Raw genomic sequence first — 57671 nt, forward strand, 5'->3', positions numbered from 1 at the left:
ATCCTTTGCACCCTCTGCACATAAAGGCTCTGCATCACAAGGTTGGGAACCTTCAGTTTCAGATTCAGCTCTTCGGTCTCCCCGGCCAGGGTCAGCACACCAAAATAGTAGAGAAAAGATACTATAAACATGTTGTTTTTAAAACTTGCATCCAGCATCTCCCTTATGCCGAAACGGTCAGACAGATCTTCAACCTCAAGATAATTGTCATTCTCCATCATTGAGATAATAATTTCACGGCCCATGGGAATATCTGCAATATATTCAAGTTTTGATTCATCTGTGGCAAGGTTGGAGTCCAGCATTTTTCTGGGGTAGTCACACATCTCCTGAAAATGGTCAAAAAAATAGAGGCAAAGGGTGGGGTTATAGATATATTGGTTCCATCTCGGCACAAAGCAGTAGCCATTGTAGTATGTTTTCATCATCCCAAGAGCTTTTTCAACTACATCATTGCTTTCTACATCATTGGTTTCTGCATCATTGGTTTCACCGCTTTTCAGGTCGCACTCTTCAGCAATATCCCCAAGTGCTGAGATAACCTCATCCTCTCTGAAACCGCAAATATCATTAAGCTCTTTTTTGAAATAGATATCTTTTGCAATATTGTATCCACTGGTGATATCACTCATCACCACTGGAGAGACACCGGTTATAAATACACGATCAAAACCTGAACCGGATGTGGAGGATTTCACAGCTTTAAAAAGGGTCCTGAGTATCCCTTCATCATGCACAAGGGCGTTGTATCTCTCTTTATCATTGTGGATTCCCATCATGACGGTATTTGCAAAGTTGTCATATTCATCTATCAGAAGATAGACAGGGTATGGTGTCATGCGAACTGCATTTATAAGGCTCTTGATTGAACTTAGGGCATTATTTTTATCCACCTTTACATCGGGCAAATTGTAGTCTCTGTAATAAAGAAGAAAACCCTCAATGCAACCGTTAATGTGATCAAACAGCATCTGTTTGATGTAATCGGCATCACCTGTGGTATCAACGCAGGAAAAATCCCATTTCAGGATGTAGTAGGAGTTTCTAAGGGACGTTGGCTTTTTACCTATGGCAAGGTGGCCGAACATCTCATCAAAATGATCTTTTTGGGCCACATCATAGTAGTTCTCAAGCATGGATAGAAGAAGACTTTTGCCGAATTTTCGCGGGCGGATGAAAAGTTGGGATTTTGAATTTTCAAGTAAAGGAATTTTATCGGTTCTGTCACAGTAAAAATAATCTTCAGTTATTACTGTTTTAAAATCGGCTATACCATATGGAAATTTAGTCATGGTGGCTTCCTTAGGTTCATGGTTTATTATGAGTGTACCCTTTTTAGATTATTCAGGTGTAGAGCATTCCCCTGACATCTTTTATTGTAATGTAGCCTGCCTGGAAAAGAAGGGCTTCGGGATGGAGGTTTTCAAGATCATACACGCTGAAGACGGATTTGGTGGCACTCATTTTTTCAATTTCAGGGAGATTCCATTTTTTGCGGCTGATAAGGTTTATCAGAAATTCAGAAATGATGGGGTTCCTGTTTCAAACCAGTAATTTGCAATATCCATATATTTAAGGGCTGTCATTAGAGAAAAGGGGTTGAACACTTTTACTTTTCGCTTTGAAAAACGATAACCATTGTAATGTTTTAGCAGTTCTTCCATTACATCAGAAATCTTGTCATCATTCTGATCTGCCATTCGTTTTATGTGGGGCATAAATATTGTTCGACCTCACCCATTGTATAACCGAGCATCTCAGCATACAAAGAGAGCATTGTAAGGTCTGTGAGGTTGTTAAGTTCTGAAAAAATGGATACCTGGCTAAATTTTGAGACCCCTGTAATAAATACAAAGCGGGTTATATCAACAACATCGGCATCTTTTATTACTCCAAAGAAATCTTTAAGTATATCTCTGTTGTTCTTGGCAATCCCAAGAGCTTCATTACTTTTCCCAAGGTGGTCTATAAGGGGCTTGTCATACTCATCAATGAGAAAGACAACCGGCATTTTGGTTTTTTTGTTAAGGGCAATTGCAAGCTCCTTGAATTTACCTTTTATGAAAGATCGTTTAAGCTCAATATCATAATTAGACGCAATTTCAATGAGGTGTTCTTCAATACTCTGCTTTAGAATATCCGGAGTTTCATGACTTATCTCATTGAAATCAAGGGTTATGACAGGATGGTGTTTCCATTCCCATTTAAAGTTTTGGGCATTAGCTTTATCTTCATTCTCTTTTATCCACAAGCCTTCAAGCATCTCTTCTCTGCCCTCAAAGATATACTTTACCGTGAACATACCCCTCATGATTTTCATGGCCGGGGATGCCCCCTGAATTCGGCCATGAAAGTTTATCTATGACAAGACTATATCATGATTTGATAAAATATAAAAAGCCCCTTCCTTGTTTAAAGTTAGGGGCTTTAATACAACATCACAAAATCAGATTTTCAAATAATCCAATGAGATCAAATCAAAATACCATCAGATCAAAAACTATGGAAGCCTAAAAAGATTCTGCTTTCCTTTCTCTGTTATTATCTGAGCGCTATAGGTATTATGAAGGATGCCTCACTTATTTATGGAAATTGCGAAAAAAAGAGGTGAGAAGCCCTCCGATGAGGGTCTTTTTTTTAAGAGTGATACCTTGAAGGGAAGGATTTGAAAGAAGTTCAGGATGTCTTTGAAGAACAAGAAGGGCTGCCATCTCTGTGGCATTGGCAGTAATATCTGCACACTGCCTGAAATGGGCTTTTTTGTCATGTTTGACTTTTTTTGACAGAATACGGCAGCAGGTAGCACCATTTGTCTCTTTAAATGCATTGTGAAGCATAAGAGCAGATTCCCGCATCTCTTTTCTGCGGGAATATGGGTTACTATTTCCCATAATAAGACCTGCACCCATAACAGCCCCGCTCAGGGCACCACATATGCAGCCACTGTTTCCCATGGCATATCCGAACGGGGCTGCCATTGAGACAGCCTGTTCTTCTGTCAATCCGCCGCCAAGCCCTCTGTTCAGGGCAACAAGCACTGCCTCGGAACAGAGAAACTGCCGTGTTTCATAGAGGTTGGCGGCATACAGCTTAATCTCCTCTGCAATGGCACGCACATCAGAGCTTATGGCTGTTTCAGTATCTGAAAATATCATTGGCTGCATGATATTATTCTGTCCCCTCAATTGGATAGCCTGCGCCTTTCCAAGCAAAAATGCCGCCGGTGTAACGATAAACGTTTTTATATCCCATTTTGACTGCCCAGGCGGCACCGTTGTGGCTTCTTGTGCATTTTACAAAACCGCAGTAAACAACAATGGTTTTCTCTTTGTCATCTCCAAGAAGTTTCATGAAGTCAGCTTCTGTTTTTCCATCTGTTTCTGCTGTGTTCCATTCGTTCATATCAGGAATGGGAAAGAGAAACTGCAAAGCGTTGGGGATGTGATTCTTTTTGTAGCTATCCTCATATGGCATGGTGTCAACAACCACAATATCTTTGCCGTCATCAATCCATTTTTTAAGCTCTTCAGTTGTCACTACATTGTAATTTCCCCGCTGAACTTCTCGTACAAGTTTTACAGCCCCTGCCTCTTTTTCAAGTTCCTTTTCAAACTTGTTGTCCAGAAAAGCGGATGCAGGAGATGAGAAAAGTATAAGCGCTGCTCCTGCAAAGATAAATGTCAAAATCATTTTAAGGTGTTTCATATCAAGGTTTCCTTTTTTCTCTTGGTTAACGATTGAGCTGTGTTCTATTATAAATGTTTTATCAGGGAGACAGGATTCAATGTTCGTCAGCAATGAATGGCCATCTTGAAGCCTTTCATTTTTCGCCAGGCATATAGCCATAAAATATCCAGCAGCATGATAATGTCCCGAAAAAAAGCCTGCTTAAGCCCATGGAATGCACGGGATTCAGGATCTTCAGGCCCAAAACAGCCACAATCCACATCCAGGCCCATGTGGATACCGTACCCGAGGATTATTAAAAAAAGCAGAGTCAAACCGAAGATTATCTCAAGGCTCCCCCGAATATCAAACATAAGTCCCAAACCTGCCAGAACTTCAATGGCGGAGAGAGCAACAGCCACAAAATAGACAATCTGTTCAGGCACAATTCCGTAGGCATCAATTAAAACCGCAAAAACTTCGGGTTCAATAAGCTTTGTTCCTCCGGCATATATAAAGATAATGCCCAGAATCCATCTGTTCCATTTATATATTTGAGCCATAATTTTCATAGGAATCTGCATTATCACGGATAATAACAGAGAGTCCAATTGATAATTTTGATTTGAGATCAGTGGTTCAATAGAGTTGGTCTATTTTTAATTGGGGGGTCACTACTTCTACTTTGTTATCTTGGCATGCTTCATTTCCCAGTTTACACTTTCCGGAGAGAAAATTCTGGGTATCGGGAATCTCTCACAAAAAAGTGTAAAGTATCTTTGGAGTCATATGAAGGATGCCGTTATCTTCTTAAATTGTCTGAATCAGGATAGCCAGGATTCACAGGATAAAAGGTAATTATGTAAATCTTGTTAATCCTGAACATCCTGGGCATCCTGATTCAGACACCAAAAATAGGAAGCTAAGATAAGCTGACAAATAGAACTACAATACGGTTTTTTCCGGATGAAAAAGCGAATATACCGCCGGAATTAAGAGTAGTGAAATCAAAGTTGAGCCCGTTAAGCCTCCCACCACAGCCCGTGCCAGAGGTGCCTGGGCATCAGCACCTTCTCCGATACCAAGGGCCAGTGGCAGCAGACCAAAGATGGTTGTAAATGTGGTCATTAATATGGGTCTAAGCCGTCTTCTTCCTGCCTCGGCCACTGCCTCACGGATTGTCATCAAACCCCTGCCGGCAAGCTCTCCTGCCTGATCCACAAGTAAAATGGCGTTGTTCACCACAATGCCGCCCAGCATGATACAACCGATGTAGGACTGAACATTCAGGGTGGTGTTGGTAAGATAGAGCGTGAGCAGCACGCCCACCACTGCAACCGGAACGGAAAACATAACAATCAAAGGGTTTTTAAGGGATTCATACTGACATGCAAGCACCATATAGACCAGCACCATGGCAAGGAAAAACGAAATAGTAAGTTCTCTTGATGATTTTTGCTGCTCTTCATAGTTTCCGGCAAGGGAAAGATCATATCCCACAGGTTTTGGGATTCGATCCAGAATGGCCTGGACATCGTCGGCCACTGACCCCGCATCCCTTCCGGATACATTGGCTTTCACCGTGATGATACGCTGTTGATCCTTTCTGTTGATTATGGACGGTCCTTCACTATTTTTGGTGGAGACAACGCTTCTTAAGGCAATAAAATCCCCTGATGGTGTTGTGATGGTCAGATCAAGTATTTCGTCAAGGGTTCGTTTTTCCACATCTTTCAACTGGACAAAAATACGGTAGGAGTTGCCTTCCGAGCGGAACTCTCCTGTTTTTGATCCTGCCACAATTGACTTGAGTATTTCGGTAACATCTTGAACGCTTAATCCAAAACTTTCGATTTTATGTCGATCCACAATAATCTCAGCCTGGGGAACGCCTTTTTCCCAGCTTGATTCAATATCGGTGATTCCCGGCACTGCGTTAATGGCTTCTTCTGTTTTTTGTGCAAGCAGCTTCAGAATGCTTAGGTCAAATCCACGAATGTCTATGGTGATACCCTCGTCTCCTCCGAGAATCCTTTCAAGAATAAACTGGCCCTGGGGCGCCCGGGTGCGGATCTTCATTCCGGGAATGGCGCTGACAAGTTTGTTGCGAAGATCGTCTGCAATATCACTGTTGGAGCGGATTCTCTGTGTTGAAGGGGTCAACGAGAGCCGGATCTCCCCTTCTGCCCGATCACCTCCCCTTGCATAGGCTACTGCGGAAACCATTTCAGGCACATTTTCATAAACAATTTGTTCCATCATGCGGGTCTGTTGATCTACTATATCAAGGCGTGTACCGATTTCCATCTGTCCGCTGACCCGGACTTCTCCCTCATCGCTTGGTGGCAGAAACTCACTTCCGATGCTCGGCAGCAACATAAGACTTGATACAACCATCAACACCGTTATCCCAATGGTTATCATGCGATGATCCAAAACCCACTCAATCAGGTTGCGGTAGCCGGTATCCAGCCGGTTAAAAAAGATCTCTGCATTTCCGGTGGCTCTTCCAATCCATCCATCTCTTTGTTGCGATATTTTTTGTGGTGTTTGTTGTGAGAAGGTTTTGTGCAGGGCTTTTTCCTGATGGGATGTGTTCCCCATAGATTCTCTATTTTGCACCTGAATGTGAATCAGTTTTGATGCCAGCATGGGAATGAGACTCAAAGATACCAGCAGGGAACACACAAGTGAAAAGATGATCACATAGGCAAGCTCCTTAAACAGAATTCCGGAGACACCTTTCATGAAAATAACCGGCAAAAAAATAACAAGAGTTGTGATGGTGCTGGCAATAATGGCTCCACTCACCTCCTGTGTGCCTTCCACCGCTGCCACCACCGATGATTCTCCATATTCCACCTGACGTCGGTTAATGTTCTCCAGAACCACAATGGAGCTGTCAACCATCATGCCTACTCCCAGCGCCAAACCGCCCAATGTCATCAGGTTCAGGGTAAAACCGCTGAAATATACCAGCGCAAAGGTGGTGATAACCGAAATGGGGATGGCAAGGGAGATCACTATGGTACTTGTGATATTTCTTAAAAAAATCAGCAGAACAATTACGGCAAATCCACCGCCGTACAGGACAGAATTTGCCACATTGGTGATGGAACGTTCAATAAAATTACCCTGATTGATTACCGGCGCAATATGAATCTGGGGAAAGGCTTTGTTGCTCTTTTCGATTTCAGTCACTATATTTGCCGCAACTTCAACGGTATTTGCGTCTGCCTGTTTTCTGATGGCAACGCGAATGCCCCGCTCTCCATTTATGCGCACCATCCTGGTGGGTTTTTCATATGTGTCTTTGATATGGGCAATCTGACCAAGTGTCACCGGCACGCCTTTAGGGAGAGCTATTACTGTGTCCCTAATCTGATCGAGTCGGGTGTATTGGGCAGGTGCACGCAAAGTGATGTCATATCTGCCGCTTTCAATGCTGCCCGCCGGAAGGTCAATATTGGAATTCCGAATTGATTGTAGAATCTGGGAGATGGATATTTTCATAGCTTTGAGACGTTCATGGTCAAGTTCAACCCTCACCTCACGGTTAAACCCGCCCCATAAATCCACCTGGGCCACACCATTTAATCGGGCAAAGCGATAGCGGATCTGATTCTCGATAAGTTGCGTCAACTCCACCGGGTCGAGGTTGCTGGAAATACCGAGCAGCACCACAGGAAAGCTGTTGACATCAAATTTTCCGATACGGGGGCGCACAATATCATCGGGCAGCTCATTAATTTCGTCCTGTATTTTTGATTGAAGATCCAGTGCAGCCGTATCAATATCAATACCCCATGAAAAACTCACCGTAATCCTGCTGCTGCCTTCCGTGGACTCTGATGTCATTTGCTCCACTCCTGGAACTGTGGCAACAATCTCCTCCAGTATCCGTGTGATGAGCTGTTCCATCACAACAGGGCTTGCCCCTTCGTATTCCGTTCTGATGGATACGGTTGGAAATTCAATTTCAGGCAGTAAATCAATTCTGAGGCGAGTGAGGGAAACAACACCAAGAAGGATGGCAATTAGGGTTATCATGGTTGTAAAAATCGGTCGTTTAACACTGAACTGGGAGAGAGTCACGTGAATGTCACCTTATGATAAAATTATTGTAAACGGTCATGGCCGGCATTCAGCCACCCCCGAATATGGAAATTTGTATCTATTTCCACGGTAAAATCCCCAAAATCAATTCACTGCTCAGTGCTTCTTCAAGTTTAAACTGTCGGGTGATTTTACAGGCAATGCAAAGCTAAGAGGCATTCTCTACCCGACAATCAAACCTTGAAAGAACACTCAGGAATAATAGTTCTGGAACCATCTCCTTCATTCAACTGGGGTGACGCAGGTATGGTTATCTTTCAAATTCGACCCGGTAATAGATGTCTGAAAGCCGCAACTCACAATGGATGGATGCTATGTTGAGTTTTTCTTCCATGCCCTCGTATGAGGACAAGCTCCATGTTCCGTCATCTCTCCGAACATATTTTTCAACCTGGCAATGGTACTGGGATACAAGGATATATTCCTGAAGTGAAGTGATACGACGATAATGGGTGAATTTTTGCCCTCTGTCATAGGCCTCGGTGGAGGACGAAAGAATCTCGATGATAACCACGGGATTCAGGAGAGTGTCAAAATGGTGATCCTCCAGTTCAATGTCTCCACAGATCGCCACGATGTCAGGGTAGGTATAAATGCTGCTTTCTTGAATCTTGACCCGCATATCACTTGAAAAAACATCACACGGTGACTGATTGGCTTTGAATTTATTATTCAATTCCGTGGTAATGTTGCTGCTAATACGATTGTGGTTTACCCTGGCGCCCACCATGGCAAACATCTCACCGTCAAAATATTCATGTTTGATTTCCGATGTCCTCTCGAACTCCAGATACTCTTCTGGGGTTATCGGTTTTTTTTTTGTGGTTGAGCACTCATTTTATACCACCTCCATGTGATTACTCAAAGCCGACACCTATGATCTTTTGAGCCTTGTCAACATTGTCTGAATCAGGATGTCCAAGATTAACAAGATAAGGCAGGATTATTTATCCTGAGCATCCTTTTCATCCTGGTTATCCTGATTCAGACAAATTCAATAACTGCTCAAAAAGCAATAAGGTGTCGATTTTGAGGTGATTACGCATAAGTGTTGGATTTGAGGTATTACTCTTACTCCACAATGACAATTCTGGAACCATCTTTTAAAAGTTGCTGGCCAAGAATAACAACCTTACCTTTCGGTTTCACTCCTGCCAACTCAGGATTTTCACTGCTTTCCATCTCTTTTGTCATATCGGCTCTGTCTGTTCCTAATGTTTTATTGGCTCCCGATGTTTTCTCTAAATCATCTGTTTTCACCTGAACATAATTGCCCTCTTTGATGCCCACATTAACCCTTACCCACTGCACGGTCTCCTCTTTCTCATCTATTACAAAAACACCGGTTTGATCGTCCCTTTTGCTCAGTGCCTGCTCAGGAATAACTGTTGCATTTTCAAGATGATCCAGCACCACTGTTGTCCGGATGAAAATGCCGGGTTTGAGCATCTGCTCCAGGTTGTCGATGGTGATCTCTACCCGTGCCTGCCTTGTCTCCTGTTTGAATACCGGTGCAATGCGGGAGATTGTGCCTTCAAAGGTTCTATCTGGGAAGGCATCGGTTACAAGCTCCACTGTCTGGCCGGGGTTCAATTTTGAATACTCTTTTTCTGTGACAAAAAAGAGGCCAGTTATGGGATGAAGTTTTACAATTGACATCAACGGGGTATTGGCTGAAACAGTATTCCCTTCATCCACAAACCTTTCCGCCACCACACGGGATTGATCTCCATCGTGCCATTCCGCCTTGATTGTTGTATAGCTGTGTCGGATATTGGCTGTTTCAAGTATTGCTTCAGCTCTCATAACCTGTGCCCTTGCCACTTCAAAGCGTGTCTCTTTTTCCAGTTGGCTGCTTTTTGCAATATCCAGTTGTGCTTCAGATGTTATCCCCTTTGTATTCAAGGTCTCTGTGCGCTTGAGTTCACGGTTTGCAATAATCAGTGCGTTATGGGCTTCCTCAAGATTGGCTCTGGCAACAGCCAGATCCGCTTTTGCAAGCGCCACTTCCTGAATATACTCTTCATTGTCAAGCTCCGCAACAACCTGCCCCCGTCGTACTGTGTCAGAAATATCCACATGCAATCGTGCCACTCGACCGCTTATTTTGGGTGCCACAAGAAATTGAGACTCTGCTTCCAGAGTACCGCTGAATGAACGCGTAAGGGAGATGGCGCTTTTTCTGATTTGTGCAACTGCCACAGGTACGGCTATCGTTTCTTTGTCGGGTAAAGTGGCCTGAAGAGAGGTTTTTTCTTTATTGATAACAATCAGTAAAAGTATGATACTTGCAATAACTGCTGTGATAAGAAGTGTCGCTGTTGAACGGTGGCCTTTTAGTCCCATGATGGTGTTATCCTTATCCATTCAATACGAGTAATAAAAAGTTGCTTTCCCTTTAAAAAAAACCCTCATTATTTTCATGGTTGGAGATATCTCATGTGTAGTCTCCATAAAAGTTTAGCGTGAAAAAACATTTATTTTACAGGGCATTCCTGTTTTTAGCCTTTTCAATAAGATCAACAAGGGTTAATATTTTGGGGGTAGGTTTTTTAAGGATATCTTCCTGCTCATCCTTTGAGTAATGTCTGTCCATATATTCCTGGACAGGGAGTTTGTCAAACCAGCAGTCAAGTATTTTAAAACATGGCCGGCTCTCCTGTACCTGTCTGCAATATGAAAAAGGTACATCATGACCAAGCATTCTGCAATATCCGGTGTGTTTATCAAATTGTTCCATCTTTTATTTTTCCTTGCTCCTGAAATAGCTTGCCCCTTAATTCCTTAACGGAACAAGGGGCAAAAGATTTCAGGCATTTTTTACGGTTTTTTCGCATCTTTCATTTGACTATTTACACTTTCCTGAACACAATGCCCATTTTTCTTGGAGACTGTTCCGGAAAGTGTAAAGTACTTTTTGCATGATATGAAGGATGCCGGTTTTTTGTATTAATGACCGCTTAGATATGAGGTCTGCCAATGAAGAGAGTAAATCGTTTTGAGATTTTAGAGCTTTGGCACAGGATTTCCCTTGATGCTTCTTTCAAGGGTTGCATCAAGCTCCTGCTGGGAAAGCTCTGCATTTGTAAGCTCTCCTGCCATATATTTGGTGTAGCCGTTAAGATCCATGAGTCCGTGGCCGCTTAAGTTAAAGATAATAACTTTCTCTTTGCCCTCTTCTTTTGCCTCAAGGGCTTTTCTTATGGTGGCTGCAATTGCGTGGCTTGTTTCTGGAGCCACAATCATCCCTTCTGTTTTGGCAAAAATCATTGCTGCTTCATAACATTCAAGCTGTTTAAGGGACATAGGAGCCATCAATCCCTGTGCAACAGCATGGGATACCAGAGGAGCCATTCCATGGTAACGAAGTCCTCCGGCATGTATTGGGGCCGGAATAAAGTCATGTCCCAGTGAGTGCATGGCAAGCATTGGGGTCATTTTGGCAACATCGCCATGATCATAGGCATAGGGACCTCGTGTCAATGTTGGGCAGGATGCAGGCTCTACAGGAATAATTTCAATGTCTGCTCCGTTTATCTTGTCCAGAGTAAACGGGAATGCAAGTCCTGCAAAATTGCTGCCTCCACCGGCACAGCCAATGACAGTATCAACTTTTTTGATACCTGCCTTTTCAAGCTGTTTTTTTGCCTCAAGTCCGATTATTGTCTGGTGGAGCATAACATGGTTGAGAACACTTCCTAATGCGTATCTGGTTTCGCCTTTTTCATCAGTAACTGCTGCCTCAACAGCTTCACTTATGGCAATGCCAAGGCTACCCGGAGTATCCGGAGATTTTGAGAGGATCTCGCGGCCTGCGGCAGTTTCAGGGGATGGACTTGCAATGCATTTCCCTCCCCAGGTCTCCATCATTGCTTTTCTGAAAGGCTTCTGGTCAAAGCTTATGCGTACCATAAATACTTTGCACTCAAGCCCAAGCAGGGAACAGGCATATGAAAGAGCACTTCCCCATTGTCCTGCACCTGTCTCCGTTGTCAGCTTTTTGATACCAAATTCTTTGTTGTACCAGGCTTGGGCAACTGCAGTATTTGGCTTATGACTGCCGGCAGGGGATACGCTTTCATCTTTAAAAAATATTTTTGCAGGTGTTTGGAGGTATTTCTCAAGATAGACAGCCCTTCTGAGGGGAGATGGCCGCCATCTGTAAAGCAGATCCAGTATTCCTTCCGGAATATCAATCCAGCGCTCCTGACTTACCTCTTGTTCAATGAGGTTCATGGGGAAAACAGGAGCAAGCATTTCAGGGCTTACTGGATTACCATCCGGTCCCAGGGGTGGATTTGGTGTTCCGGGAAGGTCTGCCGCAATATTGTACCATTGTTTCGGGATCTCGTCTTCATTCAAAAATATCTTAACCGCCATGGTGATTCCATCTCCTTCTCTTGTGATCAAAAAATGTGGCATTTCTCAATGCCACAAAAAATTTGGAGTTGTATTTCAATAGTGTAACTCAAATTGCTCTATACTTTTTGTGTTTCTTTTGATAGAAGCAAAGTCTCAGTTTTTATTTTTTTTGTCAAGGTGATTTTACCTGCCTAACAAGTTTATGCCAAACAAAGGAGAAAAACAGATGAAACAATCAGAATGGTCAATTATGGGGCAATATGGGCTTTTTTCTGCTGCTTCAAAAAGAGTGGTTTTTAATTCAAAAAAAGTGATATTTAAAATGATGTTGCTTATTGCACTGGTAATCTTTCCATTGATGGGAAGCAACAATCTTGCTAAAGCCTATGACCTGCCTTCGGTGAACCTTGGATTTACAAGTTTTCTGGATGGCGGGCCGCCTGCCGGCCCTGGCTTTTATTTTGCCCAATATCTTCAGTACTGGCAGTCGGACACGCTTACAGATACAAACGGAGGATCTGCTCTTCCGGATTTTGCAAATGAAGAGCTTACAGCCTGGATAAGCCTTTCACAGTTTCTCTATCAGTCAGACAAGGAGATTTTCCTTGGCGGGAAATGGGGTCTTGATGTCATTGTCCCTGTTGTTGGTCTTGATATGTCGTATGGTACAGATAATTCGGCATTTCCCCAGGATAATGGCAACGGTGTTGGTGATATTCTGGTTGGCCCCTATCTGCAATGGGATCCTGTCATGGGTGCAAAGGGGCCAATTTTCATGCATAGGATTGAGGTTCAGATGATCTTTCCCACAGGAGCATATGATGAAAACAAAGAGATAAACGCGGGAAGTAACACATTTTCCATTAATCCTTACTGGGCAGGAACACTTTTTCTGACTCCAAGGCTTACTGTTACAACCCGTCTTCACTATCTATGGAATGCTGAAAATGATGAGCCCAACCGTGGTTTTGCAACTCTTGGTGCTGAAGATACCCAGGCAGGAGAGGCTGTTCATGCAAACTTTGCAATGGCATTTGAGATTATCCCAAAACAGTTAAGGCTGGGCATAAACGGCTATTATCTTAAGCAAATTTCCGATACCCAGATGAATGGTGAGGATGTTCCTGACAGAAGAGAGAAAGTTCTTGGAATAGGACCTGGCATGGTTTACCATTTTTCACAGAACGATCATCTTTTTTTCAACGCCTATTTTGAGTCATCAGCAGAAAACCGGCCTGAAGGTGAGAGAATCAACGTAAGATGGGTTCACCATTTTTAATTGGTTTACAATTTTCAGGGGATGCTTATTTATATGAGGTTTTACCAGGGCAGAACATTCTTGTTCTGCCCTTTTGCTCTGTCCGGTTTTAAAGCCTGACAGAACACTGTCCGGAATTCAAGGAATTGGAGCTGAATATAATATGAAAGAAGGTATCCCCACAGCCAGCCTGCAAGAAGCAAAAAGTCTTAAGGATGCAAAAAGTCTGCAAGAGATAAAAAGCCTGAAGGAAGCAAAAAAACTGCAAGATGCAAAAAGCCTGCAAGATGCAAAAAGTCTGCAAGATGCAAAAAGTCTTAAAGACGCAAAAAGCCTGCAAGAGATAAAAAGCCTTAAGGAGGCAAACAACCTCAAAGAACCTGTGAAAAAGACTACAAGCGAGTTAAATACCATACTTGTAAAAGGTGCCCGTGAGCATAACCTAAAAAATATTGATGTGGAGCTTCCAAAAAAGAAGCTCATAGTATTTACAGGCGTTTCAGGTTCCGGCAAATCAAGCCTTGCCTTTGATACCATTTTTGCTGAAGGTCAGCGCCGATATGTAGAATCACTTTCCTCCTATGCCCGTCAGTTCATAGGGCAGATGGTAAAACCCCGCTATGACACAATCCGTGGCCTCTCTCCCACCATCTCAATTGAACAGAAGGCAGCAAGTAAAAATCCCCGATCAACTGTCGGCACCATAACTGAAATCTACGACTATCTGCGGGTACTCTTTGCCCGTGCAGGTGAGCAGTTTTGTGTCAAATGCGGTAAAAAGGTGGGAAGGGGTGATGCCCAGAGTATGGTTTCACAAATTCTCTCTTTGCCTGAATCTTCAAAAATCCTGATACTTGCACCGGTTGTTGAGAATCGAAAAGGGGAGCACAGAGAACTTTTTGAAAAATTGAAAAAAGATGGTTTTGCAAGGGTTCGTATTGATGGTGTAGTGCAGAATCTTGAAGATGTACAGTCCCTTGCAAAAAACAAGAAACATCAGATTGAGGTGGTTGTTGACCGGCTTGTAATAAAAAACAGTGATTCTGAGTTTAACAGGCGCCTGACTGACTCTGTTGAGAGTGCTTTAAAAATCGGGAACAGCCAGCTCATTGTGCATATAATGGGAAGGGAAGATATAAAGATGAGTGAGGCCAGATCCTGCTGCGGTATTGCATATCCTGAGCTTGAGCCAACCCTTTTTTCATTTAACTCCCCCATTGGAATGTGTCCCGAATGCAATGGAATCGGAACCTTGCTTTTCATGGCACCAGAAAAAATTGTGCCGGATGAATCCCTTACAATCCGTGAAGGTGCTGTGTTGCCCTGGAAAAATTATTTTGGTTCCGGCAGCGGTTTTAATGGAAACAGTATGCAGAATTCATGGGGACTGGGGCAGCTTCTGGCTATGGAAGAGCAGTGGGGTATAAGCCTTGATACACCCTGGAACAAAATGCCTACGGAGCACAGGGGTATTATCTTAAATGGTGCAGGTAAAAGAAAACTTGTTGTAAATTGGAACTCAGCAAAAATAAAAGGCGAAGTGGAGCGGGAGCATGAAGGGATTGTGCATACACTGATGCGAAGATACCGATCCACCCAGTCTGAAAGCCAGAAAAAATATTACTCAGCCTTCATGAGTGAACAGACCTGCCCTGTATGCAGGGGAAAACGCCTTAAAACAGAGGTTCTCAATGTTCTGATTAAGGAGAAATCCATCATTGACATAACAGAGATGAGCATACTTGAGGCCCATGATTTTATATCTTCTCTTGACCTTGACGGAAACCGTAAACTTATAGCAGGGGAGCTTTTGAAAGAGATATCCAGCCGCCTTGGATTTCTTGTGAATGTAGGTCTTGATTATCTCTCCCTTGACCGCAAGGGACCAACCCTTTCAGGTGGCGAATCCCAGCGCATACGGCTTGCATCACAGGTGGGATCTGAGTTGACAGGGGTACTTTATATCCTTGATGAACCATCCATAGGGCTTCATCAGAGGGATAACAGAAAGCTTCTTGATACCCTTTGCCATTTAAGGGATATAGGCAATACCCTGATCGTTGTTGAACATGACGAAGAGACCATGAACCTTGCCGACTGGATCGTTGATATAGGCCCTGGTGCCGGTCATCTTGGAGGCCAGATCACAGCCCAGGGAACCCCTGCTGAAATAAGGGACAACCCTGCATCATTAACCGGAAGCTACCTTAATGGCTCCCGGAAAATTGAACTCCCTGAAGAGCGAAAAACACCTGAACAGTCCGGCAATCAGTGGATTATTATTGAAAAGGCTTCTGAAAACAATCTTGGGAATATTGATGTTAAAATTCCTCTGGGCCTTCTTGTTGGTATTACAGGTGTGTCAGGTGCGGGCAAATCAACACTTGTAAACCAGATACTCTATCCTGCTGTGGCAAGACATCTTCACGGCTCCACAATGGAGGTGGGAAGACACAGGGCAATAAAGGGAATGGAGTTTATAAATAAAATTATCAATATTGACCAGAAACCCATTGGCCGAACCCCAAGAAGTAATCCTGCCACATATACAAAGGTTTTTGATCCCATCAGGGAGCTTTTTGCAGAGCTTCCTGAATCAAAGGTATATGGATACAAAAAAGGAAGGTACTCTTTTAATGTAAAGGGGGGCAGATGTGAAGCTTGCAGCGGTGATGGTTATATAAAGGTTGAGATGCATTTTCTGGCTGATGTCTTTGTCCCCTGCGAGGTGTGTCGCGGAAGGCGCTTTAACGAGGCAACCCTTAAGATAAAATACAAAGATCACTCCATAGCAGATGTACTTGATCTTTCTGTTATGCAGGCACGGGACCTTTTTCTGCATCATCCAAGGATTGTGAACATTCTTGATACCCTCATGGATGTGGGGCTTTCCTACATAAAGCTTGGACAAGCTGCCACAACCCTTTCAGGAGGAGAGGCCCAGCGTATAAAGCTTGCAAGGGAACTTGCCAAAAGGGATACAGGTCAGACACTTTATATTCTGGACGAACCCACCACAGGGCTTCACTTTCAGGATATCCAGATGCTTTTGAATGTTCTTAAACGCTTGTCTGAAAATGGTAATACTGTTATTGTAATTGAGCATAATCTCGATGTAATCAAAACAGTTGACTGGGTTATTGACCTTGGTCCTGACGGTGGCAGCAGGGGCGGAAAAATTGTAGCAGAGGGAAGCCCTGAAAATGTTGCAGCCTCAGGGGCTGGTTATACAGGTCATTATCTGGCCAGGGTGCTTATGTGATAACCTCAAAATCGACATCTTATTGCTTTTTCAGGAGATATTGCATTTGTCTGAATCAGGATAACCAGGATGGATGGGATGTTCAGGATATACAATCTGGCCTTATCTTTGTTAATTTTGGGAATCCTGATTAAGACAGTATTGACAAAGCCCAAAAGATCATAGGTGTCGTCTTTGAGAATTGACTGTTTTTAGAAAATAAACCTTCATGGCCGGCATCCGGCCACCCCCGATCATGAAAATGATATGGGTATTTTCACGGTAAAAAACACCAAAAGACCTTGAAGGAGTAAATCGTGAGTATTGATACAATGATAAGACAAATTAAGTCCCATCCCGATTATCCAAAAGTGGGAATGGTTCTCTATCACAATGGCGTGGTCAGACAAACCACAAGAGAAGGGGCAGAGGTAACCGGCCTTTCCGTAAAGGTGAACCATGATAAGCTCAATGAAATAATTGCTGAACAGAAAGCAAAACCAGGTATTGTAGAGGTTCTTGTCGAGATTCATGAAAACATGCCCCTTAATGTTGGAGATGATGTCATGTATATTGCAGTGGCAGGTGATATAAGAGAAAATGTGATTGAGACATTGAGCCAGACACTTAACCGTGTAAAATCTGAAGCCACATCAAAGGAGCAGTTCATGAAATAAACCTTCATGGTCGAGTTCAAGGAACACCCACATGGTTCATAAAAAGTGCAGGCATACAAATGAAAGATACAACAGGAGAATGATAAGGATATGAATGATTTTACACATCTTGATGAAGAGGGAAGAGTCAGGATGGTTGATGTGGGCGGAAAAGAGAACACAGAGCGGACAGCAGTGGCTGGCGGCAATATACGAATGACCCCCTCCACACTGAAACAGATAACTGACAACAGCGTTAAAAAGGGAAATGTCCTTGAGACAGCAAGAATTGCCGGAATAATGGCAGCCAAAAAAACATCAGAGCTGATTCCCATGTGCCATCCTCTTAATATCACCCATGCCGGCGTGGATTTTTATCCTGACCATGTCAGCAGCACAATTGCCATTGAAGCAAAGGTCTCCCTTTCAGGTCAGACAGGTGTGGAGATGGAGGCTCTGACAGCAGTTTCTGTTGCGGCTTTGACTATATATGACATGTGCAAATCCTATGACAAGGCAATGATCATTTCCGATATCCACCTGAAAAAGAAATCAGGGGGAAAAAGCGGTGAGTTCACAGCGCCTCGCTATCTTGACGGGAAACATTAGATGAATCCACTAAAAAAGTCTTTTATTATAAAATGGTTTTGCTTTTTTGTCCCTGCCTTGTTTCTGTTTGTTTGCAGTTGCAGCGAACCATTGAAAAAAACGGATATTCATAAATATTATCCTCTTTCAAGGCTTTCCATGGAAGATTATCCCGCTTTTACGGATGATCACGGAACAAAATCACTTGAAAAAGCTCTCAGGCAGAGCATTTCTTACTATGGAAAAATTTCGCCGGAGACAAAGTTTGAATTTGGCGATGATATCTATGATGCAGTTCATATTCGTCAATCCCTTGAACATTTTCTTGATTTTATAATGATTGAGCCTTCAGAGGAGCAGCTTCAAGCGTTCCTAAAAAAGCATTATGTTGTTTATACCACAGTAAGAGAACTATCAGATAAAGATGATAAGTCTGATTTTTCTGTAATGTTCACAGGATATTATGAACCCTCTATTGAGGGAAGCCTCATAAAGGATGATATCTATTGTTATCCTATATACTCAAGACCGAGTGACCTTATTACTGTTAATCTCGGGCGTTTCTCATCAAAATACAAGGGAGACTCATCTTTGTCAGGTAGGGTCAATAACCGGAATGAGCTTGTCCCTTACTATACCAGGGCAGAGATTAACTCTAGGGCAGAGTTTGAGAAGGTTGCCAAGCCTGTTGTGTGGCTTAAAAGTAGAATAGATCGTTTTTTTCTGGAGATACAGGGTTCAGGCAGGGTGATTCTCAGAGAGGGAGGCGTTATGAGGGTTCAGTATAACTCAAAAAACGGTCAGCCTTACAGAGCCATTGGCAAATATCTTGCTGACAAGGGAGAGATTCAAAAAGAGAAGATGTCAATGCAGGCAATCCGCAGGTGGCTGGAAATGCACCCTGATAGAATAGATGATGTACTGCATTACAACCCAAGTTTTGTCTTTTTTCATGAGGGAAAGGGCGGTCCTTACGGATGCCTTGGAGTTGAGGTTACTCCCATGCGGTCAATTGCAACTGATGTCTCCATATTTCCAAAAGGGGCACTCTGTTTTATTGAAACAACCATCCCTACGGAAGAAGAAAGCGTGACAGAAAATGTTCTTGAGTGGAAAGAGTATGCCGGTTTTGTGTTAAATCAGGATACCGGTGGTGCGATAAAAGGGGCGGGCAGGGCAGATCTTTTCTGTGGAAATGGTGCATATGCTGAAAAGGTTGCAGGGCATATGAAACAGATGGGCAGGCTCTATTTTCTGGTATTGAAGAAAGCAGAATAAACGGGTATGATTGCGTATCAATCGTCCCCCAAGTGTAAAAATAATAGTCATTTTCACGGTAAACAGGCATGATTGATTACGTATCAATCACCCCCAAATATAAAAATGATAGTCATTTTCACGGTAAACGGGCATGATTGATTACGTATCAATCACCCCCAAATATAAAAATGATAGTCATTTTCACGGTAAAAAAGCAGTCTCGACAAGGCTCAAGAGTTTATAGGTGTCGATTTTGAGGTTATCTGAGAGTCTTCCTAATCATAACTGTCAAGTTTCATCATGGCTATTTCTCTTTTGATAAGCTCCTGTTCTTTTTTATACAGCATCTCTTCTTTTTGGGCAAGAGCATCTTCCCTCTTCTTTAAATCTTTTTCCAACTTCAGAAGAGTTGTATATCTGGAATCAATGGCCTGTTTCTCCTTGACCACCTGGAGATGAGTGAGGTTGAGCCGTTCCATCTTTTTTTGTTTAAATCCAGAAGTGATAATGTGGACGATATATTCATCATCAAGATTTGTGAGTATGGACATATCAATTCCAAGGCAGATCCCTTCTTTTACAGCAACAACAGAAGCTGTTCTGGGAATACCATCAAGAACACTCATCTCCCCGAATATTTCTCCAGGGACATTAAGTGTGGCAATTACGGTATCAGCAATAACTATGTTGTAGCTGCCTGTAACAATCCAGAATGACCATGAATCAAAGTCTCCCTCTCTTATGACAGTCTCTTCAGGTTCAAACCTGATAAGCTTTGCAATTCGTGCTTCATAGGATGTCTCCTTTCCACGGAGAAGGGTTTTGAGCTCTTCATGGGAAAGGTTTCGCAGGATTTCAAATCTTGACAGCAGTTCAATGGTGGAGTCATTGATCAGATTTTTTTTAAGACCTTTTGCCATATATTGTTCCTTATTGTACTCAAAATCGACCGTTATAACGTACATGGCGGATTACCGCCACAATCGAAAGATTGAAAGTCTTTATAAAAACAGCCACTTGTGGAGACTTTTATATAACGTACATGGCTGATGATAGCCACAATCGAAAAGATGAAAGTCGTTTTAAAAACAGGCTGTTACCGAGACTTTCATATAACGGCCATGGCATACATATTTGCCACAACGAAGCATGAAAGTCCTTTAGAGCCTTAAAATACGGGGACTTTCTTATAAAAAACTCTTGAGCCTTGTCAATACAGTCTGAATCAGGATAACCAGGATAAAAAGGATGTTCAGGATAGATAATCCTGCCTTTCCTGTTAATCCTGGGCATTCTAATTAAGACATATTCAGCAAGCAAAAAAGCAAAAGATATCGATTTTGAGTGTTGTATGAAATTCCGGTATCTTTCATTAGCTCTCCTTTTAATCATAGCACAGATGTTAATCGTGGCAAACGATATGAGTTAAAAAGGTGAATTTGAATTGTGTTGATTTTATGAAGCATGATAATGATTTGTTGAATGTGGTAGCATTATGAATTGAATTCATTATAAAAAAGTGAGATTCTATCCTTGTAAACTTTTTTATTGTTGACATATTTCATTTAATTGTAGTTCACTATACGTTCATTTTTTATAGATATGAACGAGGGGTGATGAAATCTGTTTGTTAAATTTTCGACATTTTTCACATCATCCCAAAAGCACTTTACATTTTTTAGATTGAGATTCCCTGAAAATGGGCATGGTCTTCCGGGAAATTTAAACCAGCCAATTTAAGGATGCCAAATCTTCTACTGCAATTATTAATCGCGATTTTGGCTTTTTAGACTTTTTACGAGATCATCAATTTTAATTCATCACATAAACGATGGAAAGCAGGAAGTTTAAACTCACGAGAATTAACGAAAGGGTATCACTATGGGCGTCATAGCAGACAAAATCAAGGATTTAAAGGAAAGAGAATCAAGAATCCTTGGAATGGGGGGCGAAAAAGCCCTTGAAAAGAGACGGGAAAAAGGCACTCTCAATGCCAGAGAGAGATTGAATCTTCTCTTTGATCCAGGCAGTTTCAGGGAGATTGACATGTTTGTCACCCATCGGTGCGTGAATTTCGGGATGGAGACAAAAGAGATTCCCGCAGATGGTGTGGTCACAGGACACGGGAAAGTTGATGGCCGGATTGTATTTGCCTATTCCCAGGATTTTACATCCAGGGCCGGAAGCCTTGGTGAAATGCAGGCCAAAAAGATCTGCAAAATAATGGATATGGCCATGAAAGCTGGTGCGCCTGTGGTTGGGCTTAATGATTCCGGTGGTGCAAGAATCCAGGAGGGTGTAGATGCCCTGTCAGGTTACGGAGAGATTTTTTTCAGGAATGCATCAGCTTCAGGTGTCATTCCCCAGATAACAGCCATAATGGGACCCACAGCAGGCGGTGCTGTATATTCTCCTGCCATGACAGACTGGATTTTCATGGTCAAAGATACAAGTTACATGTTTATTACCGGTCCACAGGTTATCAAGTCTGTCACAGGTGAAGAGATCTCCTTTGAAGAGCTTGGCGGTGCCATGACCCACAATGAGAAAAGCGGTGTTGCTCATTTTGCCTGCGAATCTGATCAGGATGCCCTTGAACAGATCAGGATTCTCTTGTCATATCTGCCTTCCAACAACATGGAGGATCCTCCCATTGTCGAGACAGGAGATGATCCCCACCGTATGGATAGCGCTCTTGATCTTGTTATTCCTGATCATCCTAACCAGTCCTATGATGTAAAGGAGATTATCACATCCATTGTTGATAATGGTGAGTTCTTTGAACCGCATCAGTATTTTGCAAAAAATATTTTAATCTGCTTTGCAAGGATGAATGGAAGGCCCATTGGTATTATTGCCAACCAGCCTGCACATCTGGCAGGATGCCTTGATATAAATGCCTCGGACAAGGCTACACGTTTTATCCGTTTTTGTGATGCATTCAATATCCCCATGCTCACAATAGCTGATGTGCCGGGATATCTTCCAGGAAGTGATCAGGAGTGGGGTGGAATTATCCGTCATGGTGCAAAACTTCTGTGGTGCTATTCCGAAGCCACTGTGCCAAAGCTTCTTCTTATCACCCGCAAGGATTACGGTGGGTCATACCTTGCCATGTGCTCCAAGCATCTTGGTGCTGATATGGCCTTTGCATGGCCAAGTGCCCAGATTGCAGTTATGGGTGCAGAAGGTGCTGCCAATGTTATCCATGCAAGGGAGATAAAAAATTCCGAAGATCCGGCAGAGACAAGAAAACAGAAAATTTCTGAGTATGAAGAGCTTTTTTCCAACCCATACTGTGCTGCAAGCAGGGGATATGTGGATGCTGTTATACGCCCTGCCGAGACCCGCTCGCGACTTTGTGACGCACTTGATGCCCTTTGCACAAAACGGGAGATGCGTCCTGCCAAAAAACATGGTAATATTCCTGTATAACATACATGGCAGACACATCTGCCACAACGAAGCTTGAAAGTCCTGAGAATCCTTGAATAACTGGGACTTTCTTATAAATCCCTGTAAACAGCGAGAGGCTGACATGACGATTGATTCAAAAAAAATGGCTGCTATTTCATCGGCAGTCTTTACCTACATTAAAACCTGTGAAGAGGCGGCATACTTTGCTTCAGGAGCCGGAGCAGGCAAGGCAAAGGTGATTGAACCACCTGTTACAGGTACTGGAAACTATCCTAATATGTGGGGAAGCATGGGCAGAAGTGACATTATGCAGATGCGCACAATGATGCAGATGAGGACTTTCAGGTAAACCCTCATTATAGCGATGGTATTATAATGATGGATGAAAGTCTTTATATATCAATATGTTATGGAGACTTTTTAATGAGCACTCATGGCAGAGCTTAGGCCAACTGATCATGAAAACAGAATCTGTTTTCACTTCAGAGAGACAACTGATCAGAGAGACAACTGATGAACAATCATGAACATTTAACAGGCACTATGCCTGGCAGCATATAATTTTTAGGAGAACGTAAATGAGTGAGCACGGCAAAATAAACATGTGTGAGATAAATTGTGAAAAAGAGCGGCCAAAGGCTGCCAATCCACTTAAAATTGAGGATCTTTCACTGCGGGACGGACATCAATCTCTTTTTGCCACCAGAGGCAGAACCGAGGATATGATTCCTGTTGCCGAGCGTATGGATCAGGTTGGATTCTGGGCAGTTGAGATGTGGGGCGGAGCAACTTTCGATACCATGCATCGCTATCTTAACGAAGATCCATGGGAGCGCATCCGAACCCTTAAAAGGTACTTCAAAAAGACACCTTTTTCCATGCTGCTTCGGGGACAGAATCTTGTGGGATATCGTAACTATGCCGACGACGTTGCAAAGCTTTTTGTAAAACGTGCATCAGACAATGGCATGGATATTTTCAGGACATTTGACGCACTTAATGATTACAGAAATTTTGAAGCTGTGGTTCCGGTAATAAAAGAGTGTGGCAAACATTTTCAGGGAAGTATTTGCTACTCACTTACTGAACCAAGGATGGGCGGTACCGTATATACTCTTGAATATTATATAAAAAAGGCAAAAGAGCTTGAGTCAATGGGTGCTGACAGTATATGCATAAAGGATATGGCCGGACTTATGGCTCCATATGATGCATACAATCTAATCAAGGCTTTAAAGGAGAGTGTGGCTCCCCCAATTCATCTGCACAGCCATTTTACTTCAGGCATGGCTCCTATGACACACCTTAAGGCTGTAGAGGCAGGAGTGGATATCCTTGATACATGTCTCTCTCCATATGCATACAGAACCTCACATCCTGCTTTGGAGCCCCTTGTCATGACTCTTGTTGGTACTGACAGGGATACAGGCTTTGACATTGAGCTTCTGGCATCCATCAACGAAACTCTAGAGCAGGAGATCATGCCCAAGTATCGTCACCTTCTTGATGATACCAAAATGTCTGTTATTGACATCAATGTTCTACTTCACCAGACCCCGGGAGGTATGCTCTCCAATCTTGTGAATCAGCTTCGGGAAATGGATGCACTTGATCGTCTTGGAGACGTTTACAAAGAGCTTCCAAGGGTAAGAAAAGAGCTTGGTCAGGTGCCTCTTGTGACACCAACAAGCCAGATAGTTGGTACCCAGACAGTGAACAATGTTCTTTTTGACACCGAAGGTGAAAGATACAAAATGGTCACAGCACAGGTAAAGGATCTCTGCTACGGCCTTTATGGCAAAACCGCCATTCCCATTGATCCTGAAGTTCAGAAACAGGCACTCAAGGGTTATGATCGCGGAAGTGATCCAATAACCTGCCGTCCGGCAGAAGTGTTAAAGCCTGAACTTGAGGCAGCAAAGGAAAAAATAGGTGATCTCGCGGTTGATGAAGATGATCTTATCCTTTACACACTTTTCCCTGTTACAGGAAAGAAATACCTCCAGATCAAGTATGGTAAGGAGCCTGTTCCTGCTTCCATGAAAGCAATTACAATGGAAGATGTTGCCAAAGAGGCAGAGATGCTGAAAAAAGCAAGAGCTGGAGAGCTTGTTGAAAAATGCTCCTGCAAGGGTGACATCCCTGAGAAGACAGAAGCCCTTCGTACCTTTAATGTCTTTGTTGATGGTGAGTACTTTGAGGTGGGAGTTGATGAGGTGGGTGGCGCACCTGTAATTGCATATGCACAACCTGCACCGGCGGTTGCAGCTCCTGCTCCACAGCCGGCAGCTTCTCCTGCACCTGCTGGAGCTGTTCCGCCACCTGTGCAGGCAGCCGCAGCTCCGCCACCGCCACCCAAGCCTGCTTCAAAACCAGCACCCAAAAAAGCAGCACCAGCGCCGGCTGCTGCATCAGGTTCTGGTGCCCAGGTAAAGTCTCCAATGCCGGGCATGATTATAAAATATCTAAAAAATGTGGGTGATGCTGTTAAAAAAGGGGAGACAGTTGTAATTCTTGAAGCCATGAAGATGGAGAATGCACTGCCTGCACCGGCTGACGGTTCCATAACAGCAATAAATTATGGTTCTGGAGACTCTGTACCAAAGGATGCCATCCTTGCAGTGGTTGAATAGATATCAACACTATCAATGGTTGTATAGTATTCCAGATAATTAATTCTTCCGTTGTAAATGTTAGGAGTATGGCACGCAGTGACCGGGGGTGATTCTATTTGGGGCCACTTCCGTAGGGGTGCCCCTTGTGGGTACCCAAGGGCAACCACAAGGGATTGCCCCTACATATTACATGGCCGACGTTAGAACCAAGCCCCAGTGACCTTACAAGAAAGATATTTATCTGGAAATCTATAATTTGAAAAATATGATACGACTTTTGAAAAGTTAAAACGGTTAATATAAATCCCCAAAGCTCCCTGCCATAAACGGGTGGTTTTTGGGGATTTTTTATGAACAGGGGATAACAATGGAAAATAACAATATTAAAGATCAGATTGAACAGGCAGATAATGATCTTCTGGTTAAAATGGTGATGGATGCCTTTCACAGGACCATTGTTCATTACGGACAGTGGTTTGCCGAGGTTCAGCATCAGCTTGGCATGGAAAAGGCAATGGAAATTGAGAATATGGTCTGGGATTCAAGTTATCTTAATCAGGTGACACGCCTCTCCAAAACCCTTGGCTTTGATCTTGAAGATGGTATTCCTGCTGTATTGAAAAAATTGACTAAAGAAGAGTTATTGTCCCTAATTGAAAAACTTGGTGTAAACTGGCTTGCAAATGACGGGATCTGGTTTCAGGCTGTGGAAAACAGATATAACATGAATGATGCCAAACGCTGTAATGATACATGCTGGGGAAGATTTTCTCCTTTTGAGGCTTTCAGGATCAAAAAATTGCTCTGTTTGCCGGACAATGGCGGAATTCCGGCACTTAAAAAAGCCCTGGCATTCAGGATGTATGCTGCCATAAATAAGCAATCCATTGAGGATGTAAATGAAAACTGTATTATTTTCAGGATGAACGAGTGCAGGGTACAATCGGCCAGAAAACGAAGGGGTCTTGACGATTATCCCTGTAAATCCGGAGGAATGGTTGAGTACCCCACGTTTGCTGCAACCATTGACTCCAGGATAACCACCCGATGCATTGGGTGTCCCCCTGATGAACACCCTGATGAATGGTACTGTGCATGGGAATTTACACTTCATGAAAGCTGATTTTAACACTTTGCAAAATGAATATGAAAGCAGCCGTCGTATTTTTGATATCAATGGCGGAATCGTTGATATAAGTCGTCGTATCCGTATGTACGGCAGGCCGTGTCATGTTGGTCTTACCGGTGGAGTTGCAAGCGGAAAAACCACAGTTGCAGATATGTTTCATGACCTGGGAGCGCACCTTGTTGACTTTGATATTCTGGCAAGAGAGGTGGTACTCCCGGGTACAAAAGGACTTGCAGATGTTGTAAATGCATTTGGCAAATCAATCTTGCAGCCATGTGGAACTCTTGACCGTAAGGCTCTTTCAAAAATTGTCTTCCGGAATCCTGAAAAACGCAAAACTCTTGAAGCTATACTGCATCCAGCAATTTTTGAGCTTTTTGTCCATAAAGTGGACGCAATTGTCCATAAAGTGGACGCAATTGTCCATAAAGTGGATGCAATTGTCCATAAAGTGGATGCAATTGTCCATAAAGTACCTGCAATTGACCATAAGGAGCCTTCGGCCTTTGTTTTTGCTGTTATTCCGCTTTTGATCGAAATGAATTTACAGCATATGTTTGATAAAATCATAGTTGTGCATGTCTCTTCCGAGATACAGCTTCAACGCCTTATGCTCAGGGATAATATTGATGATAAAGAAGCATTGACCATAATGGCATCTCAGCTTCCCATTGATGAAAAATTAAAATATGCTGATTTTTCGGTTGATAATTCAGGCGGGCTTGAAAATAGCCGTCTGCAGGTAAAAAATATCTGGAAAGAACTTTCCTCTTCAAAATTCATGGCTGTTCAGGCACAACATGTTGTGTCTAAACAGCCATGATTGCGTATCAATCACCCACAAATATAAAAACGATATTCATTTTCATGGTAAAGAGTCAGAAGGAGATGGAAAAGATAAATGAAATCCAACATGACCATTATTGATAAGAAAAAAGTAACAGATTTCAATCACCTTAATCTTTTTAAGGTTAAATACCTTGACCGAAAAGGCACAGACAAATCATGGATATATGCATCACGCTCAGGCAAAGATTTAATAGAATCAGAATCAGGCAAAGATTCAATACAATCAGAAAACAGAGATCGTTCACTGCCTGATGCCGTGGTTGTTGTACCTTTTCATGTCAACAAGGAGAAACTTGTTCTTATCAGGGAGTTCAGGGTGCCCCTTGGGGATTACCAGTATGGATTTCCGGCAGGGCTTATGGATAAGGGGGAGACCATTGAAGATACAGCTTCAAGGGAACTTAGGGAAGAGACAGGGCTTGATCTTTTACGTGTTGTCAGGATAAGCCCGCCAATATACTCCTCGTCCGGCATGACTGATGAGTCAGTTTCCCTTGTATTTTCATTTTGCATGGGAACGCCTTCTGTAAAATGGAACGAGGATTCTGAAGATATCGAAGTTATTATGGTTTCTCAAAAGGAGGCACAAAAGCTTGTTAACGCTCCTGATCTTAAATTTGACGTAAAATCATGGATAGTTCTGTCAAATTTTGCGCAAACAGGGCTTTTGTAGATTTAAACACCCATGAGTTCAGATGCCTAATAACTACTCAAAAACGACACAAATGAGCTTTTGAAGCTTGTCAATACTGTCTGAATCAGGATACCCAGGATAATCAGGATTTACAGGATAAAAATCTTGAGAATCCTGTAAATCCTGGTTATCCTGATTCAGATAAATAGAATAAATGTTCAAAATACAATAAAATGTCAATTTTAAAAAAATAACTAAAGCTCTAACGAACGCAGTAAATTTGAGTCTTGAAAAACAGCTTTTACCTCACTTCTGAACGCTGAAAAACGACTGTATTTTGTGCTGTAATACTCTTTTGCAAGTGCCTGGGCTTTTGGTTTCTGATCCAACAGAATAAAACATTCCGACAGCGCTCCCAGAACTGATGCTGCTCTCTCATAGGCATTGCGGTGTTTATTGGAGACGATGTGATCAATCCGATCCTGCCCGATTGTTGTTGCCCATTCCCACATGTCGGCTTTATCTGCTTCATTTATTTGACATTGCTTTAAGCCCTTCAGAATCTCGTCGGACATGGATATACCGTTATTCTTTTTGTTGCGGTGCCTAAGATACGTACCAGATCCGTCAGCATAATGTTTTAAAAGCGTGTTGATTCTTGTTGCCTTATCTGATCTACCGCAAATAATATAAAGCACAGCACCAAAGACAAGTCCTGCATTTCCGGAAGACCACCCCACTTGACGATCTTTTTTCACGCTGTCATAGGCAGTGGTGATATCGCCTGAAACCAAAAGAAATTTTGCATAGATATTATTATCTGATCGGAAATTTGGGTTATCTGCTTTTTTTATGACATCCTTAAGATTTGCAAGCTCTTTCTCTCGGATTTTTTGCTTGTTTATCTCATCAACAAAATTAAGAAAATTTGTCTCACTGACAACTGAGATTAATTTTTCACGTTTCCCTGTAAGAATCAGGGATGAGTTTTCCAATTTCTCCCCGCAGAGAATCAGATAGTCGGCAGCTTGTTCCCGCAAGGAAGTGTTGGGCAGAACACTGAGAGATTCAAGTGCTGCCTGTGATGCGGCTTGCCATTGCTCTTCTTTGACAAGCAGTTGAGTCCAGTAAAGAAATCCAATAGGTTGTGCTGCACCCCATTTTTTTGCCAGAGCAGCCACACCCTTCGTGCCGTTTAAAAACGCCGAAACCTCAAGAGAAAGAGTGGCTGCTCTTCGGGATGTGTGCTTTTCCAGAGCAGTCAACCATTGTTTCAAAAAATCATCCTTCTCTTTCAGCTCCTCGGTTCCAGCATCCATGATATCCTGAAGCATGGGGAATTTTTCTTTTTCAATATTTAACGTTTCTTCGCTGATGGGCGCATATAGCTCTATGGCTTCCATAAACTCATTGATTCGCTCTTCCTTTTTTGCAGTATCATAAACGCAGCGACAATATCTTGCTCTGGACTCTCTTATATCAAATGAGCTTGTCATTTGAGACATATTATATTCCAGCTCACTAATATCTTCTAATAAATTAAATAATCTTGCATAGATATCACGGGCTAATACGAGCTCCCCATCCAGAAAAAGGTCTTCTGCCTGTTCAAAATAATAAATCACCTCCTTGCAGTCTTCTTCAGTAACGTAATCCGGCTCTTCTTCGTCGTCGTATTCATCTCGGTAGTATCCATAGCTATTATGACTCTCCTCATAGTCAATGTCATCCCAGTAGGAGCCGTCCTCGATACTCTCAATGCGTTCTTGTATTTTTTCATGCAGTCCTTCTATCTCACCAAAAATATCCTCTTTAATGGCCTCTGCTTCATCGGGTGAGATCTCTATTTCAACAGGGGAAATGGAATAGAGTTTGTCCAGAAACGTTTGACGACCATTCACGGGGACATCTTTTGCAAAATTAAGGATTGTGGTCATCAGCTCTTCCCTGGATAATTTAGAACAATGTGTTTCTATGGCTTGGATATAGGGTTTTAATGCTAATTTATTTTCTGTCATTTTAAGTTAATTCCTTCTATAGATTGTTTTACACCTAACCATTTTGCCTTTAACAGCAATGGCATTTTTTACAATGTACTCCTCTGCTACTCCAGCTTCTAAGAGTTTTGCAGCATATTGTCGATCGTTAATAAAATGATACCTATGATCTTTTGAAGCGTATCAATAGTGTCTGAATCAGGATGCCCAGGATAACCAGGATTTACAGGATAAAAATCTTGAACATTCTGTAAATCCTGGTTATCCTGATTCAGACAAATTCAATAAATGCCAAAAAGGTGTCGCTTTTGAGTAAATTGATTCGGCTCTCCCTTTTTTAAAACTTTCATCAGGGAATAACCCCACCAAAACGTCATGAGAGTAGAGACAAGGCAAGCCTTGTTTCTACTGCCACCCTCCACCGAATATGAAAATCTGTATCTATTTCCACGCTGAACCCTTTATTTTAGTGCAACTATCACACTAAAGGCAATTTTATATTATTCTCTTGCCTGAAATATGGAAAAATAGTGTTATTTAAAGGTTTCATTGTCGGGTAGCAAACACCTTTAAGCTTGCAATTATATATTGCAAAGTGCAATTTTTTTATAGTATTGTTCAATTAAACAATATTCATGGAGGTTACTGTCTGAGTCAGGATAACCAGGATAAAAAAGATTTTCAGGATAGTTGCTTAATCCTGCCTTATCCTGTTAATCCTGGCTATCCTGATTCAGACAGACTCACACAATTTAACATTGACGGAAATTAGAACCACCCCCGATTTGCAGTTTCATCAAAAAAATATAACAGATAACAGGCTTCTATAATGTCACAAACAACAAACAACCTTGCCGCATACATCTGGTCACTTGCTGACCTTCTTCGTGGAGATTTCAGACAGAGCCAATACGGACGGGTGATATTACCCTTTACACTTCTTCGACGACTTGAGGGCGTGCTGGAAGATAGCAAGCCTGCCGTGCTGGCAGCATATGAAAACATCAGAAAGATGAACCTGCCGGAAGAGGCACAGGAGAAGCTGCTCCTCAGGGAGACCAACGGCTTGTCATTCTTCAATATATCATTGATGGATCTTGGCAAGCTTGGTGAAGCCGGCATCAAGGAAAACCTTGAGTCTTACATCCAGGGGTACTCAAAAAGCGCCAGGGAGGTCTTCGAGTACTTCAGGTTCAGTGAGTATATCGGTCAGCTTGCTGACAATAATCTTCTCTATAAAATTGTGCAAAAAGTACGAGCCACAGATCTTTCTCCAAAGGCAATATCAAACTATGAGATGGGGCTTGTGTTCGAGGAGCTGATCAGGCGCTTTGCTGAAAGTTCCAATGATACTGCCGGTGAGCATTTCACACCCCGGGATATTGTGCGTCTTACAACCTCTCTGGTGTTCATGGAAGATGATGAGGCTCTGCAAAAGCCTGGCATTATAAGGACAATCTATGATCCCACAGCAGGTACAGGCGGCTTTCTCTCCTCCGGCATGGAATATGTGACAGAGATGAATCCCCAGGCTGTCATGCGGGCATATGGTCAGGAGCTGAATCCTGAAAGCTATGCCATCTGTAAAGCCGATATGATGATCAAGGGTCAGGAGATCAACAATATCAAGTTCGGCAATACCCTCTCAAATGACCAGCTCCATGCTGACAGGTTTGACTACATGCTCTCCAATCCCCCATTTGGCGTGGACTGGAAGAAGATCGAGAAGGAGATAAAGGATGAACATAACCTTAAGGGTTTTGATGGGCGGTTTGGCCCGAGTCTGCCTCGGGTTTCTGATGGTTCCCTTCTTTTTCTGATGCATCTTGTCAGCAAGATGCGGGATGCCTCAGATGGTGGCGGACGTATCGGTATCATCCTCAACGGCTCTCCGCTATTTACTGGTGGTGCAGGTTCCGGAGAATCAGAGATACGCCGCTACATCCTGGAAGCTGATCTGCTGGAAGCCATAGTGGCCCTGCCCACAGACATGTTCTACAACACCGGCATTGCCACCTACGTCTGGATTCTCTCAAACAAAAAAGCAGCTCCAAGAAAAGGCAAAGTTCAGCTCATTAACGGGATACACCTCTTTCACAAGATGCGCAAATCTCTTGGCTCTAAACGAAAGGAGATGGGAGATGAGGATATCCGCCTGATTACACGCACTTATGGCGACTTTGAGGTTATTGACAGCATGGAACTTGATAAACCGGCAGATGCAAAGAGCAGTCGAGGTCGTCAATCTGAAAACGGTAACGGTGATGCTCCCAAAACCTTCAGCAGCAAGATTTTTAAAAGCCATGAGTTCGGCTACAGGCGGATCACCATCGAACGGCCTTTGCGGATGTCATATCAGTTCAGTGATGAGAGAATCGAAGAGCTGCGATATGCCTCAAAGCCCCTCAATGCCCCGATGAAGTGGCTCCATGAGGAGTATGGGAAGCATTGGAGTGACAATAAGTATGGTGATATAAAAGAGTATGAGAAAGATATCCGCATCCATATCAAGAAGGAGTTCAGTGGCCTAAAGGAGAAGCAGATCAAGGAGCTTCTGAACCGAAAAAACTGGCTTCAGCAAAAGGAAATACTGGAAAAGGCCAGACTCCAGCAACAGAAGATCGGCATTGACCAGCATGATGATATGAACGGCTATGATGCTGCCGTAAAAGCAACCGGCATAAAGCTTGATGCCAGGGTAAAAAAGCAGATCACAGCAGCGGTGAGCTGGAAGAATCCTGATGCCGAGAAGATGATCAAGAAGGTGCATAAAAAGGGGACTGCCAATCCGATATACGGACTCTTCAATATGGGTGGCAAGGTTATTGAGTACCAGCCTGACGGTGATATTCGTGATCATGAAAATGTGCCGCTGGATCCATCACGCTCCGTCAATGAGGTGAATGAGGAGTATTTCATCAAAGAGGTTCAACCCCATGTGCCTGAAGCATGGATTGACAGCAGCAAGAAGGATGGCCAGGATGGTGAAATCGGTATTGTCGGGTATGAAATTCCTTTCAACCGCCATTTCTATGTGTATAAGCCACCTCGGGATCTTGCCGAGATTGATGCCGACCTTGATAAGGTGAGTGGTGAGATCATGCAGCTTCTGCGGGAGGTGCATTCGTGATGGGAACATGTGTCTTTTAGAACCAAGACTTTTGAGTTCAGCCTTTTCTACATTTTATGATACTTGACCAGCTTGACTTGTTCACATATATGTATACTTTAAATGCACTGCTTATGAAATCAATTTTATTTTACAAAACTAGCTCTGGAAAATGTCCAGTAGAAGAATATCTTGATACGTTAACTGATCAGCAAGTTGTTAAAATTACGTGGGTTTTAAAACTGATAAGAGAACGTCAAAATATTTCAAATCTGTATTTTAAAAAACTCGTCAATACGGATGACATTTGGGAGGTACGGGTCAGTTCAGGCAAAAATAATTTTCGTCTTTTAGGATTTATGGACGGCAATGAACTCGTTATTTTAACAAATTCTTTTCAAAAGAAAACTCAAAAAACTCCCAAAAAAGAAATCAGATTAGCTGAAAATAGAAAAGAGGACTATTTGAGTCGGAGGTAAATTATGGACGATCTGGATAAATACATTGAAAAAAGGAAAAAAAGCAGCCCTCAATTTGCACAAAATTTTGATGAAGGATATCAGCAATTTAAAATTGGAATTCTGCTCAAACAGGCTCGCTTAGATGCTGGTCTTACTCAGGAAGAAGTTGCTGTCAGGTTAAACACAAGAAAATCGGCTATCTCAAGAATTGAAAATCATGCTGATGATATCCGTCTTTCTACGCTTGTTAATTATGCGCAGGCTATAGGCAAAAGCCTTAAACTTGAAGTTGCCTAATAAATGTCAAAACCTCATAGAATTATTTTTTCAAACAGGGATGGCATGAATATGGAATTTCTGCGGGAGGTACAGGCGTGATGGAAGGGAGGTATCAGAGATATCCAGAGTATAAGGATTCGGGGGTGAAATGGTTTGGTAAAATCCCAATAGGTTGGCTTCCTTCTCGATTGAAGTATATCGCAAATATAAACATGGGCCAGTCACCTTCTTCAGATGACTGCAACAAAGATGGTAAAGGGAGGCCATTTCTTCAAGGAAATGCTGAGTTTGGTGTAGAATACCCGGAACCCCAGAATTACTGTGATGTGTCGAAGAAAGTAGCTAAAGTTGGAGATCTTCTCTTTTCAGTACGTGCTCCAGTAGGAGCGTTGAATATTGCTGATCAAGCTTATGGTATCGCTAGAGGACTATGCTCAATAGCTGTTTCTAATGAAATTTATCGTAGATATTTGTGGTGGCTTATTCCTACATTGAGAAAAGAGCTTGATACAGTATCAACTGGTAGCACCTTTGAAGCAGTAAGCGCTGAACAGATTAGGAATGTCATATGCTACTACCCTATTTTGGCTGACCAGCACCAAATCGCCAACTTCCTCGACCACGAAACCGCCAAAATCGACACCCTGATCGAAAAGCAGCAGCAGCTAATCTCCCTCCTCAAGGAAAAGCGTCAGGCAGTGATCAGCCATGCCGTGACCAAAGGGTTGAATCCCGATGCCCCGATGAAGGACTCCGGGCTTGAGTGGTTAGGGGAGGTGCCGGAGCATTGGGAGGTGAAATGTCTAAGACATATCGGCATATGTCAAAACGGGATTAATATTGGGGCGGAGTTCTTTGGTACAGGTTATCCTTTTGTTTCTTATAGTGATGTGTATAACAACAGAGTCTTACCGGAGAGTGTTAGCGGCTTAGTGCAGTCTAAGGACGCTGACTGGAACGCTTATTCAGTGAGGAGTGGAGATGTTTTTTTTACAAGAACATCTGAAACTATTGACGAAATAGGATTCGCATCAACATGTAAAAAAACTATCAATAAAGCAACGTTTGCTGGATTCCTGATACGGTTTAGACCCAATAGGGGAGAAATAGTTGATAAATTCTCAACCCATTATTTCGGGAACTCATTACTGCGGGCTTTCTTCATCAAAGAAATGAACTTGGTAACAAGAGCTTCTTTAAGCCAAGATCTACTGAAAAAACTACCTGTATTACTGCCACCGAGAGAGGAACAGATAGCTATAGCAGAGTATCTCGACGACAGGGTCAGGGTATATGCGGGGCTTATTACTAAATCACATCTAATGGTAGAACTACTTCAAGAACGCCGCACCGCCCTAATCTCCTCTGCCGTAACCGGCAAAATCGACGTCCGCAACTGGCAACCTCCCACCGATTCCATAACCGACAAGGATATCCAATGAATCCCCACGGTGATACCACCAAAGAATCCATCTTCCAGAATGACATAATCCGCCAGCTCTTGAATAACGGCTGGCTTCTTGGTAAGTCAGAGAATTACAATCGTGAGCTGGCGCTCTATTCCGATGATCTGCTTGCCTTTGTCAAAGAGACCCAGGACAACCAGTGGCAGAAATATTGCAAGATATACCCCAATAATCCGGAAAAGAAACTGCTGGAAAAGGTTGCTGCCCAGCTTGGTAAAGCAGATCCCAATGCAGCGGATTCCAGGATGCGCACCTTTGGGACTCTGGGAGTGCTGCGCCATGAGATCAGGGATCGCGGGATAAGATTCAGTCTCTGCCAGTTCAGACCCGAGCATGAACTTAATCCGGATACTCTAAAGCGATATCAGAAGAACAGACTGCGGGTAGTGCCGGAGCTTGTTTACAGCCCCTGGGCAACCGAGGAACACCTTGCTGTTACCGGCAGCAAATCAAAGGCATGGCGGATTGATCTGGTACTCTTTGTTAACGGTATCCCTGTTGTGACCATGGAATTGAAGTCGGAGTTCAAACAGGCTGTTGAAAATGCCATCAAACAGTACAAGACCACCCGCTTTCCGGTCGATCCCGAGACAAGGAAACCTGAACCCCTCTTGACATTCAAGCGTGGCGCCCTGGTTCATTTTGCAGTAAGCCAGTACGAAGTGTTTATGACCACAAGGCTTCAGGGAGCTGAAACCTTCTTCCTGCCTTTTAATGAAGGAACCAAAGATGGTGGTGCCGGAAATGACATTCCTGAAAATATCAACAGCTATGCCACAGAATATCTGTGGAATGAGGTGCTTCTGCCCGATAACCTGCTGACTATCCCAACTACAAGGTTGCCTATAATCTGGCCATGAAGATCGGGGCAGCAGATCAAGAGGTGGAGAGGAAAAAGGCCAGGGTGAAATTGAACCAGTGGTTTCGGCTGCATGATTATAACATCGCACAGAAGGTACAGGTGATTATTGAGCATTTTCGGGATAATGTCATGGGACTTCTTGGTGGACAGGCAAAGGCTATGGTGGTTACAAGTTCAAGAAAAGAGGCTGTACGCTACAAGCTGGGATTTGAGACATACATTGCCGACAAGGGCTACAGAGACATATACGCACTGGTGGCCTTTTCAGGTGAGGTGGAATTTACTGAAAATGATCCAAATGTTGGCAACCTGCTGGGGGAAAAGTTTACAGAGACCAGCTCAAACATGAATCCCAAACTTAAGGGCAGAGATATCCGAAAAGCCTTTGATACAGATGAATACCAGGTGATGATTGTTGCCAACAAGTTTCAGACCGGCTTTGACCAGCCCAAGCTCTGTGCCATGTATGTTGACAAGAAACTTGGTGGAGTGGAGTGTGTACAGACTCTGTCTCGGCTGAATCGAACCTATGCCGGCAAGGAGACCACAGGTACATTTATTGGCATCCTTCATTTGAACCCAAAAATACTTTACACTTTTTTGTGAGAAATTCCTGCCACACAGAGTTTTCTCTCCGGAAAGTGTAAACTGGGAAATGAAGCATGCCCATTTATTCTTGATTTCTTCAACGATCCTGATGATATTCTCAATGCCTTTAAGCCTTATTACCAGACAGCCGAGCTTGCGGATGTCTCTAATCCTGACATGATATTTGATCTTTTTGACAAGCTGCGGGGAAGTGGTATTTTCCTCTGGCAGGAGGTGGAAGAGTTCTGTGATACCTATTTTACCAAAAGTAAAAGCAATGCAGCCATATACTGTCAGGGACAAGGTTCTGGAGAATAAAGTTGTGATGACCCAGATTGCCAATAACTCGCCGGAGCAGGCAATGATAGGGGATTTTCCAAAAGCCGTTGATGATGCCATCTTTAGCAGCCATGAAGCTCATAAGGAGCAGATGATGCAACTGCTGTCTGACCCCAAAAAGGCTGAAGAGTTTGCAAGGGTGGTTTTTGATATGTTGCAAGATGCAGAAGTGATTCAGACAAATGGCCGAAACTATAACTAACCCTTAGATTCTTATTTCTGATTTTCGTGTTCTTTTGGCAAGAGAATCAGAAAACCTCTTTGGCTCTGGCTTGTCCAGGTTAGGAAACACATATATGTTTACAAATTTTATCTATTTTCTCATTGCACTGATTCTCTACTCCACAAGTGCCTTTTCAGGTGTTTCAGAGCATATGCCTGCATCTCCATTCAAGACATTTTTATGGGCAGTTGCACTTATGTTCATATTTGCGGGAATTTGCAGAACCTCTTTTCAGCGCCTGCTTAAAAAGGCAAGTGTATCAATGGCAGCCGACATCGTTATTGATCACAATCTTGAAAAATCCCTTTCCCGCCTCTCAATTCTTGCGCTTTGTCTGTTTGCCTTTGATCTCTACATTCTAAGGCTTAACATGCTGCTGGATGATGTGTGGATTTTCAGGATTTTTCCAACCCTTGAAGCAATTATATTTATCTCTCTTTTTCTTTTCTATCTTGTGATTGTCTGGAATTATGCATGGAGTATTCAGAAACGATTTTTTTCAGATCATGTTTCCAAAAAAGAATATATTATTTCCAATATATCCTTTGCACTGCCTGCCTTGCTGCCCTGGTTTCTTCTCTCTTTAACTGCTGATATAATTGAACTTGTTCCATTTGAACAACCTAAAGGTTTTCTTGCAACTCCCCAGGGTGAGATCTGTTATCTCCTCATTTTTCTTGTTGCAGTGGCCTGTTTGGGACCTCTTCTTATCCAGAAAATATGGGGATGCAAACCCCTTGAACAAGGACCTGCAAGAGCGCGCATGGAAGCCCTTTGCAGAAGAGCTGGTCTTGCATATGCAGATATCCTCAAATGGGAGCTTTTCGGCGGAACAATGATAACTGCCGGAGTGATGGGACTCTGGGGCAGATTTCGATATATCCTTGTGACACCTGCACTGTTAAAATCCCTTGAGCCTGAGGAGATTGATGCAGTTATTGTCCATGAGATTGGCCATATTCAACAGAAGCATATTCATTTTTATCTTCTCTTTTTTGCAGGATACATAGCTTGTATATATGCTCTTTTCGATCCCATGATTCTTATCTATTACTCTGAACCTCTTATCAAACTCATTGCTTTTTCCGGCATGGATCATGAGACCGGTGTTACCATTATGTTGAGCTTTATTCTTATCACCCTTTTTCTCCTCTATTTCCGGTATGTTTTTGGATTTTACATGAGAAATTTTGAGCGGCAGGCAGACATTCATGTTTACCGCTACCTGCCTGATGCAACTGCCATGATCAGAACCTTTTATAAAATTGCCGGATTCAGTAAAAGTGCATGGGACAAACCCAACTGGCATCATTTCAGTATCAGGGAGAGGGTAAATTTCCTTAACCAGTGTGAGCGTGACCCTCAAACAATTGAAAATCACCACAAAAAAGTTAAATGGATGGTACAAGGGTATATTGCGCTTATTGTCATGGTCTGTTTTGCAGGGTATCATTTTAATTTTGGCAATGGCAGGGAGCATCTTGATAGGATGATTGCAGAGAGGATTCTTGCAGAGCAGCTTGAACGGGCACCTGACAACATTGAGGTGCTTTTGCTTGCCGGAGATTACTACTATGATGCAGGTCTTTTTGAGCGCTCCATTGAGTACTATGGAAGGAGTATTCAGCAAGATCCATTTAACAGCCACGCCCTTAACAACCTGGCATGGCTTTATGCCACCTGTCCTGATTCTGCATATCAAGATCATAAAAAAGCTTTGCAGCTTGCCACCCGTGCATTGAAGCAGGATCTCTCTCCACATGTTCTTGATACCTATGCTGAAGCCTGTTTTCTAAATGGGCTTTTCAAAGAGGCTGTGGATGCATCAAGGGAGGCGTTAAAGAGGGCTGAAGATCGGCATGAATACTACAAGAAACAGGTTGAGAGATTTGAGAGGCAAATGGGGGCAAAGGGGATATAAACTCAAAGTCGACACCTATGATCTTGTAAGCTTTGTCAATACTGTCTGAATCAGGATACCCAAGATTAACAAAGATAAGGCAGGATTATCTATCCTGAACATCCTATTCATCCTGATTCAGACAAATGCAATCACTGCTAAAAAAAGCAATAAAATGTCGATTTTGAGAATATAACGTAGATTTATTAATTCTTTGTTGAGTTGTCTGATGTGTATTTATTAAATATTGTTTTCATACTGGTTATAACTTTCGGGTCAAGGTTCCCCTGTTTTTTTGCAAGTTCAAGTGCAGAAAGCCCAAGCACGCTGTAAAGCATTGAAAAGTCATGGGATAGATCATCAATTTTCTTGAGGTGGTTCTCCACAATACCAACATCTCCACGGGCAACAGGTCCTGTTAGTGCAGAAGAACTTCCTCTGTTTTTGATATTGCTAAGCGTGCCATGTATGAGTGGTTCAAGTATCTCATATGCCTTTTTTTCTTCAAGTCCAACTTCATGCAAAAGTTGAAGTGCAAAATGTTCCAGGGTTACAAGATAATTGGATGCCACAACTGCTGCTGCATGGTAGAGAGTCTTGGCTTTGGTGGGAATAGAAAAGGGCTTTGCACCAAGTTCCTCTATCATTTTATGGCCTGACTTAACTGCTTGTTCATCCCCTTCAAGGGAGATATTAACGCCCTTGAAGGGAGAGGGTTGACCATGTTTATAAGGGGCAAAACTCTGGAGAGGATGAATGGAGCCTGTTATTGCGCCTTGTGCCGCTGCTTTTTGAAGGATTGCAGAGGATATGGCACCGCTGCAGTGGTAAAAAATTTTACCATCAAGTCTTTTTTGACACAGGCCATCAGCAAGTTCCGAGCAGACTGTTTCAATGAGGTTATCCGGGGTTGTAATAAATATTATATCTCCTGCCATGACAGCATCACATGGATCGTTAAAAACAGTTCCCTGGCCAGATGCCGTTGCTGTTTTTTTTGCTGATTCAGATGTTCTGCTTGCAAGTCCGGCAATCTTGTAACCTGCCAAACCGAGATAAACGGCAAGAGCTGTTCCCACCCTTCCACAACCAATTATTGATATTTTGGGTTTCATTTTTTGCTACCATTTTTGTTCAGTTTGCTCTTTGGGCATCATGTTTTGTTGACAGATTTCCCCTCCAGCCTGTTTTTACCGTGAAAATGACTATCATTTTTATATTTGGGGGTGATTGATATGCAATCATGCCCGTTTACTTGTATTCATATTCAGGAGATGGAAATGTCCCGTTTTTCACATCATCAACATACTGTTTCAGGCCATTTATGGCAATCTCGTTTATATCAGCATATTTTTTGACAAATTTGGGTAATGTTCTGTTGTTAATCCCAAGCATGTCATGGAGTACAAGGATTTGTCCGTCACATTCGGCACCAGCACCTATGCCTATGGTGGGAATGTGAAGTCTCTGTGTGATTTTGGAAGCAATTGAAGATGGAATTCCCTCCAGAACCACTGAAAACGCACCTGCTTCCTGTACTTTGATGGCATCTGCCATAAGTCTCTCCTCATCCCGCTGAACCCTGAATCCACCCATCTGATGAACAGACTGTGGTGTCAATCCAATGTGAGCCTGAACCGGAATTCCAGCGGATGTCATGGCATGAATCATATCAGAGACAGCGGCACCACCTTCAAGCTTCACAGCCGAGGCTCCAGCCTCTTTCATGAATCGTCCTGCATTATTCAGGGCCTGCTCAAGTGATGATTGATAGGACATAAACGGCATATCACCCACTACCATTGCACGGGATGTACCCCGAACAACCATTGATGTGTGGTAAATCATCTCATCCATGGTGACGGGCAGGGTTGTCTCTCTGCCCTGAACCACCATGCCCAGGGAATCTCCAACAAGTATTATATCAATACCCGATGAATCGACCATGCCGGCAAAGGGATAGTCATAGGCTGTCAGTGCAGTTATTTTCTTTTTTTCCTGCTTCATCTTTAAAAGATATGATGTTGTTACTTTACTCATGATTATACCCTGTGCCCCCTTTTTTTTTATATATTTTGATCATACAAGAACCAAAGGCTCTCTTTTTTATGCTTTAACATCTCTTGGTATGATCTTCAACCCAAATTGTGGAACCCCGTATAATTCACCTTTGCGCTCTGCTTGCATCTTCTGTTCAGTGCAGATGCGGATGTCGTTTCTGAATTTGACAGTATTTAGACGAAAATCAGATTGAGAAGCCTTTATTATTGACAACTCTTCAGTAATTTAATCAGAAATTTAGTTATTGACTACAGTATGGTTAGACAGGTATAAATAAAGTTTATTTTTAAAGAATCAGGAATATGGTCAAGGTTGCTGGCCGTTAAGTTAGGAGAAAAAGATAAGAGATGATACAAACCATCCGAGGTTTCAGAGATATATTACCCAAAGATACTGCTCTTTGGCAACACATTGAAAAAACAGCCTCAGAGCTGTTTGAAAATTTTGGGTTTCAGGAAATACGTATTCCCATAATGGAGAAGACAGAGCTTTTTGCACGCAGCATTGGTGAGGCAACAGATATAGTTGAAAAGGAGATGTACACATTTCCGGACAGAAAAGGGGATAAACTGACCCTTAGGCCAGAAGCCACAGCATCGGTTGTCCGTTCCTATATACAGCATAAGATGCATACATCTGACCCTGTGCAGAAGCTTTATACAATAGGCCCTATGTTTAGAAGAGAGCGCCCCCAGAAGGGAAGATACCGTCAGTTTTATCAGATTAATGCCGAGGTGTTCGGTATTGCAGCTCCTTACATTGATGCACAGCTTATACTTATTCTCAATGAACTTTTCAGGCGCCTTGGTCTTTCTGACCTTAAAGCGCATGTTAATTCACTTGGATGTCCTGCTTGCAGGCCGGATTTTCAGAAAGCACTGCTTGAGTTTCTATCTGATAAAAAAGATGAACTTTGTGAAAACTGCATAAGGAGAATGGATAAAAATCCCCTTAGAACCCTTGACTGCAAGGTGCCTAAATGCAGGGAGGCTTTAAAAGATGCACCTTCGACCCTTGGACATCTTTGCAGTGAGTGTGAAGAACATTTTGGAACTGTACAGAGGGCATTGAAACAGCAGAATGTTGAATTTGTTGTGGATAAAACCCTTGTAAGAGGGCTGGATTATTACTCCAGAACAACCTTTGAAATTTTGACAACTGCGTTGGGAGCACAGAGTGCCGTGGCCGGCGGAGGTCGGTATGATGCACTGATTAAAGAACTTGACGGCCCTGAAATGCCTGGAATAGGATTTGCCATAGGTTTAGACAGGCTTGCAGAAATTGTTGAGCAGCTTGAAAAAAAATATACAGCAATGCCTCCTGATCTATTTATTATTCCTCTTGGAGATAGGGCAACCGAGTATGGATATCTGTGGTCATCTGCCTTGAGTATTGCAGGTGTAAAAACTGAGATGGACTTCAGTGGCAGGAGCCTGAAAAGCCTTATGAAAAGAGCTGATAAGCTCAATGCAGGTCATGTGCTTATTGCCGGTGACAAGGAAATTGATGAAAATGCCCTTGTTTTAAGAGACATGGCAACCAGGGAACAGCATGACATTTCAATGGATAACCCTGTAGAACAGATTGTTGCAATACTTAGAAAATAAAATACGGCATGCTTCATTTACCGGTTTACACTTTCTGGGACACATGTCCATTTATCGGGAAGTTCCATCAAAAAAGTGTAAACTACTTTTGGGATGATATGAAGGATGCCTAAAATACTTACCCGAAATTTTTATAATGACTATAGACTTCCAGAAAAATAGTCTTTTTATAGGGGCACGGTGTGCCGGACTCCTGCCATTCACATTGACAATTTATTAATCTGGAATGCTATAAAAATACCTTAATAATTGTGAGGAACTATAAGTGACAGACCAACTTGGAGATATGAGAAGAACCCACACATGTGGAGAGTTGAATACAAAAGATGCCGGAAAAGAGACTGTGCTCATGGGATGGGTTCAACGCCGACGGGATCATGGAGGGGTTATTTTTATTGATCTCAGGGACAGATACGGTATTACCCAGATTGTATTTAATCCGGAGTTTAATGAAGGTTCCCATGAAAAAGCCCAGGTGCTCAGAAGCGAGTTTGTGATAGGTGTAAAAGGAGAGGTCAAAGCCCGCCCTGATGATATGGCCAATGAAAAAATGGAGACAGGTGCAATTGAAGTTTTTATCAATGAACTGAAAATTTTCAGCCATGCAAAGACACCTGTGTTTCAGATTGAGGATAGGGTGGAGGCTTCGGAAAGCATACGTCTTCAGTATCGTCATCTTGATCTGAGGCGCCCCCAGCTTCAGAAAAATATAATTGCCCGTCACACTGCATCACAGGCTGTAAGAAACTATCTTGACAACAAGGGCTTCCTTGATATCGAAACTCCCTTTTTGACAAAGAGCACACCCGAAGGTGCAAGGGATTATCTTGTTCCAAGCAGGGTTAATCAGGGATGTTTCTATGCCTTGCCACAATCCCCCCAGCTTTTCAAACAGATGCTTATGATCAGCGGATTTGAAAGATATTACCAGATTGTAAGATGTTTCAGGGACGAGGATTTAAGGGCAGACCGCCAGCCGGAATTTACACAGATCGACATGGAGCTCTCATTTGTAGGTGAAGATGATATAATGGAGATCACCGAGGGGCTTATAAAGGAGGTCTTTAAAAAGGTTCGTAACCTCGATATCAAGACCCCCTTTGAAAGAATAACATATCAGGAATCCATGGATCGTTTTGGTCTTGACAGACCTGATATGCGTTTTGGCCTTGAGCTGTGTGATATCTCTGATATTGTAAAGGATGCCGGTTTCAAGGTATTTGCAAGTGTTGTTAAAAAGGGCGGACTTGTCAAGGCAATCAATGCAAAGGGATGTGCTCACTTTACCCGCAAGGAGATTGATGATCTTACAGCGTTTGCAGCCATTTACAAGGCAAGGGGCCTTGCCTGGATAAAGGTTAAGGAAGATGGCCAGTGGCAGTCTCCCATTGCAAAGTTTTTCACAGAAGATGAAAAGGCTGCAATGAAAGAGCGCCTTGATATGGAAATCGGCGATATAGTATTTTTTGTTGCGGATGACATCAAGATAACAAATGAAGCGCTTGGGCAACTGCGAAATGAACTTGCAAGACGCCTTGAACTTATTGACAGCAATACTTACAGGTTTGTATGGGTCACCCACTTTCCACTACTTGAGTATGATGAAACTGAAAAACGATACCAGGCACTTCACCATCCATTTACAGCTCCCCTTGAAGAGGATCTGGATAAACTGGAGTCAGACCCTCTAAGCGTCCGTTCCAGGGCATATGACATGGTTCTCAATGGTACCGAGATAGGTGGCGGCAGTATCCGTATCCACTCCACAGAGCTTCAGGAGAGGATTTTGAATCTTCTTGGTATTGGAAAAGAAGATGCCCAGGAAAAGTTTGGATTTCTCCTCAATGCCCTTTCATCAGGCACACCTCCCCACGGAGGTCTTGCTTTTGGATTTGACCGCCTTGTAATGCTTCTCTGTCAGGAAGATTCAATACGTGATGTTATTGCATTCCCAAAAACACAGAAAGCAACATGTCTTCTTACAGATGCTCCATCTCCTGCTGCTGTTTCCCAGTTACAGGAGCTGGCCATAAAGGTCTCCAAAATTGATGAATAAACAGACATGATTGATTACATATCAATCACCCCCAAATATAAAAATGATAGTCATTTTCACGGTAAACGGTCATGGGTGTCATCCAGCCACCCCCGAATATGAAAATATGTATCCATTTTCACGGTAAACAGGCATGATTGATTACGTATCAATCGCCCCCAAATATAAAAATGATAGTCATTTTCACGGTAAAATAGGGATGAGGGTTTATGGAGGCTCTTAGAAAAGCAATAAAAGAGAATGCTCGATATCTGGGTAATGGCATAATAAAAGCTGATGCCTTCATAAACCATCAGTTGCTGCCGGAACTTACAACTGAAATTGGTCACCATTTTGCAGAAGCAATGAAAAAAGCCGGCATCAGCAAAATTACACGAATTGTTACTGCCGAAGTCAGTGGCATTGCCCCTGCCCTTGCAACTGCACAGGCACTGAATGTGCCAATGGTTTTTGCCAGAAAAAAGAGGCCTTCTTTTATGACAGGGCAACTCTATTCTGCAGAGGCAAAAAGCAGAACCAAGTCTGAAGATGTATCTTTGCACATATCATCCATCTATCTTCATCCTGATGACAGGGTTATGATTATTGATGATTTTCTGGCAACAGCATCCACCCTGATGGCACTTGTCTCTATTGTTAAACAGAGTGGTGCCACCCTTGAGGGGGTTGGATGTGTGATTGAAAAAGTTTTTGAAAATGGACGAACATCTCTTGAAGAACTTGGTATTCCTGTTATAGCCCTGGCCAGGATTGACCTGATTGATGACGGAAGAGACTTCCAAGTTTTGTAGTGCTTCTTCAAGTTTAAATCGTCGGGTGATTTTTTCAGACATTTCAAATCTTCAAAGCGTTTTATACCCGTCAATCAAACCTTGCAAGAACAGTAGTTTTCTTTAAAAAAACCGTTGCCCGCGGAGCATTGTATGAATTCGGATATCTACCTGAAATTGAGGGAGGAGGCCAGAAAGATTATTGCCGATCTTCCAGAGCCTGAGTTCAACAGGGTGTTTTCAAAAGAGATCACCTGTTCAAGAGAGATGCTCCATTCTGACCCGCTTTTGATAAAGATTAAAAAAGAGCTTAATATTTTTATTGAAGATGATTTTGGCCATGGTATGCGTCATTCAGACCTTGTTTGTGTGGATGCAGGCGCTATTATTCAGGTGGAGATGGGTTGTAAACTGGATGATTATGCTTTTTCAGGATCAGGTGATATCTATAAACAGATACTGCTAGTGCAGACAGCCGGGCTGCTGCATGATGTCAAAAGAAAGGAGAAACAGCACGCCAGAAAAGGTGCCGGATTTGCAAAAACATTTCTTTCTGAAGGTGGATATCCCCTGACTGCAAAGGAAATTGATACAATATCCTTTGCAATAAAAGAACATGAAGCATTCCAGAAAACAACAGACAGAATGCAGTCTGTTAAAAGAGAGCCAACCCTTATATCCAATGCACTTTATGATGCCGATAAATTCAGATGGGGGCCGGACAACTTTACTCATACTGTATGGGATATGGTTATCTTTTTGAATGCACCTCTCCATGAATTTGTAAGAAGGTATCCAGATGGTATGGCAGCACTGGAAAGAATTAAGGGAACCTTCAGAACAGAAACCGGAAAATCCTATGGCTCAAATTTTATTGAAATCGGCATTGAAGCCGGCAGCAGGCTCTTTGAAATAATCAAAAAGCAGTTTCCAGAAGCGTTTTCTCCTTTATGAATGACAATTCTATTTCTTACTCTCCTGTGGTTTAAATCCTCTGTTCTTTTTAACGCACAATATTGGAGTATTGAACACAAGAGCAGAGAGATCTTGATCTCTTTGAACTTCAAGCTGAAGTGCTTTTGTATCAATTTCAAAATATTTTGAGATCACCTCAACAATATCGTTCTGAAGGCTTGTCAGTGTGGTGTCATTTATCTCCAGTTTGTCATATACAAGGGCAAACTGCAGCCTTTTTTTTGCAGTTTCCTTTGGGGACTGTTTACCGGAAAATTTTCTCATTAATCCGTGAAGCATGGATATATCCTTATCTGTTCAAACCCAGTTTCTGGGAAATTTTGTCCCATACCCCTGTTCTGGCAGTGGGTACCTTTATGGGGATATCGACCTCACCATTGAGTCTCTTTGCAATCCGTCTGAATGCCTGCCCTGCAAGTGACTGATTGTGCATTACCAGGGGCATACCTGTATTTGTGGAGACAACCACCTGATTATCCATGGGAACAAGACCCAGAAGGTCTATGGATAGCACATCAATGACATCTTCGTGGCTCAACATGTCACCCCTGGCAACCATCTCAGGTACGATCCTGTTTACAATCAGTTTGGGAGTGATGGAGCGGGAGTAGAGCAGGCCAATTACCCTGTCTGCATCTCTTATGGAAGATACGTCAGGTGTACATATGACAATGGCCTCGTCTGCTGCCACAACTGAATTTTCAAAACCTTTTTCAATGCCTGCCGGTGAGTCCATGAGGATATAGTCGAACTCACTTTTAAGCATTTTTGCAACCCTTTGTACACCAATTGCAGTCAGCACGTCTTTATTGTCGCTCTGGGAGGCAGGAACCAGAAAGAGATTCTCGATTCTCCTGTCCCGAATCAGTGCCTGGGCAAGGTTGCAGCGCTTGTTGACAACATCCACAATGTTGAAAACAATACGGTTTTCAAGACCTAACACCACATCAAGATTTCTGAGACCAATATCCATATCAATTACAGCCACCCGGTTTCCTTCAAGGGCAAGAGCTGCACCGATGGAAGCTGTAGCAGTTGTTTTTCCTACGCCCCCTTTACCAGATGTTACAACTATTATTTTTCCTTCCAATGAACACCTCTATATAATAATGTCAATTCATAAATATGTGTCAGTATAGCCCAAAATTAGTTAGCCCAAGGATTGATCTTCCGAACTTTTTGGAATGAACATTCATTAACTACTCAAAGTCGATAAGTTTTCGTTCCTTAACGAGACCAGCAACATTGCACATCACAAGGCTGTTGGCCATGGTATTTTTCCAAAGGGCTGATCCTGCATATAATCCTGTAGTATGACTTTGTTCTTATGGATGGATGCATAAACTATTTTTCCTGCCAGTGAAGGATCAGCACCGTCACCTGGAATTCCAGCTATGTGAACCAGTGTCGGTTTGAAATCAATTGCAATGATAAAAGCATCTTCATTGTCCGGGTATCCTGCATTAACCTGTCCCTGAAGGGAGCCTAAAACAATTATGTTGCCGGAGGATGTAAGTTCCGCCCCGGGATTAACATTCCCGACTATGATAAGGTGTCTGCGTGTCTCTATTTTCTGACCGGAACGAATTCTTCCTGTCAGAATAAGTGCGTCTGTTCTGTGGGTAATCCATCCTTTACCCAGATCAACCTGCCTGCTGTTTTCAACACTTTGGGATCTTTTTTCAGGTGGTGTGGTTACAATACCTACATCAAACCGTTTTTTAAGAAAATCCCTTAAATTATTTACAAGCTCATCACACCCTTCAGCTCCACCTACGTCAATAATAACCTTTGCATTTATTGCAAGATGTTGAAGACGCTCAAAAAGCTCGGATATTTTTTCATGTATAACGTCTTCAGGGGTGGAAGGATCAACGGTTACCCAGAAGCTGTCTCCCACGCCTTTTAGTTTAACCGGAGGTATTTCCGTTGTCATTGGAGTTCCATTTTTTTTTCCGCCAAACAGTTTATTCCACATCATCTATCCATGTATAAAAAGAGCATCATGCAGTGTCAAGTAAGAATAATGCGTGTCAAGTAAGAATTTTAAGATTTTGCCTGCACAACCATGCAAAATCCTCTGGATAATGGCCGTTTATCCAGCGCAATTGTGCCTCACTGAAAGCCCCTGGGGAGTGGGGAATTTTGGGCAGAAAAGAGTATAAAATACGTTGATCTTTTTCCCGTGAGTCAAATCTGCCTGCATACTCAATGGTTGTTACCATACGTGCTCCCATTTTTTCAAGAAGCTGCACAGCCATGAGAATTGCCCTGTCAATTGCGTATCTCATTGATGTGTCAGCTTCAAGAATGTTGCCGCACGGAATCACAGGCATTAATTGAAGCTCCCATTGAGATGTCTGGGCTTTGGGGACAAAAAGGATAACCTTCTCGTCTTCATGGATTGCAAGTTCAGAAGGCAAAGAGCTTTTTCCGTCAGTTCTCTGATTTGATCTGATAGCTTTAAGATAGCATTCAAAAAAGTTTTTGCCATTTATTTCTCTGAATCTGCGTACAAAGTCTGAGACCAGGTCACCGCAGGAGTAGGAAGGAAACAGCGTCTCTTGGTGATTATGATCTCTTTTATGCAAATTCATTTTTTGCACATTTGAAGGAACCATTGCGTATTGCTGATGGATCTGCTGATGGGATGCATGCAGTCTGTAACCTGACTGTGCATAACCAAATCCAAAATTCCATCCCCAAAGGGAGGAGTTAAAGGTTAACTCTTTTTTTCTCAACTCCTTTTTCTCTTCAGGGTGAATACCATATTCAGGGGACTCACCAAATCTGTTATTCTCATGGGTATCACTCTGTATATTTTTTTCAAGCTGCACCAATATTTTACAGCGAAGGTTTTCGAGAGCTTCCTGTGAGATTTGTTTGTATCTGCCTTGAATATCACTTGCAGAAAGTGCGTCCTGGATATTCAACTCCTCTGCCAGGCGTATATATGTCCTCTGGTAATATAGATGACGCATACCTGATATATCTTCTGAAGTTAAATCGTTTGTTCTATATCTTATGGCATCGTCAGCCATGTTGGCAGCAAAGTGTCCCCAGGGTATATAGCTGTTGCGTCTCAGATATTCAAATACATGACTTTTTTCTTCTTTTTTTTGCCACTCTCCTGTTATTTCACTGTTTCCCTGAATGCCAGGAACAAGTACCATTGCACGTTTGTAGCTATCCGGCAGGTATGGATTGTTGGCTATGATTTCAAAAAGGTCATGGTCAGTGATGTCTAACTGGCAGTGACCGTTTTTATCTTTTTTAAAGCATAACCCAACAGGTTCCGGCCGTTCTCTGTTTAATGGGTTTTGATTTTTACCATAAAAAACCTTCTGGGTCTCTTCATGATCTGATATTTCATGATCTGATATGTCCCGAGTGGTTGATGAATATCCATCTATAGATGAATATCCATATATAAAAGTGCAACAGGTCTCTGCAATTGCAATAAGATCATCAGGATCTGTTGAACTTTCAGCAAGGGCAAGAAGAAGCGGTCTTGGCAACAGCTCTATAAACTGACGTGTTATCTCTTTTATCTCTTTCTGAGATTTATCAGAAGTAGAACCTGACGTTTTGTTGCAATTTTGATTCTTCCATTTTGTTATAACATCCTGCATGGATACCAAAGGTCTTGGGGGCAGGCATATTTTTTCCGGCCTTAGAGCCACTGAATCTGCCCATCTGGAATTTATGTAGGTTGTTCCTCTGAATGGAAACTGGTTGGGAATTTCATAGATAACATCCGCACCCTGCTCTTCAACTTTTTTATCTGGAAAATTAATATGATTTTTAATTTCTGTACCATCTGGCAGGGTTCCAAGGGTATCAATAAAATCATTTTTCCTTAAAATTTCAACATTGAATGATGGCCTGTGGATACCAACAATAAAATCCCCGTTGGGTGACACGCATGTTTTGCATTGAAAAAAATTTTCATGATTTTCATGGTCGGGGGTGACCGATTCAGGGATGGCCGTAAAATCAAATGGTGGTTTAGATCTATCCTTTTGCATTTTTAAAGCTCCGGAGCACCAGAAGGGACAAGACAGATAAATACAAATGGTTCATTACCCTGATTTCTAATCTGATGAATCTCATCCCCCTTAATAAAAACAGCATCTCCTGCCGAAACAGTATGCCACTCATTTTGGGAGAAGACCTCGCCTTTTCCTGAATGGATAAAAATTTCATGTTCCCATTCATGGGAGTGTTGCGGTGTGTAGCCATTGGGAGCAAGTTCAAAAAGCCTCATGCAAAAATGTGGGGCACCATCATTTTTCCCAATAACAACACGACCCGAAACACCTTTTGCAAGGTCGTTATCTATTTTTACAGGGGCAATTTTATTGCAGGTAATTATTTTCATACAGATCCTTTACCTTGGAAATAGGGCATCTTTCATTTATCGGTTTACACTTTTCTGAACCATGATTTTCATGATTAAGGGATTTTCTTGATTATTCATCATGTTAATCCTTAAATCCTTTAATCATGGTTCAAAATTTTCCGAAAAGTGTAAACTACTTTTGAGCTGATATGAAGGATGCCGGAAATAGATATAAATCTTATAAGTTCTCAAAATCGACATCTTATTGCTTTTTTTCCATTTACTGAATTTGTCTGAATCAGGATAACCAGGATGGATAGGATGCTCAGGATATACAATCCTGCCTTATCTTTGTTAATTTTGGGTATCCTGTGATTCAGACAGTATTGATAAGGCTCAAGAGGCTATATAGCTTTCCAGAAAAATATTTTTTTTGTCAAAAAAATTAGTCCAGATAACAGATAGTTAGATTTTTCCATTATCAATTTAATTATCTGGAATACTATATCTGTCGATTTTGAGTAAGTAGGTCAGTTAAGGTCATCTTTGTCAGTATGGTTGTCTCTCCTTGAACCTATACGAACTACCGGAACTCCTTCCTTTTTCAGAACAGCATCCTCTTCAGCAGTGGTTGTGCCCCTTATGTTTCTTGCATCTGATGCACCATAATGAATTTTCAGAGCTTCCTTTGCAAAGTTGGAGCCTACATTTTCAAAATTATTTTCAACAAAAGTTGTTATTTTGTCGGCAATTGCCGCCATTAAATCCTGCGGAGCATTGCCGTCAAATGATGCACTGGAAGATGTTTTTACAGCAACCGGAGAAAGTTTACGGGCAACAGCATATGTTTCACACATGGGACAGGTTAACAATCCCTGGTTCTGCTGCTGTTCAAAATCTTCACTGTCATCAAACCACCCTTCAAAAGAGTGTCCATTGACACATTCCAGATCAAAAACGATCATATTTCTTTTGCTATACTCCCTTTGTTATTCTCCCGATTGTCACAATATTTGTTTGCAGAGCCTTCATGGATGTTCATTAAGCAGCATCGGACACATTAATACAATAAAAAGTATTTTGCAAATAAATCCCTCAAGAGTCTAAACTTCTCATTTTTTAAGAGCGCATAATCTGAAAATAACTGACCAACAAACTAAATATGCAGCGGTCAATTTGTCTGAATCAGGATAACCAGGATAAACAAGATGTTCAGGATAGATAATCCTGCCTTATCCTGTTAATCTTGGAAACCTGATTCAGACAGTATTGACAAGGCTCAAGATATTATAGATGTCGATTTTGAGTAATTCAGTACTCTTTTACCGTGGAAATAGATACAAATTTCCATATTCGGGGGTGGCTGAATGCCGGCCATGACCGTTTACCGTGAAAATGACTATCATTTTTATATTTGGGGGTGATTGATACGCAATCATGCCCGTTTACTTCAAAACATCCCGAATAACCGTTGCAATATCAGATAGGGTCAAGGGCTTCATCACATAACCGTCAACTCCGAATCTTTCGGATGTTTTTTTATCAGCAGGGCCGTGACCTGTGGCAATGATAACCGGAATATCTGGCCTTATCTCCTTGATCTTTTCCGAAAATTTAAGTCCGTCTAAAATGGGCATGCTCATATCGGTAATGACAAGATCAAACTTATCCGGGGCTTTTTGAAATATAACAAGTGCCTCCAACGGGTTTAAACATGATTCAACTGTATAACCGAGACGTTTTAGCATCATTCCAAGCACTGTTACAATTGCAATGTCGTCATCAACAAAAAGGATACGCTCAGTACCTTCGGGAATTTTCTCATTTTTTTGCATTTTTACTGGAACTTTCTCCGTCAGCTCAGGGAAAAACAATGTGAATCTACTGCCTTGCCCAGGTTCGCTTTTAACCACAACAGTACCACCAAAGGATTTTACAATTCCGTGTACAACTGAAAGTCCAATACCTGCCCCACTACCAAAATCTTTTGTGGTGAAATAGGGTTCAAAAATCCGGTCAATAATATCAGGTTTAATGCCTGAACCAGTATCCATAACTGTTATTTTGACATAATTGCCGAGAACCAGGATAGATGAGGATACAGGCTCTGAATCCTCTGACAGAGATACAGTGTCAACCGAGACAGTCACCACACCTCTTTCCCTTTTTCTCTCGATTGCCTCGTAGGCATTGGTGCAAAGGTTTATTATCACCTGCTGGATATGAAGTTCCTCTGCAAGGATAAATATATCATCCGTAGCGATATTCGCCACAACTTCAACTGTGTCGGGAAGAATTGCCTGTATTGATCGAACTGCCTCCCTGGCAGGTGGATTTACTGCAATCCGTTTAAGTTTAGGGGGATTTTTCTGGCTGAACTTCAGAAGTTGTTTTACAATATTTGCTGCCCTGAAGGCTGCTTTTTTTATCTCTTGAATGCATGCATGCATGGGATTGGATTCTGGAATATCATCAAGAGCAAGTTCGGCATTTCCAACCACTATAAAAAGAATGTTATTAAAATCATGGGCAATGCCACCTGTAAGATTTCTCACTGTTTCCATTTTTTTTGTACGGTGGAGTTCAGCCTGGAGTTGCTCTTTTTCCCTCTCAATGGCCTTTTGAGCGGAGATGTCGATTATAATGCAGCGGTATTGAACCGTGCTGGCTGATTCTTCCGTGCTTCTGGATTCCTCTATGCTTCTGGAAGCTTCTCGGTTTCTGGAGGCTTCTCGGGTTTTGGATGCTTCCGGTATTCCTGATTTCTCAGAAAATTGTGATTTCTCCGGTATTCTGGATTCCTCCGGAACAATTGTGCTTTCCACATGCACCTCAAACAGGGTTCCATCCTTTTTCTGCATTTGCAATTCGCAAACCTGTTTTGAACTTGTGTTGAAAAGCTGCCGCATATGAAGAGTAAAGATATCACTGTATTCAAAGGGGATATGGGCGAAGATGTATCTGTTTATCAGAGAATCCCTTTCCATTGAGAGCATGTCTGCAAAAGTGAGGTTGGCATTGAGAATGAGTCCATTGTGATTAAGTGTGATATAACCTGCCGGAGCAAAATCATAAAGCTCTGCATAGCTTTTTTTAACGGCCATAAGCTCCTGCTGTGATCGTTTCAGCTCCTCAATTTGCATCTCCAGTTCAACCTGAAAAACTTGAAGTTCATGGAGGGAGGCATCAGGAGAATGTTCAGTGCCCTGCTCTATTTTAATATAATCTCCGTTCTTTATAGCATCTTCAGCTTTGCTGCGAATTATCCGGAGTTGTTCCTTCGACGAGCTATTTTGTCCCATATGTTCCTTCCTTCCTTCCTTCCTTCCTTCCCCATATCTATATCCCCTTTTTGCAGGTGACAAATCTCGGCCATTATTGTTTATGCTGTTTTTTTTGAATTTCTTTTAACATTCTTTTTTGCTCATTGATATCAAAAAAGGTCAAAACCGCCCCCTCGATCCTGTTGTCAGTTGTTCTGTAGGGCATGATACGCATTTTAAACCATTGGTCATTTATAGTTTTAACCTCTACCTCTTTTGGAATAAGTTTGTCCAGCACATCTTTCACATCTTGAATCATTCTGTCATATTTCAGGTTGTTGACCACATGTTTCAATGGCCTGCCAATATCTGTGGGGATAAAATTGACAAGTTTTACAGCCTCCTGTGTATAACGTTTCAGCCGGATCCCGTTATCCACAAATATGGTGGCAATCTCTGTGCTGTTGAGCAGGTTTCGCATGTCATCCTGTGCTGATGAAAGCTCATCCACCTTGGATTGAAGTTCAGAGTTAACTGTCTGCAACTCCTCATTTAGGGACTGGAGTTCCTCCTTTGAGGATTCAAGCTCTTCATTGGTGGATTGAAGCTCTTCATTGGCGGACTGCATCTCCTCGTTGATGGATTTAAGCTCCTCGTTGGAAGATTCAAGCTCCTCTAAGGTTGTCTGGTGACCTTCCCTGCTTCTCTGAATTTCACGCTCAAGTTCCAGAATACGTTTTTTGTAATTTGCTTCTGTTTTTATATCAAGTTTCTCACTGCTCTCTTCTTCCTCCTGATGGCCAATCCCCTCCTCTATGGGTATCAGGGGAACTTCCTCAAATATCACCAGAAGATAACCAGACAACTCATCTGGCTGAGACAGAGGTCTGACATGGAGATTAATGATCTGGAACTCTCCATTGGTTTTCACTTGAATACCCTTGCGGGTAATGTTTTGATTTGATTTTACAGCCTGACGTATGGCTGACGAAAGTTCAATGCCAAGACCCTCCCTCGGGATCTCCAGTATATTGGTGGATGGCCGTCCACTCACCTGTTCCAGAAATTTTCCTGTCCGACCCTGCACATGCAGCATTCGTCCATCTCTGTCAATAAGAATGGTGGTGGGCGCAATCTCATCAAGGATGATTCTCCTGGTCAGGTGTGCGATGTCAAGGTTACGGCCCGCAGGCATTGGCAAGACCCTTTCACGGCCAGAACCTTTTAGTACGCCAACATTTCCGGTGGGGAACTCCACCGCAGGTCGAATTTCCCTGGGAAGTTCCTTTTTTCTGAAAATTTTCCATTTAGGATTAACAATTTCAAAAAAGTTTGCATGCTGGCCAATGGTTTCAGATGAGCCCAGCAAAAGTACGCCCCCTGGAGACAGTGTATAGTGAAACAGGGGCAGCAGTTTTTTCTGGGCCTCGCCATCAAGGTAAATCAAAAGGTTCCGGCAGCAGAGCAGATTCAGTCGGGAAAAAGGGGGATCTCTCAGAAGATCCTGGATGGAGAAGATCACACAATCCCTAATCTCCTTGCGAATGCGGAAAAACTCTCCTTCCCTGATGAAAAAACGTTTCAGTCGATCCTTTGAAACATCTGCTGCAATGTTGACTGTATAAATTCCCTCGCGTGCCTTTTCTATGGCATACTGATCAATATCTGTCCCAAACAACTGCAGATTGATCCTTTTAGGAATAGCATCTATGCACTCCCGAAGTACCATGGCAATGGAGTATGCCTCTTCTCCGGTTGAGCAGCCCGGAATCCATATCCGAAAGACACTATCCTCTTCCATCCCTTCAAGCATACTGTTAAACACACTGTTTTTAAGGATATCAAAGGATTCTTTGTCCCTGAAAAAACTGGTGACTCCGATGAGCAGCTCTCTGAAAAGCGAATCGGTCTCTTCAGGGTTCTCCCGCATTAACTGGATATAGGCATCATGGCTTTCAATCTGATTCAGATGCATTCTACGGTTTATACGCCTAAGTATGGTGCTCTTTTTATATGAAGAGAAGTCATGACCCACATTTGACCTGAGCAGAGCATATATTTTTTTCAGCCAGTGATGATCTCTTTTGTAATACTCCTCATAATCCCTGGCTAAAGGCTCTTTGTCATTTTCATGATTCTGTATTGTCTCACAATCATTTTTTCTGCTTAACACTGTTTCGCTGTCATGCTCCGGACTGGATATTGCTTTGTCCTTATCCTGATCAGAACAAATATCCTGTCGGCATCTGAAATAGTGTACAATCTTTTCTGGCATTTCATTGGGAGGCAGCACAAGGTCAATAATCCCTGTCTTTATGGCGCTTCCGGGCATTCCGTTATATTTTGCTGTCTCTTCGGATTGAACAACTGTAAGCCCCTCTCTGAGCTTGATCTCCTTTATCCCGAGAGTTCCGTCACTTCCGGTTCCGGAGAGGATAACTCCTGCACAACATTCTTTTTTATCTTCAGCAAGAGATCTGAAAAAAAAATCAATGGGCAAAGAAGGGGTACCTCCATTTATATCAAACAACTGTATAGTATCTTTAAACAGGGAAATCTCCATTCCGGGAGGCGTGATATAGATATGATCATGCCGCAGCGTTTCTCCATCCTTTGCAATTGTTACAGGGATTTGGGTTTTCCGTTGCAGAAGCTCATCAACAATAGAGGGCTGGCCGGCAGCCATATGGATGTGGACAATAAATGAAAGGCCGGATTTTTCCGGAACAGAGGAAAAAAACTCAGTGATGGCTTCAAGGCCACCTGCCGAGGCTCCTATTCCAATTACGGGAAAGGTTAAATTACCATTTTGTTTGCCGGAAGAGTTTGTATTCATCTTTCCGGAAGAGGTTGTGTTGGGTTCCATTTTTTCTCCGGAATTCAGTAAAGTTTCATGGTGAAAATTTTGTCATTTTTTTGGCATCCTTCATTTACCGGTTTACACTTTCTGGGATACATGCCCATTTATCGGGAATTTCCATTAAAAAAGTGTAAACTACTTTTGGGATGATATGAAGGATGTCATTTTTTTTAATTGTAATATTTTATCCATTTCACTTTCATCTTTCAGGCAGGGCATAAGTGCATTGTTTGTAAAGAGAGGGTCTTTTTCAAGGTCAAATCTTGAGTTGCGCACAGCTTCCTTCCACATGGGTGTGTGGGGTATTGGAGTGTAATATGCAAGTACAGGTGTTATCCCTGACTGCTTTACAAGTTTTATGGAGCTTTCAACATCATCAAGGTCTTGCCCGGGAAGGGCACAAAGAAGATATGCACCTGTCTGTTCTTCTGTAAAGCCTGCTTTCTTAAGCATTCTTACAGCATTGTGAAACTCCTCTTTCCTGACCTTTTTGTCCGCCCTTGCAGAAGGTGAAAAGTCTGTTGTCTCAAGTCCAAGCCTGATTGTCTTAAAGCCGGTTCTGTACATCATCTCTGTAACTTCCCTTGTTATCTGCCGGATATGAAGGGCATTTGGTGTATGAAATGAAAGGTCGGAAGAGAAAGAGGAGCAAAGAATTTTTTCCAGAAGGGGAAGAATATACTTTTCAGGTTGAATAAGAAGTGCATCATCATAAAAGGCAA

Annotated in this window: 47 protein-coding genes (1 of these 47 only partly in view); 23 read left to right on the forward strand and 24 right to left on the reverse strand. The window is 42.4% G+C overall.

The genetic code is table 11. The features are described from left to right. From MTBBW1_RS05770 to MTBBW1_RS05825, 11 genes are all read right to left on the reverse strand, one after another. The coding region (locus tag MTBBW1_RS05770; protein ID WP_080800483.1) for an AAA family ATPase at positions 1-1292 on the reverse strand (1292 nt) is incomplete at its 3' end. A 219-nt stretch (positions 1293-1511) separates the two neighbouring features. Then, complete coding sequence (locus MTBBW1_RS30520) at positions 1512-1718, reverse strand: AAA family ATPase (protein WP_080800489.1); 207 nt, start codon at positions 1716-1718, stop codon at positions 1512-1514. Continuing rightward, positions 1706-2320: an AAA family ATPase gene (locus tag MTBBW1_RS05785; RefSeq protein WP_080800492.1), complete on the reverse strand. Its 615-nt coding sequence runs from the start codon at positions 2318-2320 to the stop codon at positions 1706-1708. The genes MTBBW1_RS30520 and MTBBW1_RS05785 overlap by 13 nt, the downstream gene beginning before the upstream one ends. Positions 2321-2579: 259 nt before the next feature. Further along, positions 2580-3164, reverse strand: coding sequence for a C-GCAxxG-C-C family protein (locus MTBBW1_RS05790; protein ID WP_080800495.1), 585 nt, complete (start codon positions 3162-3164; stop codon positions 2580-2582). 4 nt (positions 3165-3168) lie between these two features. Continuing rightward, positions 3169-3705: a rhodanese-like domain-containing protein gene (locus MTBBW1_RS05795; RefSeq protein WP_080800497.1), complete on the reverse strand. Its 537-nt coding sequence runs from the start codon at positions 3703-3705 to the stop codon at positions 3169-3171. A gap of 86 nt (positions 3706-3791) precedes the next feature. Continuing rightward, positions 3792-4238, reverse strand: coding sequence for a MauE/DoxX family redox-associated membrane protein (locus MTBBW1_RS05800; protein WP_186441107.1), 447 nt, complete (start codon positions 4236-4238; stop codon positions 3792-3794). Positions 4239-4611: 373 nt separating this feature from the next. Next, positions 4612-7761: an efflux RND transporter permease subunit gene (locus tag MTBBW1_RS05805; RefSeq protein ID WP_080800502.1), complete on the reverse strand. Its 3150-nt coding sequence runs from the start codon at positions 7759-7761 to the stop codon at positions 4612-4614. A 271-nt stretch (positions 7762-8032) separates the two neighbouring features. Next, complete coding sequence (locus MTBBW1_RS05810) at positions 8033-8590, reverse strand: Uma2 family endonuclease (RefSeq protein WP_139786679.1); 558 nt, start codon at positions 8588-8590, stop codon at positions 8033-8035. A 263-nt stretch (positions 8591-8853) separates the two neighbouring features. Beyond that, positions 8854-10128, reverse strand: a complete 1275-nt coding sequence (locus MTBBW1_RS05815; RefSeq protein ID WP_080800503.1) for an efflux RND transporter periplasmic adaptor subunit — start codon at positions 10126-10128, stop codon at positions 8854-8856. Positions 10129-10264: 136 nt separating this feature from the next. After that, entirely contained in the window at positions 10265-10522 is a 258-nt protein-coding gene (locus MTBBW1_RS05820) for a hypothetical protein (protein WP_080800506.1), read from the reverse strand. A 266-nt stretch (positions 10523-10788) separates the two neighbouring features. Continuing rightward, positions 10789-12162 (reverse strand): TrpB-like pyridoxal phosphate-dependent enzyme, encoded by a 1374-nt coding sequence (locus tag MTBBW1_RS05825; RefSeq protein WP_080800510.1) that lies wholly within the window; start codon positions 12160-12162, stop codon positions 10789-10791. Positions 12163-12370: 208 nt separating this feature from the next. On the opposite strand from MTBBW1_RS05825, the gene MTBBW1_RS05830 reads away from it, so the two are divergent. The 5 genes from MTBBW1_RS05830 (at position 12371) to mltA (ending at position 19165) form a co-directional block, all read left to right on the forward strand. Continuing rightward, on the forward strand, positions 12371-13423 hold the full coding sequence (locus tag MTBBW1_RS05830; RefSeq protein ID WP_222423993.1) for a SphA family protein: 1053 nt from the start codon (positions 12371-12373) through the stop codon (positions 13421-13423). A 142-nt stretch (positions 13424-13565) separates the two neighbouring features. Continuing rightward, complete coding sequence (gene uvrA / locus MTBBW1_RS05835) at positions 13566-16664, forward strand: excinuclease ABC subunit UvrA (protein WP_080800513.1); 3099 nt, start codon at positions 13566-13568, stop codon at positions 16662-16664. A gap of 296 nt (positions 16665-16960) precedes the next feature. Further along, positions 16961-17320, forward strand: coding sequence for a molybdenum cofactor biosynthesis protein MoaE (locus MTBBW1_RS05840; protein WP_080800516.1), 360 nt, complete (start codon positions 16961-16963; stop codon positions 17318-17320). Between the two features lie 90 nt (positions 17321-17410). Then, entirely contained in the window at positions 17411-17908 is a 498-nt protein-coding gene (gene moaC, locus MTBBW1_RS05845; RefSeq protein WP_080800518.1) for a cyclic pyranopterin monophosphate synthase MoaC, read from the forward strand. Then, entirely contained in the window at positions 17909-19165 is a 1257-nt protein-coding gene (gene mltA, locus MTBBW1_RS05850) for a murein transglycosylase A (protein ID WP_080800520.1), read from the forward strand. Positions 19166-19422: 257 nt separating this feature from the next. Here mltA and MTBBW1_RS05855 read toward each other — a convergent pair whose 3' ends face one another. Further along, positions 19423-20112 carry a cyclic nucleotide-binding domain-containing protein gene (locus tag MTBBW1_RS05855; protein ID WP_080800523.1) on the reverse strand — a complete coding sequence of 230 codons (690 nt, stop codon included), beginning with the start codon at positions 20110-20112 and terminating at the stop codon, positions 19423-19425. A 916-nt stretch (positions 20113-21028) separates the two neighbouring features. On the opposite strand from MTBBW1_RS05855, the gene MTBBW1_RS05860 reads away from it, so the two are divergent. The 6 genes from MTBBW1_RS05860 (at position 21029) to MTBBW1_RS05885 (ending at position 27830) form a co-directional block, all read left to right on the forward strand. Then, a complete protein-coding gene (locus MTBBW1_RS05860) occupies positions 21029-22582 on the forward strand; it encodes an acyl-CoA carboxylase subunit beta (RefSeq protein WP_080800526.1) in 1554 nt (517 codons plus the stop codon). A 103-nt stretch (positions 22583-22685) separates the two neighbouring features. Beyond that, complete coding sequence (locus MTBBW1_RS05865) at positions 22686-22913, forward strand: hypothetical protein (RefSeq protein WP_139786680.1); 228 nt, start codon at positions 22686-22688, stop codon at positions 22911-22913. Between the two features lie 229 nt (positions 22914-23142). Continuing rightward, the gene (locus tag MTBBW1_RS05870) at positions 23143-25197 is read left to right on the forward strand and encodes a pyruvate carboxylase subunit B (protein ID WP_080800532.1); all 2055 of its coding nucleotides are present in this window, start codon (positions 23143-23145) and stop codon (positions 25195-25197) included. A gap of 349 nt (positions 25198-25546) precedes the next feature. Beyond that, positions 25547-26302 carry a DUF6125 family protein gene (locus MTBBW1_RS05875; protein WP_080800534.1) on the forward strand — a complete coding sequence of 252 codons (756 nt, stop codon included), beginning with the start codon at positions 25547-25549 and terminating at the stop codon, positions 26300-26302. Then, on the forward strand, positions 26292-27131 hold the full coding sequence (gene coaE / locus MTBBW1_RS05880) for a dephospho-CoA kinase (RefSeq protein ID WP_222423994.1): 840 nt from the start codon (positions 26292-26294) through the stop codon (positions 27129-27131). The genes MTBBW1_RS05875 and coaE overlap by 11 nt, the downstream gene beginning before the upstream one ends. A gap of 78 nt (positions 27132-27209) precedes the next feature. Then, positions 27210-27830: an NUDIX hydrolase gene (locus MTBBW1_RS05885; RefSeq protein ID WP_245809274.1), complete on the forward strand. Its 621-nt coding sequence runs from the start codon at positions 27210-27212 to the stop codon at positions 27828-27830. 215 nt (positions 27831-28045) lie between these two features. Here MTBBW1_RS05885 and MTBBW1_RS05890 read toward each other — a convergent pair whose 3' ends face one another. After that, positions 28046-29809: a hypothetical protein gene (locus MTBBW1_RS05890; RefSeq protein WP_080800537.1), complete on the reverse strand. Its 1764-nt coding sequence runs from the start codon at positions 29807-29809 to the stop codon at positions 28046-28048. An 808-nt stretch (positions 29810-30617) separates the two neighbouring features. Between MTBBW1_RS05890 and MTBBW1_RS05895 the strand changes: the two genes are divergently transcribed. The 8 genes from MTBBW1_RS05895 to MTBBW1_RS05925 all read left to right on the forward strand — a co-directional run bounded on the left by MTBBW1_RS05895 (position 30618) and on the right by MTBBW1_RS05925 (position 39036). Further along, positions 30618-32918, forward strand: a complete 2301-nt coding sequence (locus tag MTBBW1_RS05895) for a type I restriction-modification system subunit M (protein WP_080800538.1) — start codon at positions 30618-30620, stop codon at positions 32916-32918. Positions 32919-33031: 113 nt separating this feature from the next. Continuing rightward, positions 33032-33376, forward strand: a complete 345-nt coding sequence (locus MTBBW1_RS05900) for a type II toxin-antitoxin system RelE/ParE family toxin (RefSeq protein WP_080801126.1) — start codon at positions 33032-33034, stop codon at positions 33374-33376. Between the two features lie 3 nt (positions 33377-33379). Next, on the forward strand, positions 33380-33655 hold the full coding sequence (locus MTBBW1_RS05905; protein ID WP_080800541.1) for a helix-turn-helix domain-containing protein: 276 nt from the start codon (positions 33380-33382) through the stop codon (positions 33653-33655). Between the two features lie 80 nt (positions 33656-33735). Next, entirely contained in the window at positions 33736-35079 is a 1344-nt protein-coding gene (locus MTBBW1_RS05910) for a restriction endonuclease subunit S (RefSeq protein WP_080800544.1), read from the forward strand. Then, positions 35076-35963 carry a type I restriction endonuclease gene (locus MTBBW1_RS29005; protein ID WP_222423995.1) on the forward strand — a complete coding sequence of 296 codons (888 nt, stop codon included), beginning with the start codon at positions 35076-35078 and terminating at the stop codon, positions 35961-35963. The genes MTBBW1_RS05910 and MTBBW1_RS29005 overlap by 4 nt, the downstream gene beginning before the upstream one ends. Further along, on the forward strand, positions 35960-36571 hold the full coding sequence (locus MTBBW1_RS29010) for a type I restriction enzyme subunit R domain-containing protein (RefSeq protein WP_222423996.1): 612 nt from the start codon (positions 35960-35962) through the stop codon (positions 36569-36571). Before MTBBW1_RS29005 ends, MTBBW1_RS29010 begins: the two co-directional genes overlap by 4 nt. 229 nt (positions 36572-36800) lie before the next feature. Continuing rightward, a complete protein-coding gene (locus MTBBW1_RS29015) occupies positions 36801-37094 on the forward strand; it encodes a hypothetical protein (protein WP_222423997.1) in 294 nt (97 codons plus the stop codon). 94 nt (positions 37095-37188) lie between these two features. Then, positions 37189-39036, forward strand: coding sequence for a M48 family metallopeptidase (locus MTBBW1_RS05925; protein WP_080800549.1), 1848 nt, complete (start codon positions 37189-37191; stop codon positions 39034-39036). A gap of 185 nt (positions 39037-39221) precedes the next feature. Here the strand turns inward: MTBBW1_RS05925 and MTBBW1_RS05930 are convergent, their stop codons facing one another. Continuing rightward, a complete protein-coding gene (locus tag MTBBW1_RS05930) occupies positions 39222-40130 on the reverse strand; it encodes a Rossmann-like and DUF2520 domain-containing protein (RefSeq protein WP_080800551.1) in 909 nt (302 codons plus the stop codon). A gap of 136 nt (positions 40131-40266) precedes the next feature. Beyond that, positions 40267-41058, reverse strand: coding sequence for a 3-methyl-2-oxobutanoate hydroxymethyltransferase (panB, locus tag MTBBW1_RS05935; protein ID WP_087881720.1), 792 nt, complete (start codon positions 41056-41058; stop codon positions 40267-40269). A 365-nt stretch (positions 41059-41423) separates the two neighbouring features. Between panB and hisS the strand changes: the two genes are divergently transcribed. The 4 genes from hisS to MTBBW1_RS05955 all read left to right on the forward strand — a co-directional run bounded on the left by hisS (position 41424) and on the right by MTBBW1_RS05955 (position 46463). Beyond that, positions 41424-42683 carry a histidine--tRNA ligase gene (hisS, locus tag MTBBW1_RS05940; protein ID WP_080800557.1) on the forward strand — a complete coding sequence of 420 codons (1260 nt, stop codon included), beginning with the start codon at positions 41424-41426 and terminating at the stop codon, positions 42681-42683. A gap of 265 nt (positions 42684-42948) precedes the next feature. Beyond that, positions 42949-44739, forward strand: coding sequence for an aspartate--tRNA ligase (gene aspS, locus MTBBW1_RS05945; RefSeq protein WP_080800560.1), 1791 nt, complete (start codon positions 42949-42951; stop codon positions 44737-44739). Between the two features lie 209 nt (positions 44740-44948). Then, entirely contained in the window at positions 44949-45530 is a 582-nt protein-coding gene (xpt, locus tag MTBBW1_RS05950; protein ID WP_080800563.1) for a xanthine phosphoribosyltransferase, read from the forward strand. A 132-nt stretch (positions 45531-45662) separates the two neighbouring features. After that, a complete protein-coding gene (locus MTBBW1_RS05955; protein WP_080800564.1) occupies positions 45663-46463 on the forward strand; it encodes an HD domain-containing protein in 801 nt (266 codons plus the stop codon). A gap of 9 nt (positions 46464-46472) precedes the next feature. On the opposite strand, the gene minE is transcribed toward MTBBW1_RS05955, so the two are convergent. The 9 genes from minE to MTBBW1_RS06000 form a co-directional block, all read right to left on the reverse strand. After that, complete coding sequence (minE, locus tag MTBBW1_RS05960) at positions 46473-46763, reverse strand: cell division topological specificity factor MinE (protein WP_080800567.1); 291 nt, start codon at positions 46761-46763, stop codon at positions 46473-46475. Positions 46764-46773: 10 nt separating this feature from the next. Next, entirely contained in the window at positions 46774-47574 is an 801-nt protein-coding gene (gene minD, locus MTBBW1_RS05965; RefSeq protein WP_080800570.1) for a septum site-determining protein MinD, read from the reverse strand. Positions 47575-47736: 162 nt separating this feature from the next. Continuing rightward, on the reverse strand, positions 47737-48420 hold the full coding sequence (locus MTBBW1_RS05970) for a septum site-determining protein MinC (protein ID WP_080801129.1): 684 nt from the start codon (positions 48418-48420) through the stop codon (positions 47737-47739). Positions 48421-48517: 97 nt separating this feature from the next. Continuing rightward, the gene (locus tag MTBBW1_RS05975; protein ID WP_080800572.1) at positions 48518-50512 is read right to left on the reverse strand and encodes a hypothetical protein; all 1995 of its coding nucleotides are present in this window, start codon (positions 50510-50512) and stop codon (positions 48518-48520) included. Positions 50513-50514: 2 nt separating this feature from the next. Next, entirely contained in the window at positions 50515-50865 is a 351-nt protein-coding gene (locus MTBBW1_RS05980) for a cupin domain-containing protein (protein ID WP_080800575.1), read from the reverse strand. Between the two features lie 491 nt (positions 50866-51356). Further along, the gene (locus tag MTBBW1_RS05985) at positions 51357-51791 is read right to left on the reverse strand and encodes a DUF1178 family protein (protein WP_080800578.1); all 435 of its coding nucleotides are present in this window, start codon (positions 51789-51791) and stop codon (positions 51357-51359) included. A gap of 480 nt (positions 51792-52271) precedes the next feature. After that, positions 52272-54128, reverse strand: coding sequence for a hybrid sensor histidine kinase/response regulator (locus MTBBW1_RS05990; protein WP_080800580.1), 1857 nt, complete (start codon positions 54126-54128; stop codon positions 52272-52274). A 73-nt stretch (positions 54129-54201) separates the two neighbouring features. Beyond that, positions 54202-56955, reverse strand: a complete 2754-nt coding sequence (locus tag MTBBW1_RS05995) for a CheR family methyltransferase (RefSeq protein ID WP_245809275.1) — start codon at positions 56953-56955, stop codon at positions 54202-54204. A 129-nt stretch (positions 56956-57084) separates the two neighbouring features. After that, positions 57085-57671 carry the 3' end of a B12-binding domain-containing radical SAM protein gene (locus tag MTBBW1_RS06000; RefSeq protein ID WP_245809276.1) on the reverse strand. The gene runs 835 nt beyond the window's last position, so the window shows 587 of its 1422 coding nt (coding positions 836-1422); its start codon lies beyond the right edge, outside the window; the stop codon is at positions 57085-57087.

The sequence above is a fragment of the Desulfamplus magnetovallimortis genome (assembly GCF_900170035.1).
GTDB lineage: Bacteria > Desulfobacterota > Desulfobacteria > Desulfobacterales > Desulfobacteraceae > Desulfamplus > Desulfamplus magnetovallimortis.

Excerpts from the sequence above, each read along its gene's own strand:
- MTBBW1_RS05895 (WP_080800538.1), top strand. The coding sequence starts at position 30,618 with ATGTCACAAACAACAAACAACCTTGCCGCATACATCTGGTCACTTGCT.
- MTBBW1_RS05870 (WP_080800532.1), top strand. The coding sequence starts at position 23,143 with ATGAGTGAGCACGGCAAAATAAACATGTGTGAGATAAATTGTGAAAAA.
- MTBBW1_RS30520 (WP_080800489.1), bottom strand. The coding sequence starts at position 1,718 with ATGCCCCACATAAAACGAATGGCAGATCAGAATGATGACAAGATTTCT.
- MTBBW1_RS05970 (WP_080801129.1), bottom strand. The coding sequence starts at position 48,420 with ATGACAACGGAAATACCTCCGGTTAAACTAAAAGGCGTGGGAGACAGC.
- MTBBW1_RS05905 (WP_080800541.1), top strand. The coding sequence starts at position 33,380 with ATGGACGATCTGGATAAATACATTGAAAAAAGGAAAAAAAGCAGCCCT.
- MTBBW1_RS05860 (WP_080800526.1), top strand. The coding sequence starts at position 21,029 with ATGGGCGTCATAGCAGACAAAATCAAGGATTTAAAGGAAAGAGAATCA.
- coaE (WP_222423994.1), top strand. The coding sequence starts at position 26,292 with ATGAAAGCTGATTTTAACACTTTGCAAAATGAATATGAAAGCAGCCGT.
- MTBBW1_RS05910 (WP_080800544.1), top strand. The coding sequence starts at position 33,736 with ATGGAAGGGAGGTATCAGAGATATCCAGAGTATAAGGATTCGGGGGTG.
- MTBBW1_RS05795 (WP_080800497.1), bottom strand. The coding sequence starts at position 3,705 with ATGAAACACCTTAAAATGATTTTGACATTTATCTTTGCAGGAGCAGCG.
- uvrA (WP_080800513.1), top strand. The coding sequence starts at position 13,566 with ATGAAAGAAGGTATCCCCACAGCCAGCCTGCAAGAAGCAAAAAGTCTT.
- MTBBW1_RS05825 (WP_080800510.1), bottom strand. The coding sequence starts at position 12,162 with ATGGCGGTTAAGATATTTTTGAATGAAGACGAGATCCCGAAACAATGG.
- hisS (WP_080800557.1), top strand. The coding sequence starts at position 41,424 with ATGATACAAACCATCCGAGGTTTCAGAGATATATTACCCAAAGATACT.
- MTBBW1_RS05900 (WP_080801126.1), top strand. The coding sequence starts at position 33,032 with ATGAAATCAATTTTATTTTACAAAACTAGCTCTGGAAAATGTCCAGTA.
- minE (WP_080800567.1), bottom strand. The coding sequence starts at position 46,763 with ATGCTTCACGGATTAATGAGAAAATTTTCCGGTAAACAGTCCCCAAAG.
- moaC (WP_080800518.1), top strand. The coding sequence starts at position 17,411 with ATGAATGATTTTACACATCTTGATGAAGAGGGAAGAGTCAGGATGGTT.
- xpt (WP_080800563.1), top strand. The coding sequence starts at position 44,949 with ATGGAGGCTCTTAGAAAAGCAATAAAAGAGAATGCTCGATATCTGGGT.
- MTBBW1_RS05855 (WP_080800523.1), bottom strand. The coding sequence starts at position 20,112 with ATGTACGTTATAACGGTCGATTTTGAGTACAATAAGGAACAATATATG.
- MTBBW1_RS05790 (WP_080800495.1), bottom strand. The coding sequence starts at position 3,164 with ATGCAGCCAATGATATTTTCAGATACTGAAACAGCCATAAGCTCTGAT.
- mltA (WP_080800520.1), top strand. The coding sequence starts at position 17,909 with ATGAATCCACTAAAAAAGTCTTTTATTATAAAATGGTTTTGCTTTTTT.
- MTBBW1_RS05980 (WP_080800575.1), bottom strand. The coding sequence starts at position 50,865 with ATGAAAATAATTACCTGCAATAAAATTGCCCCTGTAAAAATAGATAAC.
- MTBBW1_RS05815 (WP_080800503.1), bottom strand. The coding sequence starts at position 10,128 with ATGGGACTAAAAGGCCACCGTTCAACAGCGACACTTCTTATCACAGCA.
- MTBBW1_RS05975 (WP_080800572.1), bottom strand. The coding sequence starts at position 50,512 with ATGCAAAAGGATAGATCTAAACCACCATTTGATTTTACGGCCATCCCT.
- MTBBW1_RS05875 (WP_080800534.1), top strand. The coding sequence starts at position 25,547 with ATGGAAAATAACAATATTAAAGATCAGATTGAACAGGCAGATAATGAT.
- MTBBW1_RS05890 (WP_080800537.1), bottom strand. The coding sequence starts at position 29,809 with ATGACAGAAAATAAATTAGCATTAAAACCCTATATCCAAGCCATAGAA.
- MTBBW1_RS05800 (WP_186441107.1), bottom strand. The coding sequence starts at position 4,238 with ATGAAAATTATGGCTCAAATATATAAATGGAACAGATGGATTCTGGGC.
- MTBBW1_RS29005 (WP_222423995.1), top strand. The coding sequence starts at position 35,076 with ATGAATCCCCACGGTGATACCACCAAAGAATCCATCTTCCAGAATGAC.
- MTBBW1_RS05865 (WP_139786680.1), top strand. The coding sequence starts at position 22,686 with ATGACGATTGATTCAAAAAAAATGGCTGCTATTTCATCGGCAGTCTTT.
- MTBBW1_RS05830 (WP_222423993.1), top strand. The coding sequence starts at position 12,371 with ATGAAACAATCAGAATGGTCAATTATGGGGCAATATGGGCTTTTTTCT.
- MTBBW1_RS05785 (WP_080800492.1), bottom strand. The coding sequence starts at position 2,320 with ATGAAAATCATGAGGGGTATGTTCACGGTAAAGTATATCTTTGAGGGC.
- MTBBW1_RS05990 (WP_080800580.1), bottom strand. The coding sequence starts at position 54,128 with ATGGGACAAAATAGCTCGTCGAAGGAACAACTCCGGATAATTCGCAGC.
- MTBBW1_RS05985 (WP_080800578.1), bottom strand. The coding sequence starts at position 51,791 with ATGATCGTTTTTGATCTGGAATGTGTCAATGGACACTCTTTTGAAGGG.
- MTBBW1_RS05925 (WP_080800549.1), top strand. The coding sequence starts at position 37,189 with ATGTTTACAAATTTTATCTATTTTCTCATTGCACTGATTCTCTACTCC.
- MTBBW1_RS05885 (WP_245809274.1), top strand. The coding sequence starts at position 27,210 with ATGAAATCCAACATGACCATTATTGATAAGAAAAAAGTAACAGATTTC.
- MTBBW1_RS05995 (WP_245809275.1), bottom strand. The coding sequence starts at position 56,955 with ATGGAACCCAACACAACCTCTTCCGGAAAGATGAATACAAACTCTTCC.
- MTBBW1_RS05820 (WP_080800506.1), bottom strand. The coding sequence starts at position 10,522 with ATGGAACAATTTGATAAACACACCGGATATTGCAGAATGCTTGGTCAT.
- MTBBW1_RS29010 (WP_222423996.1), top strand. The coding sequence starts at position 35,960 with ATGAAGATCGGGGCAGCAGATCAAGAGGTGGAGAGGAAAAAGGCCAGG.
- MTBBW1_RS05955 (WP_080800564.1), top strand. The coding sequence starts at position 45,663 with ATGAATTCGGATATCTACCTGAAATTGAGGGAGGAGGCCAGAAAGATT.
- MTBBW1_RS05930 (WP_080800551.1), bottom strand. The coding sequence starts at position 40,130 with ATGAAACCCAAAATATCAATAATTGGTTGTGGAAGGGTGGGAACAGCT.